Raw genomic sequence first — 57,130 nt, 5'->3', positions numbered from 1 at the left:
GGGTTTTCTGCTGCGATTAGTTTCTTCACTAAAGCCCTGATTGCTGTTGAAGAGGCTTCGCCTCCGCTATCAGTATTCACATGGCTAGAGAAAAAATACTTCAATTCGAAAATTCCTCTCGGGCAATGCAAAAATTTTTGCGTTGTCACTCGAGAAATGGTGGATTCGTGCATTTCAACCTGTTCAGCGATATCCGCTAACACAAGGGGTTTCATATGCTCTTCACCCAATTCGAAAAACGCCTGCTGTGTGTCAACAATGCAATGAGCGACTTTTAATAATGTCTCATTACGGCTTTCTAAACTTTTTATCAGCCATTTAGCTTCTTGTAAATTGTCACGAATAAATTTTCCATCGCTCTCATTTTGGGTCGATTGACCCAATGCAGCATAGGTTTCATTTATGCGTAGGCGAGGAATGCTATCTGTATTTAACTCAACTTGCCAGCGTTCACCTGATTTTTTTACCAGTATATCTGGGATAACATACTCTGACTCGCCAGCATCAATACTTAATCCAGGTTTAGGATCAAGTGATTGAATTATCTCAATAACCGATTTTAATGTTTCTTCACGTAACTTTGTTTGACGCATCAATTGGCGGAAGTCGCGATTGCCTAATAATTCTAAATGTTGGCTAATGACCAACTGCGTTTCTTTAAGATAAGGCGTATCTGTTGAAAAAGCCGAAAGTTGGATCAAAAGACACTCTTTTAAATCGCGTGCAGCAACACCAATAGGATCAAAGCGTTGAATACGTTTTAATACGGCTTCAACTTCATCAAGCTCTATCTCATCATCGCCCATTCCAAGTAGGATGTCATCTGTTGTAACAGTTAAATATCCTGTTTCATCAACCGCATCGATAATACTTATAGCAATGGCCCTATCAGTTTCTGTAAACGGAGTGAGATCCGCCTGCCAAGTCAGATAATCTTGCAAGGAAACAGTTGTTTCACCTTGATACAGTGGAAGTTCATCATCTCTATAATCATTACTGGTGCCAGAAGGTGTGCCTGCGGTGTAGATCTCTTCCCATTGTGTGTCTAAAGGGAGATCGTCGGGCATCTCTTTTTGCTCTAAAGCATCCAGCGTATCAAACTCTTCAACCTGGTTATCGTTAGTTTTTTCTGTTATTGAGTCAGATTGATTATCGGTATGAGAAGTTTCATCTGAAAGGGGATCGGATTGCTCGTCGTCTTGTTCTAGAAGAGGATTGGATTCAAGCGCTTGCTGAATTTCTTGTTGTAATTCAAGCGTCGAAAGTTGCAACAAACGAATAGCCTGTTGTAGCTGAGGCGTCATAGCCAATTGCTGACTGAGACGAAGTTGCAGACTTTGTTTCATAATAATGCGATGAGTCCTTGGCTGTTGTCATCCATGACAGAGTAAAAGTGAATCTAGGATTACAGGCGGAAGCCTTCACCTAAGTAAACACGTTTAACTTGCTCATTTTCAAGAATTTCTTCTGGTGAACCATGAGCGATAAGGTGACCTTGGCTGACAATATAGGCGCGTTCACACACATCTAATGTTTCACGAACATTATGGTCAGTAATCAGTACACCTAATCCATAATCACGTAGATGTTGGATTATCTTTTTAATGTCTAAGACTGAAATTGGATCAACACCCGCAAAAGGTTCATCTAATAAAATAAATTTAGGATTTGCTGCTAATGCGCGTGCAATTTCAACTCGACGGCGTTCGCCCCCTGATAATGATTGCCCTAGGCTGTTACGCAAATGGCTGACATTGAACTCTTCTAAAAGCTCTTCTGCACGATCTTTTCGTTGCTCTGGTGTTAAATCATGGCGAATTTCTAAAATTCCCATAATGTTGTCATAAACACTTAACCGTCTAAAAATAGAGGCCTCTTGGGGCAGATAGCCTATGCCTTTACGCGCACGTTCATGTAACGGTAACAGAGTGATGTCTTCATCATCAATAGTAATACTACCTGCATCACGAGCGACAATGCCGACAACCATATAGAATGTGGTTGTTTTACCGGCACCATTTGGGCCAAGTAAACCAACAATTTCACCTGAATTAACATTCAGACTAACATTACCGACGACGGTGCGCCCTTTGTATGCTTTTGCTAAATTTTCAGCTTTTAACAGCGCCATAAAGTGTTACTTACCTTTGTTGTTAACACCAGGACCTTTCTCTTGCAACTGTGAAGGCAGTAAAACAGTGGTAACTTGTTTACCTTTACCACTAAATGCTTCCATTTGCTGAGTTGGGACGAGATAAGTGATTTTATCACCAGTGATATTACTGTCTAATTGTTCAAGATAGGCTTTACCCGTTAAGGTCATTAATTCTTTATCCATTTCATAGGTCATTTTTTCGCCACGACCTTTGATTGGTTTGCCATCATCTTGTAACTGATAAAAAGTCACAGGATTACCAAATGCTTCTATGACGATTTTTTTTGAGTCACCACCTGGGCGTGTGACTATGACTTTATCAGCACGGATATCGATAGAACCTTGTTTAATCACAACATTTTGTGTGAATGTCGTGACGTTTTTTTCCAGGTCAAGTGACTGCTTTTCTGAATTGACAACAATAGGTTGTTGCGTGTCATCTTTAAGCGCCATCGCAGGTACACTTATTGCTAATAATGTACCGATAATCAGTGTATTACGGATTTTTTGATTCATTAGGGATCTCATAATAGGTGTTTACCTTTTCAATCAGCTCTGCGCGTTTCTCACGCAGATTGCCTCGCATTTTTAAGCCGACTGATTTCAGTCCGACGCCGATAATAGTCACTTCATCATCAGAGGAAACATCCTGTGTGTCCAAATTTGCGACAGCATTATCAGTGCTTATTCTCTGTAATTGAGAATCGTCACTTAAACTATCAATCTGAACATCGCCATAAAGGTAGAGCATTTTACTGTTCGTAAGCTTGGCTTTATTGGCGCGTACGGTCCATGTTGCATCCCCTGTCGGCGAATAAGTGGTTAAGACAGGATTAGTAAACCATGTAAACTTCTGCTGAGCATAGTTTTTGACATCATCAGCAACGAGTTTATATCCAAGTATACCTGTTGGCTCATAAACAAAAGATATCGATGATTTGGATTGATAAGTTGGTTGACCATCATCAACAATCTCACCATCACCGAATTCAGTGTTGTTAGTATAGTTCCAGCCAATTAGCCCAAGGGCGATAATTGCAAGAATTAAGGTAAACCAGGATTTTAATTTATTCATTCTGTGTCGTTATATGTTAAATCGAAAGACCTTTAGCTTCATCAAGCCGACCTTGAGCTAAAAGGATTAAATCACATAATTCTCGTACTGCGCCACGCCCTCCCGCAATGCGAGTGACGTAATTAGCACGAGGTGTAAGTAATGGATGCGCATCAGCCACAGCGACAGAAAGTCCCACTTTTTCCATTACAGGTAAATCAATCAGGTCGTCGCCAATATAGGCTGTTTGTTCAGGTTTAAGGTTTAGTGTATCTAACAGTTGTTGATACGCCAAAAGCTTATTATGCTGACCTTGGTAAAGATATGTAATGCCAAGGGTTTTAGCACGATCTTCTAACAGTTTAGACTGACGGCCTGTAATGATAGCAACCTCAATGCCTGATGTAAGCAAACAACGAAGGCCATATCCATCACGCACATTAAAGGCTTTTAGCTCTTCGCCATTATTGCCCATGTAAATGAGTCCGTCTGACATCACACCATCTACGTCACAAATCAGCAATTGGATTTTTTCTGCTTTTTTGATGACATGTTCGCTTACTGCACCATAACAAGTTTCTATCATTATATTCATTTTTATCCTTCAAACGTTATGACTAGCTTATACAACACCGGCTTGTAATAGATCATGCATATGTAAAACACCTAACAGGATATCACTATCTTGTTCTGTGACTAACAGTGAGGTGATATGTTTTGCTTGCATTAAATTTAGCGCTTCAACGGCTAGACAATCAGGACGAATACGAATGCCTCCTTTTGTCATAACATCCGAAATTTTGGCATTGTTAAGGTCAATTCCTAAATCAAATATGCGTCGTAAGTCACCGTCAGTGAAGATACCGTTAATCAACATACTATCATCGCAGATCACCGTCATACCTAATTTTTTACGGGTAATCTCGACAAGTGCTTCACGTAAAGTCGCCTCTTTAGTGACACGAGGAATATCCGTATCTCTGTTCATTAGATCACTCACATGAAGGAGTAATTTACGACCTAATGCACCTCCTGGATGGGAAAGCGCAAAATCTTCTGCAGTAAAACCGCGAGCACGTAAAAGTGCGATAGCCAGTGCATCACCCATCACTAATGTTGCTGTTGTACTGGTTGTGGGTGCAAGCCCTAGAGGGCAAGCTTCTTTGGGAACTTTAATACAAAGATGAATATCAGACGCTTTCCCCATTGTACTTTGAGGAGTGCGTGTCATACAAATCAGTGTTATCTGTTTGCGTTTCAGAACCGGAATAAGGGCGAGGATCTCACTGGCTTCACCGGAGTTTGAAATCGCCAGAACAATATCTTTTTCTGTTACCATGCCTAAATCGCCATGACTAGCTTCACCAGGATGAACAAAAAAAGAAGGTGTGCCGGTGCTGGCAAAAGTCGCAGCAATTTTATGCCCAATATGGCCAGATTTACCCATACCCATCACAATCACTCGACCTTGGCAGTGAAAAATTTTTTCACAGGCAAGAGTGAAGTCATCATTGATATATTGTTCTAGTTCAGCTAACCCATCACGTTCAATATGAAGGACTTTTTTACCTGCTTGCTGAAAATCAAACTCGGTCATTTTTTTGTACCATTTATTTTAGGTTAAGAGAGAATGTGCAACGCACAACACCGTAATATAAACAATAAAGCAAACTAATAAGAATACCCCTTTTCCTCGATTAAGGCGTTGTTTTCGCCCTAAGGAAAAGACAGAAAACAGTAAACTCGCGACACCAAGAACAGCAAAGCTAAAATAAAATGCGTTGATATTAAAGGTGCTTGGCGAGAGTAATGCAGGCATACCTAACACAAAGGTTAGATTGAAAATATTAGCACCTATAATATTTCCTAATGCTAATTCATTCTCACGCCTTAGAGCAGCCACAATGGTTGTAGCGAGTTCTGGTAGGCTTGTTCCAATAGATAGCAAGGTTAAGCCAACAAAAAAGCCACTAAGATGATACTGTTGCATTAGAATAAAGACATTATCTAATATCATTTGAGTGGCAACTGGAATAATCAGTAAAGCGATGACAACCCAAAAAAGAGCAACGGAATTACGAGGATTTGTCTGTAATTCAAAGCGGGTTAAGGTTTCTAAAGGTAATATATGACGCTCTTGCGTGAGTGTTCCATGCATGGTTTTTATCATGAGGAAAATAGATGCAAAACCAATAAAAAACAGTAACGTACCTTCTCTAAGTCCGAGGTTTCCACGTGATAAAATAATTCCCACAAGCATGATGACGATAATCATCAATGGAAGCTCTTTTTTCAGTACCGCAGATTGTATGTTCATGGGATATATCATCGCCCCAATGCCTGCGATAAGAAGAAGATTGGTGAGCGTAGAACCAATTGCTGTACCAATAGCAATGTCTGGTAAATTATGGATAGAGGCATCAGTAGAAACAAAAAGCTCGGGTAATGATGTACCAGTGCCTACAATTAAAATACCGATAACGGCGGGTGGAATTTTTAACGATTGCGCAAAAACGCTCGCACCATAGACTAACCGGTCTGATGCATAAACAAGTAGCATCAATCCAAAAATTAAAAGAGACAAAGTAATCAACATGCCATCAGTTTTCCGACAATGAGCAAGTAAAGAAAGAAAAAACCAATAAGACAGGGCTGATAAAAAAACATATTGTCAAAAGGTTTTGCTAATTCACCGTATTTTGACTAGCCAAGCACGAAAAGTAAAATTAACCGTGCAATAAATTGCTAAATAGTGGTGATTTCTTTGTAACATAACGAATGACCTGCCAAAATAGCGTAAAAATTTGTTTATGCAGACAGGCTTGAGGATGTTTTATTCATGAACGCACAATCTGACAATCTTATTGAAGTGCGCAATATGAACTTCACTCGTGGTAACAGGAAGATCTTTTCTGAGATTAACCTTGTTGTACCTAGAGGGAAAGTGACGGCAATTATGGGGCCTTCTGGGATTGGTAAAACAACCTTGTTACGCCTGATGGGAGGACAAATCCTTCCAGATAGTGGTGAAATTTGGTTTGATGGCGATAATATCCCAGCGCTATCACGTTCTGCGTTGTATCACGCAAGAAAGAAAATGAGTATGCTTTTTCAATCAGGGGCTCTTTTCACTGATATGAATGTATTTGAAAATGTGGCCTTTCCGCTAAGAGAGCATACAAATTTACCTGAAGCGCTTATACGTACAACAGTGATGATGAAGCTCGAAGCAGTCGGTTTACGTGGTGCAGCAAGTTTAATGCCTTCTGAATTATCAGGCGGTATGGCTCGAAGAGCTGCATTAGCGAGAGCGATTGCGCTTGATCCTGAATTAATCATGTTTGATGAACCTTTTGTTGGGCAAGATCCTATCACAATGGGTGTACTTGTTAAGTTAATTGATGAGTTAAATCATGCTTTGGGGGTGACGTGTGTTGTGGTTTCCCACGATGTGCCTGAGGTGCTAAGCATTGCTGATTACGCCTATATTGTTGCAGAACAGAAAGTAATTGCTCAAGGCAGTGCAAAAGAACTCCAGGACAACCCAGATAGGCAAGTCAGGCAGTTTTTAGATGGAATTGCTGATGGTCCTGTCCCTTTCCGTTTTCCTGCGGGAGATTATCAGGACGACCTATTAGGACGAGGAAATTAGTACGTGGTAAATTTATTAGCTCGTATTGGCGCTAGATCGTTAGCAATTTTTGCGACATTCGGTAGAGCAGGCATTATGCTCTTTCGAGCATTAGTCGGCAAACCAGAATTCCGTAAACAGTGGCCTCTTTTGATGAAGCAACTGTATAACGTTGGCGTTCAATCCTTATTAATTATCATGGTGTCTGGTCTATTTATTGGCATGGTGTTGGGATTACAAGGTTATCTTGTTTTAACAACCTTTAGTGCTGAAGCGAGCCTTGGCATGATGGTGGCTCTCTCATTGTTACGAGAATTGGGCCCTGTGGTAACAGCATTATTATTTGCAGGTAGAGCAGGTTCTGCATTAACAGCGGAAATCGGTTTAATGAAAGCCACAGAACAAATTTCCAGTTTAGAAATGATGGCAGTCGATCCTTTACGGCGCGTAGTTGCCCCCCGTTTTTGGGCCGGTTTAATTAGTATGCCATTACTTTCACTTATTTTTGTTGCCATCGGTATTTGGGGTGGTGCCATTGTTGGTGTGGATTGGAAAGGGATCGATGAAGGCTTTTTCTGGGCATCTATGCAAGGTGCCGTTGAATGGCGATTAGATTTAGTGAATTGCTTTATTAAGAGTGTCGTTTTTGCCATTACCGTCACTTGGATAGCGCTCTTTAACGGGTATGACGCAATCCCAACATCAGAAGGGATTAGCAGAGCAACAACACGTACTGTTGTTCATTCATCGTTAGCCGTATTGGGTTTAGATTTTGTGCTAACAGCACTGATGTTTGGGAACTAAGTCATGCAAAGTAAAAAAATTGAAGTTTGGGTTGGTCTATTTGTTCTGATTTCGTTAGCTGCCGTGATTTTCTTATGCCTGAAAGTGGCAGATATTAAAGAAATGGGCAATCAACCAACTTACCGTATTTATGCTAGTTTCGGTAATATTGGTGGATTAAAAGAGCGTTCCCCGATTAAGATTGGTGGTGTGGTGATTGGTCGCGTTGCTTCTATTACCTTAAAAGAAGAAGAGGAAGGAAATTATCGTCCTGAAGTTGCGCTCGATATTTTGAAAATTTATGACCATATTCCAGAAAGCAGTTCCTTGTCTATCCGTACATCAGGCTTATTAGGCGAGCAGTTCCTCGCATTGAATTTAGGATTCTATGATGAAGAGTTAGGTTCTACGCTGTTAAAAGAGGGCGGAAGGATCACAAACACGAATTCAGCTATGGTGTTAGAGGATCTTATCGGTCAATTCCTTTATAAAACAGGGGATGGTGATGGTTCAGCAAAATCTGAATCTGAACCTACGGAAGAACATCCAGTATTACCTTAATCATTAATTCTTATAGGATGTATTCATATATTTAATTAGGTAATTCATCCTATTATTAAAACCCTATTGAGGAGAAGCGAAAGTATGTTTAAACGCTTATTAATGGTCGCACTGTTAGTCATCACACCTTTTGCGATGGCTGTAGATAAAACCAATCCATACACACTGATGGAAGATGCTGCACAAAAAACGTTTACTAAATTAAAAAATGAACAGCCTGAAATTCGTAAAAATCCTGAAGTTTTACGTCAAATTGTTCAACAAGAATTGTTGCCTTATGTACAAATTAAATATGCAGGTGCATTAGTCTTAGGCCCTCATTACCGTACTGCAACACCTGCTCAACGCGATGCGTATTTTACGGCATTTGAAGCGTATCTTGCTCAAGTGTATGGTCAAGCATTAGCAATGTATGAAGGGCAAGAATACCGTATTGAACCGGCAAAACCGTTCGCAGATAAAACAAACCTCACCATTCGCGTTACCATTATTGATAAAAATGGTCGTCCACCTGTTCGCCTTGACTTCCAATGGCGTAAAAATAGTAAAACAGGTGAATGGCAAGCTTATGACATGATTGCAGAAGGCGTTAGCATGATCACGACAAAACAAAATGAGTGGTCAGATATTTTAAATTCTAAAGGTGTTGATGGTTTAACAAAACAGTTAGAAATCAGTGCAAAAACACCAATCACACTGGATGAGAAAAAATAGGATGTCATCCTCGTTAAATTGGGAAAAAAAGGACGATATCCTTTTTTTCCAAGGAACGTTAGATCGCGAAACGTTATTACCTGCTTGGCAACAACGTAAAGCATTATTAGCCGATATCAATATTATTGATATTTCGGCATTGAGTCATATTGATTCAACAGGATTGGCTCTTTTTGTTCACCTAAAAGCTGAGATGGAAGCACAACATCGTCAATTTATTATTCAAGGGGTGAGTGAGCGTTTTCAAACGCTGATCACTCTCTATGATCTTGATGAAATTATGAATATTGCCTAAGACTGGTTTTAAGTAAAAGTAATTAAAAAGCCCCCTTCGTGATACTTTTATCATTAAGGGGGTTTTTGATGGTTTAAGAGTAGGGCGGATTCCATTAGGATAGACGACTGATTATTATTTTTAACGTTGAGATTGAGCAATTATGGATACAAATGAAATCAAACAAGTATTAATGGACAGCCTGTCTTTAGATGAAGTCATCGTTAACGGTGATGGCAGTCATTTTCAAGTTGTCGTTGTTGGCGCCATGTTTGAGGGAATGAGCAGAGTAAAACAACAACAAACCATTTATGCCCCTTTGATGGAATATATTGCAGATAACCGTATTCACGCTTTGTCTATTAAAGCCTACACACCTGAAGAGTGGAAGAGGGATCGTAAACTTAACGGGCTTTGATTCAGTAGGTATACAGCGTACAGCAAAATAAAAAGAGAGTTCTACAGATGGATAAATTTAGAGTACAAGGACCAACCTGTTTATCAGGTGAGGTCACTATTTCAGGCGCGAAAAACGCTGCATTACCAATCCTGTTCGCTGCGATCCTTGCCGAAGAGCCAGTAGAATTAACCAATGTTCCTAAGTTAAAAGATATTGATACGACGATTAAATTACTTAATCGCTTAGGAACGCATGTTGAACGTAATGGCTCTGTTTTCGTTGATGCTCGTAATATCAATGAGTTTTGCGCACCTTACGAGCTAGTCAAAACCATGCGTGCTTCTATTTGGGCATTAGGCCCATTAGTGGCACGTTTTGGTCAAGGCCAGGTTTCTTTACCCGGCGGTTGTGCCATTGGCGCTCGCCCTGTTGATCTTCATATTACAGGTTTAGAGCAATTAGGTGCTGAAATCACGCTTGATGAAGGTTATGTAAAAGCTCGCGTTGATGGGCGACTAAAAGGCGCGCATATTGTTATGGATAAAGTGAGCGTGGGTGCCACCATCACTATTATGACAGCGGCAGTGTTAGCTGAAGGTAAAACCATTATTGAGAACGCGGCAAGAGAGCCTGAAATTGAAGATACCGCAAACTTCCTCAATACATTAGGCGCTAAAATCAGTGGTGCGGGTACAGATAGTATTACTATCGAAGGCGTAGAGCGCCTCGGCGGTGGTACTTATCAAATTCTACCTGATCGTATTGAAACGGGGACTTTCTTAGTTGCCGCAGCTGTTTCTCGTGGTCGCGTTGTTTGTCGTAATGCAAAGCCAGATACATTAGATGCTGTGCTGGCGAAATTACGTGAAGCAGGGGCAGATATTGAGGTTGGCGAAGATTGGATCAGTCTTGATATGCATGGTCAACGCCCTAAAGCGGTAACTTTGCGCACAGCACCACATCCAGGGTTCCCGACTGATATGCAAGCGCAGTTTAGTCTTTTAAACTTAGTCGCTGAAGGCGCAGGAATGATAACCGAAACGATTTTTGAAAACCGTTTTATGCACATTCCTGAGTTAATTCGTATGGGGGCTCATGCTGAAATCGAAAGTAACACCGTGTTATGCCATGGTGTTGAAAAACTGTCGGGTGCACAAGTGATGGCAACGGATTTACGTGCTTCTGCAAGCTTAGTCCTTGCTGGGTGTATCGCTGAAGGCACAACCATTGTTGATCGTATTTATCATATCGATCGTGGTTATGAAAATATAGAAGCTAAATTACAAGGATTAGGGGCAAAAATAGAACGTTTGCGCGCTAATGACTAATTTATTTTAGTTAGCCCTTTTTAGTTATTTTAAACCATAGTGCTTTTGGGGCGCTATGGTTTTTTATTAGTTTAAATTAATTATAGGTTTTTAACTAAATTAACAGCATCGTTATTACTAATATTCTCACGAACATAATTTTTTATCATAACTCTATTTGATACAATAAGAGACGGCCATTTATTTTCCCATGCACGATAAGCATGCCAAGAATATCCTATGGAATAATCTTTAGCCATGTGATCCATTGAATGAGATACCGCTTTAAGATATATATCTTCTAATGGAGTACTTTTTATTTCAATGATAGTTGCAAGATAGATTAGCCAATTTGCTAAATGAACATATTGTTCCCAAGCACTATTTTCACTCGTTAGTTTTATTTTTTCCTGTATTATTTTCTCTATCATGTTCATGGTTTTTTTATCTGTCACTTTAGCACCAAAGGCAGCTAATGATATTATTATTTCATAAAAACTATTTTCTACTCTTAAGAATTTCTCAGAGAAGCTATGATTTCCATGTAATACTTTCTTTATATTTTTTATTGAACTTTCAACAGTTTTTTCTACTTCTATTATTTTTGAATTTAAATTTTCAAAAAAATCATGAATATTTAAATCATCAATAACTCTAATACCATAGCAATGAAAATAGTATTCTTTTAAGTAGGGTTCTATTTTCTTTCTAGATACTAAAAACATGGAAGAACCAATAACATTTTCTCGTGAGAAATTTTTGTACTCATTAATAATTGCTTTTAGGTTAGTATCTCCAAGAGAATAGCCTAATATAACAATTGTATTTTCATAAATCATAGAGCTTATTTTTTTAGAAAAATAAGAGTTGTAGTTTATAAATTTAAAATAATCATCAGAAGTAACAACCATATTACTCGGTGAATCAATAGAACCATGTACGTGATAAATTTTTATTTTTGAAGACGATTTTGGAATTGGTAATCCAGGAGCAAGGGATTGGCAATGATCAATTGAAAGCATATTTTCAATCAATTTATCATAGTTTGTTGTTATTATTCTCAGAGAATTATTTTCCAAGAATTCTTCTATAGGTTCGTTATTTTTAGATAATTTGATATCTTTTATAATTTCTGCAATTTTCTCATGTAAATTTTTATCTCTTTTTTGATATTCAATATAAATAACTTGAGCCGCTTCCTCTAAACTTAATGGATTTTTACCATTATCAGGGAATAAAGATTGTTTTATCTTTTCTAAACCACTCAATTCATCACAGACTTTCTCAAGTAATTCTTGCCAACTAGGTACTTTATTTTTTGTTAATGCCTTTGAAAATCCAGTACCTGTAAACAAACATAGTCGATTAGTCACTGCTGAATAGGCTATTTCATATATTTCATTCATTTTTCTTGCCCCATTTTTTGTAATATAGGTAAGTTAAATCATCTAACTTGAAATTAATAAAATCACTACTATTCATTTTTACTGGTGGTAATTCACTGAATATAAATAAGTAGAGGGGTTGTGCTGGTTTAGAAAAAGCGATCTTATCTAGTTCTTGTCGAGATGTTCTCTTATATTCCGAACTATCGACAAGTCTCTCAGTAATAAAAAATGTTGGCTTACATTTTAAATTACCTGCTCGCATTTCATTATTAAAACGAACAAGGTAATAATTATCTATCCGTTTAATCCATGCCTTACCGAAGTACACTCGAGGCTCATCGACATACTCACTGAGATCTTTTTTATCATTAACATGAATGAAGAAGTCTCTTAAATGAATTTTTCCTTCAGCAGTATTTAGAAAGAAATTTTCTTTATTAATGAAAGCCTTAACTAGTCCAGATAAACGCTTTCTTGCATGGCGTGTTTTATTTATATTTTCTTCATCAACATCCTTTCTTTTTAAGCGTTTTTTTATACTATTCTCTTCTTCTGTGACAGGTATATCATGAATTTTAGTTTTATAAGGAGATGAGAGATCAAGTTCAACAGTATCATCTAGAATAAAAGGGAGTGCTTCAGGATCTTCATGTGTTTTCTTTATTTTACGAAATTCACTTTCTTCACTAATTCCTATTTTGCAGGCATCACTGTGTTCAGAAACAAATTTAAAATAAGGGATCCTTTTTCGTAATCGACTAGGTTTATCAAGATTGGCACATGTTACTTGGGCGTGACAATCAGGTTCAGTACATTCAAAAAGATGTTTTGATGTTATTCTGTTTTCTGAGAATAATTTATCGGCTTCTTCTGCTGTGATATCTCTATTTAATTCAAGACTTTTAGCTAATTCTATTTTCATTGAATGCCTCTTTTATACTTTCTTAAATAATACATATCACAGGGTTTCTAAAATTTCTTCTGGGGAGTTTAGATTTGTGCTCTATGTGATAATAAATAACTATTTAGGACTATTAACCTATAAGATAGACAAGAGAAATATAATAATTATCTATTATTTCTTTCATTATAATGTGACGTGTTTATTATTTTTAATGGTAGCAATCAGATGATTCATAAGGTATTTCTTTCGTAGCAAGATACAGTAAGAAAAATAAACTTGTGCTGGATAAATCCCTATGAGCTAAAAGAAAGGAACAAGTATGCAAGTAACAAGGAAACAAGAGCGTCTTATTCGCCAAGCATTGAATGAGTGGCAACAATCTGGTGAGATTTCAGAACAAGCACATCGACAGCTCGAAAGTACATTACAATGTATCCCATTTGATTGGAAAAGAGTGAGCCGTTACGCGTTTTGGATAGCAATTGTGTGCTTGATGATTGCTGTTGGCAGTGTCTTTAGTGATAGTGCATTAGTTTATTATCTTATTGAGCTTTTTAGTATTTCTGAAATTATGAGAGTCATATCGCCAGCGCTTATTGCTTCAGTACTCTATTTTTGGGGATTTAAGCGCCAACGTAAAGAAACACAATGGCATTACAGTACTGAATTTATTCTTTTTTTAGGTGTGATGTTTACTGCTATTTTTCTTTGGCAACTTGGTGAATTACTGGATACAGGAAGTGGCCACATTGCACCTCTTTTCTTAATAGGTTGTGTGATTTATGGTGTGATTGGTTTTATAAGCCGTTCATCGTTGGTGTGGTTATTTTTCTTATTGATGTTAGGGAATTGGTTTGGCGCTGAAACGGGGTATATGTCAGGATGGGGCGCTTATTGGTTAGGGATGAACTATCCTATCCGCTTTGTCTTTTTTGGTGCTGTATTACTAGCAGGATGCTATTTTCTGCAAAATGTATTGGTGTATCGTCGCTTGTTTACGATGACAAAAATAATGGGACTTACTTATCTCTTTATTGCGTTATGGATAATGTCTATTTTCGGCAATTACGATCCTGATACTTGGTATCGTACTTCAAGTGTGAATTTGTTACCTTGGGCACTGTTATTTGGTGTTGTTTCCGTTATTTGTATCTATATCAGTCTTAAAACCGATGATGGCATGTTAAGAGGTTTTGGCCTGACATTCCTTGGTATTAACCTTTATACACGTTTTTTTGAATATTTCTGGGATAGCTTACACAGTGCGATTTTCTTCTTTATTTTAGCTATTTCACTGATTTTAATTGGACGAAAAGCTGAAAAAATTTGGCATACTGTTGAAAATAATTTGCTCACGAGCAAATCGAATAAAAGCGAATAAAACGTCGCTTTATTTGTTGTTGCTATAGGAGATTACTTTGATAGAGAAACGCAGTTGTCACCTTCCACTCGAAGTGAGTTGTGTTGCTTGTCATTATTTTGTCTTTAAAGATAAAGATGAGGCATTTTTTGAGATCTGCCCAGTTTGTGGTTGGCAAAATGATGGTACTAAAGAAGGAGAATATAGCGGTTGTAATCACAGCACGTTAGATGATTATCGTAAGACAGAAAGCTTTCAAGAAAGTTGCTTACAAAGTGCGACGTTTTATATGAAATCTCCCTATTAGCGGGTTATAGGGAGATTATGTGTGAGTTACGATTCTGGTTGATATTCAGAAATAGTCACATCAACATTGAGTTCATTACCCTCACGTAATAACGTAACAGGTAATACTGTGCCGGGACGGGTTTCTGCAATATAGTCCATCATTTCCATGGCAGAAGTGGCGGGAGCATGGTTGATGCTAAGAATAATATCACCTGTTTTTATACCCGCTTTATCTGCTGGACTATTGGGGGAAATCCGAAAAATACGTAGCCCTTGGATTTGTTTAATGTCTGTATTTGATGAGCGAATTCTGGGTAATTCTTTTGCTGTTATACCAATAAAACCTCGAATAACACGACCATCACGAATAAGTTTATTCATGATTTTTACAGCCAATTCGGTTGGAATAGCAAAGCCTAAGCCTTCAGCACTTGGGCGATATCCATTGTAGGTTCCTGAGTCAAACGTCATGGTATTAATACCCACAAGTTCGCCCTCTGTATTAATAAGTGCTCCACCTGAGTTGCCTTCATTAATTGAGGCGTCTGTTTGTAGAAAGTTTTGGTAACGTGTTGGGCTTAACCCCACTCGGCCTGTTGCACTAATTATCCCTTGGGTAATTGTTTGTCCAATATTAAATGGATTACCAATTGCGAGTACAACATCACCAACATGAGAAATTCGTTTACTGTTAATAGGGATTATTGGGAGTTTATCAGCATCAATTTTTAATACGGCCAGATCAGTTAAAGGATCGGAGCCAACTAGTGAACCTTCATAAAGATCACCATTTTGTAATGCGACAATAATCTGATCAGCATTATTAATAACATGTTGATTTGTCAGAATATAGCCTCGCCCATCCATGATAACGCCTGCGCCTAAAGAGGTCAGTTCACGGCCTTCTTGAGAAAAGCTTCCCATCGTACTGCTATAAACATTGACGACCGCAGGTGCTGCACGTCGTACTGCTGTGTTGTAGCTAAAAGGAGCATTAAGAAAATCACCATTGAGTAGGTGTTCAATAAAAATAGGGCGAATCGAAGGGACTGCAATCAAAAGAATTGCTGCTGTTAAGAGGCCAATCAATGTCGATCGCAGTAACTTAGTTAACATAAAAATCCTGTATTTATGTCTGACCATGAGATTATTTGCGTAAGGAAGATGAGAATAGCATAGTTTAACTTATGAAAGCATTGCTTAGCGCATAAAATCCTCTTTTAAGCCAATGGCTCTTATTGAAAATGCACATAAAAAAAAGCCCTATAATCAAAAATATAGGGCTAAGGAAATCAATAAATTAGATAGGTGAAAAGCTTACTTCTTAACGCGGTGTATTACGTAACAGCAGATAAATTTCATCATTACCACGCTGAATGTTTAATGCCAGAACGGGAGGTTTAGCATCAATGGCTTTACGTAAATCGCCTAATGATGCAATTGGGGTGTTATTGATACCAATAATCAGGTCGCCTTTCTGTAAACCAGATGCAGCCGCTGCTGAATCTTTTTCTACCGAATCGACGGAAACTGCTTTCACTTTTTTGTTTAAGTAATTACTTAATGTGGCACCTTGTAGTGCAGGAGAAAAGTTGTCTGCGCGTGTTGCATCAGCAGATTGTTTCTCTAATGTCACTTTAACATCCATTGGTTTACCTTGACGGATTAAGCCAATCAGGATTTCCTTACCCGGAGGGGTTGTACCGACTTTAGCTCTTAACTCAGCGAAGCTATTGATTCGTTTTCCATCAACAGAAATTAAAACGTCACCGGGTTTAATACCTGCTTTTGCTGCGGAGGAGTCAGGTAAAACTTCACTAACGAAAGCACCACGTTGTGCATCAATATTAAAGGATTTCGCTAAATCAGAATTCATTTCTGTACCGCGAATACCTAAGATGCCACGTTTAACTTCGCCATGAGAAATAAGCTGTTGGCTAAGATCACGAGCCATATTACTAGGGATAGCAAAGCCAATACCAATATTACCGCCTCCAGGTGCAAGAATGGCTGTATTAATTCCGATTAATTCACCATTTAAGTTAACTAACGCACCACCAGAGTTACCTCGGTTGATAGAAGCATCTGTTTGAATAAAGTTCTCTAAACCTTCAAGGTTTAAGCCACTACGGCCTAAGGCGGAAATAATACCAGATGTTGCTGTTTGACCTAAACCGAATGGGTTACCGACGGCAACAGCAAAGTCACCAACACGCAATTGGTCTGAGTCTGCCATTTTGATCGCCGTTAAATTGGTCGGTTTTTCAATTTGCAGTAAGGCGATATCTGTTTGTGGATCGCTCCCAATTAATTTTGCGTTAAATTCGCGACCATCATTAATTTGCAGTTGAATTTTATCTGCACCCTCAACAACATGATTATTCGTTAAGACATAACCTTTTTGTGCATCAATAATGACGCCTGAGCCTAGGCCTTCAAAAGGGCGAATGCTCTGTTGTTGTGATGGAAAATTAGGGCCAAAGAAGAATTTAAACTCTTCTGGCACTTGTTGGTTTTGTACCCGTGTCCCTGAAACATGCACACTGACAACGGCTGGTAGCACTTTTTCTAACATAGGTGCAAGGCTTGGGAGTTGCTCTCCTGATGGCATTACAGCCGGTAATGCCGCCATGCTGGTGGCTGGGATGGTTGAGAGTGAAAGTCCGACACTCATTGCTAATGCACTAAGTAATAATTTTCTTTTTTTAGTCAACATGAATTAGAGTCTCTTGATACAGTTATCAAAATAAAATTTATTGCCCAAAATGAGCGCGATGTCACTAAGACCTGTACTGACAAAGGAAAGTTCATTAAGACATGATGTGCTTTGCTTCCTTTTACATGGATTTACAAGACAAAAGCTATCTTTAAAACCATAGCAAATAATCGCCTTTTTATGATGTTTAATCGAAAGAGAAACGCCACAAGAAATGTGGCGTTTTAATATTAATTATCTTTTTTGTCTGTAGGTCTGAACAATCCGGATGCTCCTTCGGAGTAATCACGAGGTGGCATTTTTATTGGGGATTGATCATTAGCTGCTTCAGATTCACTTAATCGGTAATTAAATGGGTTATCTTGAGCGGGCATATCTGGCATAAGCTCATTAGAACTTTTTGCCATATGTTGGTAAAGCTGACGGTAATCTCTCGCCATATTATCTAATAGTTCAGCGCTTCTAGCAAAGTGGCTGACAAGCTCATTGCGATAAGTGTCCAATTCTTCTTTTTTTGTATCTAACTCTGCTTTGATAGCATCTTGTTGGCGAAGGGTACTGTTACCGTAACGCATTGCGAGTGCGCCGATAATAAGACCTACAACTAATCCAATCAGTGCATAAACCCAAACCATGGCAACTCCTTTTCATCTAATAGTGAGGACGATGGATTCTTATAACATCATAACCGCTAAAAGGCATGGGTGGAATAATATCCTTAAGCTTAATATGAAATTCCTGTGTTACGTTGATGTTAAAACAATTCTTAATGCTTATAATAGGGGCATTCGACAGACACAAATCAGTATGTCAGAAAATTAAGGATAAGAGGGCATTCATGACAGTTAGTACGCCATTATCACTTTATGAAGCCGCATTGATGCAAGGTGATTATCAACCTGATGATGTTCAGCGAAAAACGGTTCTTCATCTTCAACAGATATACCATGCATTATTAAAAGAGACCCCACCAGAAAAAAATTCGTTAGCACAGCGATTATTCGGGCGAATTCGTACAAAAAAACAGGTTACTGCACCAGAACGTGGTTTATATATGTGGGGCGGTGTGGGGCGAGGTAAAACATGGCTGATGGATATGTTTTATCAAAGTTTACCGACAGAGCGAAAACTACGACTCCATTTTCATCGCTTTATGCTACGCGTTCAAGATGAGTTAAAACGCTTACAAGGACAGGAAAATCCGTTAGAAATTATTGCTGATGGTTTTAAAGCACAAACGGATGTGCTTTGTTTTGATGAGTTTTTTGTTTCTGATATTACCGACGCCATGATCTTAGGCACGTTGCTGGAGGCCTTATTTGCTAGAGGCATCACACTGGTAGCAACATCGAATATTCCTCCTGATGAGCTTTATCGCAACGGGTTACAGCGTTCTCGTTTTTTACCCGCAATAGAACAAATTAAACATCATTGCGATATTTTAAATGTTGATGCGGGTATCGATTATCGCTTAAGAACGTTAACGCAAGCACATCTTTTTTTATTCCCACTAAGTGATAAAAACCGCCAAGAGATGGAGAGGATTTTTTCGCATTTAGCAACCAATGAACCACAAACTGATTGTATTTTAACAATTAATCATCGGCCAATGAAGGTCAGAAAAGTCGCTAACGGTGTATTGGCAGTTAATTTCGCAACTTTATGTATGGAGGCGCGAAGTCAGCTTGATTACATCGAACTTTCTCAGCATTATCACACCGTTTTATTACATGAAATGACGCAAATGAATGCATTAAATGAAGATGTTGCTCGCCGATTTTTAGCTTTAGTTGATGAATTTTATGAACGTAAAGTGAAACTGATTATTAATGCTGATGTGGAAATGAATGCAATTTACCAAGGTGATTTTTTACGATTTGAATATCAGCGTTGCCTCTCTCGTTTGCAGGAAATGCAAAGTGAAGCGTATTTAGTGCAACCTCATCTCGCTTAATATTTAATTCTTGAAGAAAGTCATCTTTCATTATGATAGGATGGCGCAGGTTAAGTTGCTTGATATTTTTTCTATGAAAATAAAGAACATTAGGCAGCTTACAAACGCTCTGGAAAGGAACAATTCTTCTCTTCAGGTAGCAAGAATTTATCAGTCAAATCAGAAAAAAGTGCCAGATTTGTTTTTTTCGCTGAAATATTGAAAAAGAATTCAATTGTTTTTCAATTATGACTCGATTTTTTTTTCTGACTTCTCTATAATCTTGCGACCCCACGTTGCAGCAAGTTTTTTATTTCCCAAAAAACTCGCATTTTAGAGTCAGCAGTGCTACTCGAAGGGGTAGGTTTGCTGGACACAAGAGTCGTGTGAACCTCAATAGTATTTGAACCGAGCGTTCACCAACGTGTAACTAAACATTGGGTAATTTTCAATAATGAAAACTTTTACAGCTAAACCAGAAACCGTAAAACGCGACTGGTATGTTGTTGATGCAGACGGCAAAACTTTAGGCCGTTTAGCAACTGAAATTGCTAGCCGTTTACGCGGTAAGCACAAAGCGGAATACACTCCGCACGTTGATACTGGTGACTACATCATCGTTTTAAACGCTGAGAAAGTAGCCGTAACAGGTCACAAACGTACTGACAAAGTTTATTACCGTCATACGGGTCACGTAGGTGGTATCAAACAAGCGACTTTCGAAGAGATGATCGCCCGTAGTCCTGAGCGTGTAATCGAAATCGCGGTAAAAGGCATGCTGCCAAAAGGGCCACTGGGTCGTGCGATGTATCGTAAACTGAAAGTTTACGCAGGATCTGAGCACAACCACGCGGCACAACAACCGCAAGTTCTGGACATTTAATCGGGATAATAGGCAATGGCTGATAATCAATACTACGGCACAGGTCGCCGCAAAAGTTCTTCCGCACGTGTCTTCATTAAGCCAGGTAGCGGTAATATCGTAATCAACAAACGTAGCCTAGAAGTTTACTTCGGCCGCGAAACAGCACGTATGGTTGTTCGTCAACCGCTGGAATTAGTTGATATGCTGGGTAAATTAGATTTATACATCACTGTTAAAGGTGGTGGTATTTCTGGTCAAGCTGGCGCGATCCGTCACGGTATCACTCGTGCACTGATGGAATATGATGAGACTCTACGTTCTGATCTGCGTAAAGCTGGTTTCGTTACCCGTGATGCGCGTTCTGTTGAACGTAAGAAAGTGGGTCTGCGTAAAGCACGTCGTCGTCCACAGTTCTCTAAACGTTAATTTGTTATCTTTTAGATATCAATTTGATGTTGAAAACCCGTCTTCACAGGCGGGTTTTTTATTTTTGGCTGATTTATGTTTATTAATAGTAAAAACATAATGTTATTAATGCATGATGCAAATACTCATAAAACAGGTTTTATATAAGATACTGACAGTATTAAAAAATCTATTTTTTAGATATTATCGCTAAATTATTTTATTTTTTGATATTATAATCTTACTTTTAAGGTATCATGGCATATTGTTTTGAATTATTTGCATTAGCCCCCCTAAGTAACATGAATTCTGATAGAATAGCGAGCTTTGGTGTCTTTCTTTCTATTATTTCATTATGTTGTCAATGGGTGTATTGATAGTAATGCCCGTGATTAATTTGAAAGCCATACCAAAATTATTATGACAATGATGATTGTTGAATGATTATTTTGGTATTACTTGATAATGATATGTGCCGCAAAGACAGGTGAGTTTTTAACCCTGTAAAATATGATTATCCCACGATAACACTGTTATACAGGTAGTTGCCCAATGCAGTTAATAACTTAAATGTTTATTTAGGTTTACTGCGTTTGTGTGCTTGTCTTTTAGGAATGGGGAAATGGAAAAGGCATTGTGCCAATTCATTTCTTTAATTGATTAACTTGGAGGTTTTCATGGCTGTCGCTGCCAACAAACGTTCGGTAATGACTTTGTTTTCCGGTCCGACTGATATTTTCAGCCATCAGGTCAGAATTGTCCTAGCGGAGAAAGGTGTCAGTGTTGAAATTGAACAGGTTGAAGCTGGTAATCTTCCACAGGATCTTATCGATCTGAATCCTTACCAAAGTGTGCCGACTTTGGTCGATCGTGAGCTGACTCTGTATGATTCACGCATCATCATGGAATATCTTGATGAACGCTTCCCTCATCCTCCTTTAATGCCTGTTTATCCTGTTGCTCGTGGTAGCAGCCGTTTAATGATGCATCGCATCGAGCATGATTGGTATTCTTTAATGAACACCATCGAGAAAGGAACAGAACAACAAGCCAATGCTGCTCGTAAACAGTTGGCTGAAGAGCTACTGGCTGTATCGCCTGTATTTAAAGAGTATCCTTACTTTATGAGTGAAGAATTCAGCTTAGTAGATTGCTACCTTGCTCCGCTCCTATGGCGTTTACCTGTATTAGGCGTGGATTTAAGTGGTGCAGGCGCTAAAGACGTACAAATTTATATGCAACGTGTTTTTGAGCGCGATTCTTTTCTTGCCTCATTAACCGAAGCAGAGCGTGAGATGCGCTTACCTTCAAGAGGGTAATAAAGTATGGAGATTATGGACATGTCTCCGCGTCGTCCGCATTTATTACGTGCGCATTATGACTGGATCATTGAAAACGAATTAACACCACATTTAGTTGTTGATGTGAATATTGAAGGTGTTCAAGTTCCAATGGAATATGCGCATGATGGTCAAATTGTACTAAATATTTCATCTCGTGCAGTAGATAACTTAGAGTTAACGCCGTATCAGGTTTTATTTAGTGCAAGTTTTGGTGGCATACCTCGTAAAGTGCGAGTGCCAATGGCTGCTGTTATGGCTATTTATGCGAGAGAAAACGGCGCGGGAATGATGTTTGAGCCAGAGCCAGCTTATGAATCTGGTGCATCATTGCAATTTGCTGAAGATGAAAGTGAAGAACGTACTTTAACGCCAGTTAATGAAGGCTTATCACTCGTCACTGATGAAACAGTAGAAACTGATATATCTTCACCGGATGATGATCCTGAGCCACCTCGCCCAACAGGCCGTCCAGCATTGCGTGTTGTGAAATAAGCGATTATTTTATCAATAACAATAAAAAGCTCAGTTCAAGTAAACTGAGCTTTTTTTATGTATAAAAAAACGCCCTATATTACTATAGGGCGTTTGAATATCTCATTGAATAAACGTTATTTCAGTAGTTCTTCTAAACAACCAGTATAAAGATTAACGGCAGTCATTAATTGTTTTTCATCGAAATCAAAGCCTGCTTGGTGGTGACCTGCCGTTCTATCAGCACCAACAACGAAGTATAGTGATTTACCACCACAACGTTGCACGCGTTTTGCTAATACAGTCGCATCTTCACTTCCCCCAAACGGGCGAGTGGCAACAGCTGTTAATTCAGGATGTTTACCAACGACTTTAGTCATGACATCAATCAGTTCTTGGTCATTTGTTAGGTCAACGGCTTCACCCATAATTTCGCTTTCCATTTCTAACTGGAAGCTATGCGCTGCACCTTCAGCCATACGTACTGCATTGGCAGCCATAAAGCTGTTGATCTCTTCATTTTCACCACGAACTTCGATTTGCATTTCGGCATTAGCCGGGGTGACGTTACGGCCTTCACCGGCTTTTAATACACCGATGTTGATACGTGACATCCCTTTCCCATGGCGAGAAATCCCCAGCATTTGTGTTGCTGCATGGCAAGCACCCGCTAATGCATTACGACCAAGTTCAGGCTCTGCCCCTGCGTGAGATGGCGCACCTTTAAAACGGAAGTCATATTTTGTGGTACACAAGAAATGTGTAGGGTTAATCACGATTTCGCCACTGTTTGCAATAAAGCCTAAGTGGGCACCTAAGAAGTAATCCGCATCATCAGCGATACCACTTTCCGCCATCGCACGAGCACCACGAACACCTTCTTCTGCTGGTTGGAATAAGATTTTAACTTTACCAACGACTTTATCTTTATTCTCAACAAGCCAGTGAGCTACACCTAAACCGATAGAAATGTGTCCGTCATGGCCACAAGCGTGCATTTCACCCGCGTGACAAGAAGCAAAGTTCTCAGCATGAGGGCGGTGTTTAGTTTCTGTTGCTTCGTTAACACCCACACAGTCAATATCAAAACGAAGTGCTACGGTTGGGCCTGCTTTACCACTGTCAAAGATAGCGACACAACCTGTTAGTTCTTTCATTTCATCAAGCAGAGCTTCATCAACTTTATGCTCTCTTGCAACGGCTAAACCTTTCTCAACGACTTGGCGACGACGACCAAACGCGAACTCTTGGTTGATAACATCAGGGCCAACTTTAACATCTAAACCTAAACTACGTAATTCTTTGACGATTTTTGCTGTAGTTAAAAATTCTGACCAACCAATTTCTGGGTATTGATGAAACTCACGACGCCATTTTATTAATTTTTCAAGTGTAATTGCTGACATATTCATTTCTCCACTTATAACATGAATAACGCAACAGCGATGACTGCGATAATCATGCCTGGTGCAGTACGTTTTGCGATTTCCATAGGGTTAATGTTTGCAAGGCCAGCACAAACAATCGCCGCACCTGCCAGTGGTGACATAGTACGACCTAACGCGCCAGATAATGCCGCTGCCATACCCATATCAGGGATTTCATAACCGAATTGTGCAGCATGAGGTGTTACTGTTTCGTTGAATGCGAATGCTGCTGCGTCACCAGAGCCTGTGATAATACCCATTAAGAATGGCCCTAAAGTACCACCCCAGCGAGCAAATTCAGGAGAATGAGTTAAGAAGTTGATGAACGCGTCGATTAAACCAGATGCTTTCAGACCAGCTGCGAATACTGCAGCTGCAATGATGATACCTAATACATCACCATAAGCATTACCCATACCTTTAAAGAACTCTTTTGTAATTTGAGCCGGGTTAGTTAATGTGATGAACAGGGCATAGATAGAACCGATTAACATTGCTGCAGGTACTGACAATTTGAAAGTGCTAAATGTTTCAAAGAATGGCAGAACTAACAGGATTAATGGAATAAAAGGTGCTGTTGCGTATAAATAGTTAGGGCGAATAGCTTCTGGTGTTGCTTGTGCTGATGAAGAAGACGTATCACTGGCAACAGAAGCTATTTTGAACTCTTTTTTCACTAAAGCAACAACCGCGAGTGAAACCGCAGCAATACCACCAGCCATTAAGCTGTATGGGCTATGGCGAGCGATTAAATCAACCACTTCCATATTTGCCATGTTAGCAACGAAGGCATTATGCGACATACCTGGGCTTAACATTGAACCGATAGTACCACATAACACTGCACCACCAGCGATAGCCGGGTGAATACGTGCTGCGATTAATAATGGAATGAGTGTTGCACCTACCGCAGCCGCACAACCTGCTGCTGATGGGATTGCGATATTAATAAAGTATGTTACGACAACAGTGGCTGGAATAAGGAAGAAGCCCAGACGAGTCATTACTTTTGATAAAACATGAACCAGATGCATATCGCATTTGGTATATTTCATAACATAAGCAAAACCCATACTCGAACAGATTGCTTGAATTAATGATGAAGACACCATGCGCTCGCTAAATGCGGTAAGCGCATCTAATGGGCTCAGACTTAAAATACAGAGTAATAAGCCGGCACCAATTAGCACCATTCGGGTTTCATATTTTTTTATTAGCAAATAGACAGTTACAATAATAACGGCTACTGCTATCAGTTGCATCACCATAGTGATCCCCTAGTTAATTATGACAATATTATTAATTGTGAAAACGAACCTAACATCAATAAATTATATTTTTCTGTAAAGTTATTAGGTGACTCCATTATGAAGTTGGTAGATTGACAATATTTGATTGTTATCAAATTTAATAGTCGAAATAAAATCTATTTTTTTAGACTGTGATGTTATTAACAAATGCTGTAAAACCATTCCCATGAAAAGATGACGTAAAAGTTAAATAAAAAGAGATAAAGTAAAAAATACGAAAACAAATTATATTTACTATAGGTTAAGAGTGTTATTTTGATACAAAAAGAATATTTCTTTTCATCAAAATATTATTCAATCATTTTATATTAAATGGTAATGAGAATGATTTTTTAATGAGATATCTTGATGATCATTAAATGTTATTTATGGAAATAAAATATTAAGAAAATTATCCCACTTAAATTAAATGGGATAATTAACAAGAGAAATTGTTATTTTAATTATCAAAAACAAATGATATTTAACAGGATAAATACTGCAAAATACCTTCTGCCGCCTCTCTTCCTTCGGCTATTGCTGTTACAACAAGATCAGAGCCTCGAACAATGTCTCCTCCTGCAAATACTTTAGGATTTGTTGTTTGATTTGGTATTTCTTGATTATCTGAAATAATAATTCTGCCTGAAGATGTATATTCAATATTATTTTCATCTAACCACGGATAATGCGCAGGTTTAAAGCCAAATGCGAGGATCACAGCATCGGCAGGCAATTCATGCTCACTGCCTTCAATAGGAATTAATGTTTTATCATTTTGGGTTTTAATAACGCGAATACCGACCACTTTATTTTGATTATCGACGGTAATATCGAGAGGTTGAAGGTTAAATAAAAATTCCCCCCCTTCTTCTTTGGCATTTTTTACTTCACGTTTTGAACCCGGCATATTGCTTTCATCACGGCGATACACACACGTTACTTTATTTGCTCCTTGTCGAATGGCCGTGCGGACACAATCCATTGCGGTATCACCTCCTCCTAATATCACCACATTTTTATTTTTAAGGTCGATATAAGGTGTTTGAGGATCTTCATCATAACCCATTAAATAACGTGTATTCCCAATTAAATAAGGTAGTGCGCTATAAACACCATTAGCATTTTCATTAGGAAAATGACCACTTAAACTGTGATATGTGCCCAATCCAAGAAATACCGCGTCATATTGTGTTATTAGGGTATTTAGGGAGACATCTTTGCCTATTTCCGTATTGAGGCAAAACTCGATACCCATTTCACTAAATAATTCGCGGCGTCGGATCATCAGTGATTTTTCAAGTTTAAAAGAAGGGATCCCAAAAGTAAGTAACCCTCCAATTTCTGGATGCTTATCATAAACAACGGGTTTCACACCTTGTCGAATAAGAACATCTGCACAAGCAAGACCAGCAGGACCCGCACCAATAATTGCGACTTTTTTATCGGTCATTGTGACCTGAGAGAGGTCAGGGCGCCATCCTTGGGCTAATGCAGTGTCATTGATGTAACGTTCAAGGTTGCCGATCGTCACCGCACCAAAATCATCATTAAGTGTACAGGCGCCTTCACAAAGTCTATCTTGAGGGCACACTCGACCACAAATTTCAGGCAAACTATTCGTTTGGTGAGAAAGTTCAGCCGCTTCAATTATGCGCCCTTCATTTGCTAGCTTTAGCCAGTTAGGGATGTAATTATGAACTGGGCATTTCCATTCACAATAAGGATTGCCACACCCTAAACAGCGATCAGCTTGTGCGGAGGCTTGTTGCGGTGAAAAGGCCTCATAGATTTCAACAAATTCGATTTTGCGAATAGCTAATGGTTTTTTGGTCGGCTCAACACGATTTAAGTCGATAAACTGATACACATTCTGACTCATAATATTCTCCTATTGTGCCTGAACGCGTAATTCAGCGGATGAACGACGAGGGTGACCGAGTAACGCATTGACATCACTGGATTTTGGCTTAACTAATTTAAAGTGTTGTGACCAATATTCCCATTGTGAAAGTAATCGTTCACCTTGCTGTGATCCTGTGAGTCTGACATGTTCTGCAATCATGCCACGTAGATGTTCAGCGAGAATGGCAAAGGATGCAACAGGAAGTAGCTCAATCGATGACGTGTTGATCCGTTGGGATAACGTGAGATCTTCATCTAATAGATAAGCAAATCCTCCAGTCATTCCTGCACCAAAGTTAATCCCTGTTTTACCCAGAACGCAGACAATACCGCCAGTCATATATTCGCAACCGTTATCACCAACACCTTCAACAACAGCAATCGCGCCTGAGTTTCTCACCGCAAAACGCTCCCCAGCCAAGCCCGATGCATAAAGTTTTCCACCAGTTGCGCCATAAAGGCAGGTATTTCCCATAATGGTTGCGTGATGATTTTTAAATGCAGAACCAACCGGAGGTGAAATTACAATACGGCCTCCAGCCATGCCTTTGCCCACATAATCGTTAGCATCACCCACTAAGTTTAATTCAATGCCTTGAGCATTCCAGACACCAAAGCTTTGCCCTGCTGTACCTGTAAAATTAAGTTTTATAGGTGTTGCAGATAAACCGCTTTCACCATATTTTTTTGCGATAATTCCTGATAATGTTGCTCCCACAGAGCGGTCTGTATTGCGAATATCAAAATAGTATGTTTGGCTTTTTTGCTGTTCAATAGCATCGTTGGCTTGAGCAACAATTTGCTGATTTAGCTCACCTTTATCATAAGTATTATTATTTTCCTGACAATAAAGTGCGTGACCTGATGGCGACATTACCGTTTCTAACAATCTACCTAAAGCGAGTTTTTGCTGTTTACTCGTCACCCCGTCTAAGCAAGCAAGTAAATCAGTGCGACCGATTAAATCAGTTATTTTTCGGACGCCGAGTAGCGCCATTAATTCACGGGTTTCTTGCGCAATAAAACGGAAGTAGTTAATAACACGTTCTGGTAATCCGTGATAATGATTACGACGCAACGTTTCGTCTTGGGTTGCAACACCCATTGCACAATTATTTAAATGGCAAATACGCAGATATTTACAACCTAATGCCACCATTGGACCTGTACCAAATCCAAAACTCTCTGCGCCTAAAATCGCTGCTTTAATAATATCTAAACCCGTTTTTAATCCACCATCGATTTGTAAACGAATTTTATGGCGCAGATTGTTTGATACTAGCGCTTGTTGAGTTTCAACTAAGCCTAATTCCCACGGGCTTCCTGCATATTTTACCGAAGTTAATGGGCTTGCTCCTGTCCCTCCATCGTAACCTGCAATAGTGATCAAATCAGCGTAGGCTTTAGCTACACCTGTGGCAATAGTGCCGACACCCGGTTCTGAAACTAATTTTACAGAAATCAGTGCGGTTGGATTGATCTGTTTTAAGTCGAAAATAAGCTGTGCTAAATCTTCAATAGAGTAGATATCGTGATGAGGTGGCGGTGATATTAGGGTGACACCGGGTACAGCATAACGCAGTTGCGCAATATAAGGTGTGACTTTATCGCCAGGAAGTTGTCCGCCTTCGCCGGGTTTTGCTCCTTGTGCCACTTTGATTTGTAAAACATCAGCACTCATTAAATAAGAGGGGGTCACACCAAAGCGACCAGAAGCAATTTGTTTGATCCGTGAGACTTTATTGGTGCCGTAACGTGCCGGATCTTCACCACCTTCCCCTGAATTTGAAAAACCACCTAAGGTATTCATAGCTTGTGCAAGGGCTTCATGAGCTTCTTGACTTAATGCGCCAATTGACATCGCCGCAGTATCAAAGCGTTTAAATAATTCGGTTTCAGATTCAACTTCTTCAATTGAGATTGCTGTTGTCTTGTTATTGAGTACTAACATATCGCGCAATGTTGTTATTGGGCGTTGTTGCACGAGGCTTGCATAATGCTGATAGTCTGCATATTCCCCGCTATTTACTGCTTTTTGTAAAGCTTGAACGACATCAGGATTATAGGCATGGTATTCACCTTTATGTGCATATTTCAATAGCCCGCCAGTTTCTAAAGGATAGCGGGTTAGCCAAGCTCGTTTTGATAGATTAAATAAGTCATGCTCAAAATCACTAAAGTCAGCACCATTGATCCGATTATCAACACCTGAAAAACACAAATCGACAACGTTATCGTTTAATCCGACGGCTTCAAAAAGCTGAGAACAACGATAAGAGGCAATGGTTGAAATACCCATTTTAGACATGATTTTATACAGGCCTTTATTTATACCGTTGCGATAGTTCAGCATCATTTGAGCATAAGTGCCTTGGAGGATTTTTTTATCAACACGTTGTGCTAAAGATTCATAAGCAAGGTAAGGATAAATGGCCGTCGCACCAAATCCGAGTAGGACGGCGAAATGGTGAGGATCACGGGCACTGGCTGTTTCAACAATAATATTGGCATCACAACGTAAATTATTATCTACCAACGCTTTTTGTACGGCACCGACAGCCATAGGTGCAGGAATAGGTAATCGCTCTTTAGTAATATTTCTGTCTGATAAAATTAGTAAAACAGCACCGTTGCGGACTTCCTGTTGTGCTTTTACACATAATTGATGTAAGGCTGTTTCTAGGTTAGATCCTGTTGGTTGATATGTGATATCAAGATGAATAGCTTGGTAATAAAGGCTTTCTTGATTAATAAGTTGTTGAAAATCGCTATAAAGCAAAATAGGCGATTTAAAACTGAGTCGATGAGCCTGGCCTTCAGCTTCGCAAAACACATTCATTTCACGCCCAATGCAGGTTGCTAAAGACATGACATGTGCTTCTCTTAATGGGTCTATTGGTGGATTGGTAACTTGTGCAAATTTTTGTCTAAAATAGTCGTAAATAAGGCGTGGGCGTTGAGATAATACTGCAAATGGGGTGTCATCGCCCATTGATCCAGTGGCTTCCTGTCCATTTTCTGCAAGGACATGCAAAATACTTTCAAGTTCTTCTTGGCTATAGGCAAATTGTTTTTGATAAGTTGCTAATAATGTGTCATCAAAGGCACGTTGTCCTGTAGCTTGTTGTTCTGGTAACTCTTCAAATGGCGTTAAACGTTTCACGTTACGTTCAAGCCACAATTTATAAGGATGGCGTCTTTTTAAATCTTCATCGGTTTCAGCTGAGTGTAAAATACGCCCATGATGAGTATCAATTACCATTAATTCGCCGGGGCCAACACGTCCTTTTTCTAACACTTCATCAGCTTGATAATCCCAAATACCAATTTCAGAAGCACAGGTGATAATGTTATCCGTAGTGATAACATAGCGAGCAGGGCGTAATCCGTTTCTATCAAGAGTACAAGCCGCATAGCGACCGTCCGATAACACAATACCTGCTGGGCCATCCCAAGGCTCCATGTGCATTGAGTTAAAATCAAAAAATGCCCGCAAATCATCATCCATTTGAGGATTATTTTGCCATGCTGGTGGGACTAATAAGCGCATGGCACGAACAATATCCATACCGCCATTAAGAAATAGCTCCAGCATATTATCGAGTGAGCTTGAATCAGAGCCACTCTCATTCACAAAAGGGGCCGCGTCTTGTAAATCAGGAATAAGCGGAGTATGGAATTTATAGGCGCGAGCTTTGGCCCATTGGCGATTTCCTGTAATGGTATTAATTTCACCATTATGTGCTAAATAACGAAAAGGTTGGGCGAGTGGCCATCTTGGTGTAGTGTTGGTGGAAAAACGCTGGTGGAATAAACAAATTGAAGATTCCATGCGTAGATCAGCAAGGTCGGTAAAAAAGCGCGGTAAATCGATGGCCATACAGAGGCCTTTATAAACAGTAACTAAATTAGAAAGACTACAAATATAAAAATCACTGTCAGTAATACGTTTTTCAATTCGTCTACGGGCAACAAAAAGCCGTCTTTCAATATCACTTATTCGCCAACCTGCAGGGGCATTAACAAAGACTTGTTCAATTAAAGGAAGAGAAGAAAAGGCAATACTTCCTAAAATATCGGTATTAATAGGGACTTTACGCCAGCCGACAATGGAAAGTGTCTCGCGTTGTAGCTCTTCTTCAACGATGAGACGACATTGCGTGGCAATATTGGTGTCTTGGCTTAAGAATAGCATCCCCACAGCATAGTTTTTTGCTAAATGCCAGCCTTTTTCTTGTGCAATTAATTGAAAAAAACGCTCTGGTTTTTGTAAGAGTAAACCGCAACCATCGCCCGTCTTACCATCAGACAGAATAGCCCCCCGATGTTGCATTCTGGCGAGACCATGAATGGCATTTCTGACAATCTTATGGCTGGCTTGCCCTTCAATATGTGCGATTAATCCAAACCCACAATTATCTTTTTCCTGAGTCTTTTGATAGAGCATTTTTTGCTTCCTACTTAGTTTGCTGGGCACCTCAAAAAAGAGCGCAAAAGGAACGTTTCGGCTCAAAGTATGTAGATAAATTTATGGGTACTCAGTCGGGTGATGTTGTGTTTGCCTAGCTTGGTGTGTTTTTTATATTGCTACGCAATGCCTTTTCAACTTATCGATAAATAAAAATCAGGTCAATGTGTGAGGATATTTGGCTAAGATAAGAGAGATAAGAAAAATTTTATTTTAAAATATTGATTAATAACTAAATTATTCTATTTTAAAATAGTGTGAGAGTGATTTTTTAATGTGAGCTATATCACTTTATTTGAGTGATTTAGCTTTATCTCATCCTTTAATGATAAAAACGAGTAGTGAGTTATTCTGATGAATGTATTAATTTTAGATTTTTATTGTTTTTATACATTTTGTATAAAAAAAGACAAATTGAATTTTTTCTAATAAGGTCTATTTATCGTTGATCTCGCTATCGTTTATATGACTTAGTTTGGCATTATTTTTATGTATGCATATATCTCGGATAGACTCGTTGAGAGAAAATAAGCAGTTAAATCAAACAAAATAATGAAAAATAACCTCTCTTAATTAGATTTCTGAATGTTCGCCACTGCGCCAATCATTTTTGGGTTATCATTCCATGGATTCAATATATTGGAGTTTTCAATGAAATTGCTCAAAGGGCTTGCCCAATACTACGTTGACTTAATGATGAGGCTGGGGCTTATCCGCTTCTCATTGTTGTTAGCTTCTGCATTAGTTGTTTTAGCGATGGTTGTTCAAATGGCGGTAACATTCTTGCTTGCAGGTGATGTTACCAGTATTGATCTTGTTCGCTCTATTTTCTTTGGGCTGATTATTACGCCTTGGGCTGTCTATTTTCTTTCTGTTGTGGTTGAACAACTGGAAGAATCACGGCGTCGCTTATCTCGTATGGTGGATAAACTCGGTGTAATGCGACAGCGTGATTTAGAGCTTAATTCTCAATTAAAAGAGAACATTGAGCAATTAAACTTGGAAATTCAAGAGCGTGAAAAAGTTGAAAAAGCACACCTTGAACTCTTAGAAAAACTTAAAAGTGAAATGAAACGTCGTGAATTGACGCAAATAGAACTTGAACAACAATCTTCACTTTTACGTTCATTCCTTGATGCCTCACCTGATTTAGTTTATTACCGTAATGAAGATAACGAATTTTCAGGATGCAACCGTGCAACGGAATTACTCACAGGAAAAAGTGAGAAGCAGCTGATTGGTTTAACACCATTAGATGTGTATGACGAAGATATTGCGATAAAAGTGATGGAAACTGATGAGAAAGTCTTTCGTCATAATGTCTCACTGACTTATGAGCAATGGCTAGTTTATCCTGATGGGCGAAAAGCGTGTTTTGAATTACGTAAAGTGCCGTTTTATGATCGCATAGGTAAACGTCATGGTTTAATGGGCTTTGGACGTGACATTACAGAGCGTAAGCGCTATCAAGACGCGTTAGAAAACGCTAGCCGCGATAAGACTACCTTTATCTCAACAATCAGCCATGAATTGCGTACACCGCTGAATGGCATCGTTGGATTAAGCCGTATTTTATTGGATACCGAGCTTTCTCCAGAACAACTCAATTACTTAAAAACGATCCATGTGAGTGCGATTACGTTAGGTAATATTTTTAATGACGTGATTGAAATGGATAAGATTGAGCGTAGAAAAATCCAGCTAGATAATCAGCCAATCGACTTCACAGAGTTTATTTCTGATTTAGAAAATCTTTCAGGATTGTTAGTTCAGCCGAAAGGATTGAAATTCACACTCGAAGCGGAAGAAACCTTACCGCATAAAATAACCTCTGACGGAACTCGATTACGCCAGATCTTGTGGAATCTCATTGGTAATGCTGTGAAATTTACGCAAGAAGGTGAAATCAAAGTTCGCATTTGGCAAGAAGCTCCTGATAAGTTGTTCTTCGAAGTCAAAGACAGTGGCATTGGTATCCCTAAAAGTGAGCTTGAGAAGATTTTCGCAATGTACTATCAAGTCAATGATAGCCAAGGTGGACGCTCTGCAACGGGGACCGGTATTGGACTTGCCGTTTCAAAACGCCTAGCACAGCATATGGGCGGAGATATTCATGTAGAGAGTGAGTTAGGTAAGGGATCTGTCTTCACGCTCTCTATTGTCGCTCCTGCGATTGAGGAGCATCTTGATATTGAGAATGATGATGAATTCTTATTGCCAGCGTTAAATATTCTGCTTGTTGAAGATATTGAGCTTAACGTCATTGTTGCCTGCTCGGTTTTAGAAAAACTAGGTAATACCGTTGATGTGGCGATGACAGGGCAAGAAGCATTATCGATGTTTAAGCCTGATGAGTACGACTTAGTGCTATTAGATATTCAATTGCCTGATATGACAGGGTTTGATATTTCAAGGAAACTGCGCCAAGAATTCGACAGTAATGAACTTCCGCCATTGATTGCATTAACGGCCAATGTGTTAAAAGATAAAAAAGAGTACTTAGATGCGGGAATGAATGACGTGCTGAGTAAACCACTTTCTGTGGATGCGCTTACCGCAATTATCAACAAATTCTGGGGGGATGGGGCGGTTTCTGTGCCATGTAATGAGTCATCGGAATTGTTGAATAAAAATGAAGAGTTATTAGATATAGATATGCTGAATCAATACATCGAACTTGTCGGACCTCAATTAATCACTGATGGTTTAGATGTTTTTGAAAAGATGATGCCAAGTTATATGTCTGTCCTTGAATCTAACATGACTGCACGTGATCAGAAGGGCATCACTGAGGAAGGACATAAAATCAAGGGCGCTGCAGGTTCTATTGGTTTAAAACATTTACAGCAACTTGCCAAACAGATCCAATCACCTGAATTACCTGCTTGGTGGGACAATGTGCAAGAATGGGTAGATGAGCTAGGGAAGGATTGGAGAAAGGATGTGGAAAGTTTAAGAAACTGGTTGGCAGACGCTAGAAAAAAATAACCCCAACCGAAGGTTGGGGTGCGCGAATACTGCGCCAACACCAGGGAAACTTTTCTATCCGCTTTTTTTGATTCTCATTACATAGGCGAATAGGATGAAACTATTCCATACATCATACAAGCAACAAAATAGCAAAGATAAGTTTTTTTGTTACAAGAAACATTTAAATATGTGATGGCGATTGGTGTTTACACCTATAAATGGGTAACTAGTAATCTACTACAAATGGAGAAAGATATGAAATCAATTGCGGTAATTTTAAGTGGCTGTGGCGTGTTCGATGGGAGTGAAATCCATGAATCAGTGCTCACAATGCTCACTTTAAGCCAAAATAATGCTGAAGTTCATTATTTCTCACCTAATGATTTTCAACCAACTGTAATTAATCATATTACAGGTGAAGAAAAATCAGAAAAAAGAAATATGATGGAAGAATCTTCACGTATTTCTCGTGGAAAAATATCCCCTTTATCAGAAGCAAGGGCCGAAAACTTCGATGCAGTCATTATTCCTGGTGGTTTTGGTGCAGCGAAGAATTTGTGTAATTTTGCAACAAAAGGAACTGAGTGTGAAATTAACAAAGATCTCTTAAGATTTGTTCAAGCGATGCATCAACAGAAAAAACCATTAGGGTTAATATGCATTGCTCCCGTTATGTTACCAAAAATGTTAAATGCTCCAATTAAATTAACAATTGGAAATGACGTAGAAACGGCAAGTGCCATTGAAAAGATGGGCGGAGTTCATATAGATTGCCCTGTTGATGACATTGTTGTTGATGAAGAATATCGAGTAGTAACCACTCCTGCATATATGCTTGCACAATCTATCGCACAAGCGCAGATAGGTATTGATAAATTAGTTAAGAAAGTCCTTGAAATGGCATAATTGGTAGGTGAAAACAGCAGATGGTACTGGTGAGAAAGTTAAAGAAACTATTAATTATCCTAATTGCTTTATGGCTGTTAATAGTTGTGCTGTTTTCTTTTTTACCCGTACCTTTTTCTGCTGTTATGGTTCAAAGACAACTTTCTGCTTGGAGTGAGTTTGATTTCTCTTATGTGTCTCATTCCACTTGGGTGGGAGAAAAAGAGATAGCGCCCGCGATGTACTTGGCAGTTATTGCTTCTGAAGATCAAAATTTCCCCAAACATTGGGGCTTCGATTTTGATGCCATTGAGAAAGTTTTCAAAAGAAGCCATAACAGTGGAAAAACATTACGAGGTGCATCGACAATTTCGCAACAAACAGTCAAAAATCTCTTTTTATGGGATGGTCGTAGTTGGATAAGAAAAGGGTTTGAAACAGGTATGACGCCAGTTGTCGAACTTATCTGGTCAAAAAAACGTATTTTAACGGTATATCTAAATATTGTTGAGTTTGGAGATGGGATTTTCGGTGTAGAACAGGCCTCTCAACATTATTTCAGAAAGCCAGCCAAACAACTTACCCAACAAGAAGCGGCACTATTAGCCGCCGTTTTACCTAATCCACACATCTATCACGTTAATAAACCTTCAGCTTATGTTTTAAAACGGCAACAGTGGATCTTAAATCAAATGCGATTATTAGGCGGTGTCACCTTTTTAAAGAAAAATAATTTGTCATAACTTTATAAAGTTTGAAATATTTTTTTATCGGGCTCTGCAATTTTTTCTGACAGTTTTGTTATCGCGGAAGGATCATTAGCTTGACGAGACTGAATACGAAATTGTGATGGCGTGATACCGTATTTACGTTTAAACGCATCGCAAAAATAGGCGTTACTACCAAAACCACAACGATGACTGATTTGAAAGACAGAATAGTTAGAAAATGTCAGATAATTTAAGGCAATCCCCATTCGGACATCTAATAATAATTGGCAAAATGAAACCCCTTCTTTATTTAAGTGCCGACGCAGTGTTGATGGGGTGGTAAAGAGCGTTTTTGCTACATCGTCTAAATGCCATTTTCGTTGTGGATCTTGTGTGATTAAATGTGTAATTGCCTGATTTTTAGGTTCATCATAATTAAATCGGAAGATGTTTAAAATATCGACACCTTCTTGATACACCGCCATCAAAATAAAAAATAGGCACTGTTGCATAAACATGGTTTCTTGGGATGGGGAGCCGTGTGGTAATGGTAGACACTGTTTGAGTATGCTGAAGTTACTCTTTATCACTTCGGGCGTAGATAAATGATAAGCCGGAAGATGGCTTGTTAGCGGAGAGCTAGATTTAATTAAAGGCTTTAGTAAAGAAAAGACAGATTGAAGTTCTGTTTCGCATAAAACGAGCGTATGTAGCTCAATCGATTTATGCGTGAATTGGTTAACAATATCACAAGAAACCTGGCTATATTTGGGAATAATAAGTGTTAAGTGGGTTGATACATCAATAGTTTGACCATTGATGCAAATTGTCCCTTTTGCGCCACTAACCATCGCTATCATCGGGTTTTCGATGTAAAACGTTTTTAAAGACATTTGGTTAGAGGATAGAATGTGTTTGTATTCCATAATCTCCAATATACCGCAGGCAAGCTAAGTATCAATGTTGCTTAAATAAACACTGTTTACAGTGAACTCAATTGTTGTATAAACATAGAAGTCACCTCTAGAATAAATAGAGAGGTTATTCTAGTTAACAATGAGAGCCGTCATGTGAAATGCATGAGAGTGGCACAGAATATAATCCCGTTGGTGAAAGATGACAATATAGATATATGCTCATTTTTTACATTTATTTTAATCAGTGTCATTTTTTCTAAATAAATTGCTATTTATTTAAAACGCATTTTTTGTAATAAGGTGTAGAATCGCGCGTCACAGACGAAGGGGATTATCCTGTTCTTAGGGTATCACGGTTTGTCTTTTTACCCACACCCTATCCAACATTCATTAGCTTATTTTCTATTTGATTTTGAATGACTCAATCTTATGGATAGTGCTGTATGTATTCACGTATTTTCCTGATTTTTTGATAATTTTGCCAAGTTGGCAGGAGTGAGTATGTCTGACTTTTCAGGGAAAGGTTGGCTTGCTGAAATCGTTTTACGTTATGAAGTAAAGCGCGGAATGACACGTCTTACAGAAAAACGCCATATCGGCCCATTAATGGTTCAGCGACCTTTTTATCCTGAGCAAGGTATTGCACACACTTATTTACTCCATCCTCCTGGTGGTGTAGTAGGTGGTGATAATTTATTGATTAATATTGATGTTCAAACGGAAGCTCATGCATTACTTACCACGCCTGGCGCAACCAAGTTTTACCGTAGTGCTGGTGGCGTGGCTCGTCAAATTCAAACATTAAATGTCGCATCACATGGTTTTTTAGAGTGGCTTCCACAGGAAAATATCTTTTTCCCTGATGCTCAAGTACACCTAGAAACACATATTCATATTGCATCTACTGCCAAATTTATTGGGTGGGAAATTCAATGTTTTGGTCGCCCTGTTTTAAATGAGTGGTTTGAAAATGGCAATGTTAAAGGGCGTTTTAACTTTTATATTGATGAAAAGCTGACATTAACAGAATCGCTTTTTGTTAATGGTTTACAAAATAAAGCCGCTGCAATGCGTGAATTTCCTATGTTGGGTTCGCTTTATATTTATCCTGCAAGCGATGAATTAAAAAATCTTATTCAACAATGTGTTGAGGCTTTCTCAGCTTCTTACAATCATGTTATCGAATATGGTTTAACGGATGTAGACGGTATTTTAGTTTTACGGTTATTAGGCTCACAAACAGAGCCGATGATGGCGTGTTTTGCTCAAGTTTGGCAAACCGTCAGACAACACTGGTTAGGGTATTGCCCTGAGCCGCCTCGTATATGGGCGACATAATCGTTAATTTTAGGAGCAGAAATGGAATTAACACCAAGAGAAAAAGATAAATTACTGCTTTTCACTGCGGGTCTTGTTGCTGAAAGACGTTTAGCGAGAGGGCTTAAGCTTAATTATCCTGAAGCAGTAGCATTGATTAGCTGTGCCATTATGGAAGGTGCTCGTGATGGCAAAACCGTTGCTCAATTAATGAGTGAAGGGCGTACTGTTCTAACAGCAGAGCAGGTGATGGAAGGGGTGCCAGAAATGATAAAAGACATTCAAGTTGAATGTACATTTCCTGATGGCACTAAGCTTGTTTCTATTCACGATCCTATTGTGTAGGTAATAACATGATACCCGGTGAAATTAGCGTTAACCAGGCATTAGGGGATATTGAACTTAATGCAGGTAGAGAGACAAAAATAATACAGGTTGCCAATCATGGTGATAGACCCGTACAAGTGGGCTCTCATTATCATTTTTATGAGGTGAATGAGGCACTGAATTTTGAGCGAGAAAGCACATTGGGCTTTCGTTTGAATATTCCAGCAGGTATGGCGGTTCGTTTTGAACCCGGTCAAAGCCGTACCGTTGAATTAGTGGCTTTTGCCGGAAAACGTGAAATTTACGGCTTTCATGGCAAAGTGATGGGTAAATTGGAGAGTGAGAAAAAATGAAAACTATCTCACGCCAAGCTTATGCAGATATGTTTGGCCCAACAACAGGCGATCGTCTGCGATTAGCAGATACTGAGCTTTTCCTCGAAATAGAAAAAGACTTCACCACTTATGGTGAAGAGGTCAAATTTGGTGGTGGTAAAGTTATTCGTGATGGCATGGGGCAGAGTCAAGTTGTGAATGCGGCGTGTGTCGATGTCCTTATCACTAATGCCATTATTTTAGACCATTGGGGTATAGTCAAAGCGGATATCGGTATTAAGGATGGCCGTATTGTCGGTATTGGCAAAGCGGGTAATCCGGATGTGCAACCCAATGTGGATATTATTGTTGGGCCTGCTACAGAAGTAGTTGCGGGTGAAGGTAAGATTGTTACCGCAGGTGGTGTTGATACGCATATTCACTTTATCTGTCCGCAACAAGCACAAGAAGGTTTAGTGTCTGGTGTCACCACGTTTATTGGTGGTGGGACAGGGCCTGTTGCTGGAACTAATGCAACCACAGTAACCCCAGGTATTTGGAACATGCACCGCATGTTAGAAGCCGTTGATGAATTGCCTATTAATGTGGGGTTATTCGGTAAAGGCTGTGTGAGTCAACCAGAAGCCGTTCGCGAACAAATTGAAGCGGGTGCTATTGGCTTAAAAATCCATGAAGACTGGGGGGCAACACCAATGGCAATTCATAACTGCCTTAATGTTGCCGATGAAATGGATGTGCAAGTTGCTATTCACTCCGACACCTTAAATGAAGGTGGTTTTTATGAAGAAACCGTAAAAGCAATTGCAGGTCGCGTGATCCATGTTTTCCACACAGAAGGCGCTGGCGGTGGACATGCTCCGGATGTGATTAAATCGGTGGGAGAGCCCAATATTCTACCTGCCTCAACAAATCCAACGATGCCTTATACCATTAACACGGTAGATGAACATCTCGATATGTTGATGGTTTGCCATCACCTTGATCCTTCTATTCCTGAAGATGTCGCTTTTGCGGAGTCACGTATTCGTCGTGAAACTATCGCAGCAGAAGATATCTTACATGATATGGGGGCTATTTCTGTTATGTCGTCAGACTCACAGGCAATGGGGCGTGTAGGTGAAGTGATCCTTCGTACTTGGCAATGTGCGCACAAAATGAAATTACAGCGTGGCACATTAGAGGGTGATACCGCTGAAAGTGATAACCATCGTATTAAGCGTTATGTGGCGAAGTACACTATTAATCCTGCTCTAGCGCATGGTATTGCGCATGAAGTTGGCTCTGTTGAAAAAGGAAAGTTGGCTGATTTAGTTTTATGGGATCCGGCTTTCTTTGGCGTGAAACCTGCACTGATTATGAAAGGTGGCATGGTGGCTTATGCGCCAATGGGAGACATTAACGCCGCTATTCCAACACCTCAACCTGTGCACTATCGTCCAATGTATGCCTGTTTAGGAAAAGCAAAATATCAAACGTCGATGATCTTTATGTCTAAAGCGGGCATTGAAGCGCGTGTCCCTGAAAAACTCGGCTTAAAAAGCTTAATTGGTCGTGTTCAAGGTTGTCGTAGCGTGACAAAAGCATCGATGATCCACAATAGCTATGTGCCACATATCGAGCTTGATCCGCAAACCTATATTGTGAAAGCGGATGGTGTGCCATTAGTGTGTGAACCTGCGACGCAATTACCGATGGCACAACGTTATTTCCTCTTTTGATAACGGTTTATCGAGAAGATAGAGAATGAAAAGATTTACTCAAATTATAGATAAAGAGAAAGCGCTTGAAATGGCAACATCGGAAAAGCACGTCCTTACGTTGTGTTTAACGATGGATGAAAGAACCAAAAGTCGCTTAAAAGTCACTTTAAGTGATGGACAAGAAGCTGGGCTCTTTTTACCCCGTGGCACAGTGCTAAAAGAGGGCGATGTTTTACGATCAGAAGATAATATGCTAGTCACCATTGAAGCAGCTAAAGAACAAGTTTCCACGGTGTATAGCGAAGATCCACTGTTACTAGCACGAGTTTGTTACCACTTAGGCAATCGCCATGTCCCATTACAAATTGAAACTGGTTGGTGTCGTTATTTTCACGATCATGTTTTAGATGATATGGCGAGAGGTTTAGGGGCAAGTGTTGTTGTCGGCTTGGAAAAATATCAACCAGAGCCGGGCGCTTATGGTGGATCGTCTAGTGGTGGCCATCATCACCATCATCATGATCATGACGATCAGCACCACCACTAATTATTTGAATAAGGGAGCCTATTGATGCTTGCAGATCTGCGCTTATATCAATTAGTCAGTCCTTCTTTACCCGTAGGATCGTTTACATATTCTCAAGGGTTAGAGTGGGCAATTGAAAAGGGGTGGGTTTGTTCTCCTGAAACATTAACGGATTGGCTAAGTACCCAAATGATAGGCACTTTAGCAACGTTAGAACTCCCTATATTACGGCGACTACAAGAAAGTTTGGCACAAGCTAAAATGAGTGAAGTGAAGTATTGGTGTGATTTTATTATCGCAAGTCGTGAAACGAAAGAGTTGCGACAAGAAGAGCGCCAACGTGGTATCGCTTTCGCTCGCCTACTGCCTCAATTAGAGATTGAGTTAGATGAAAACTTACAAGCGTGTGTAAAACAGACACAGCTTATGGCATTTGCGTTAGCAGCGGTGAAATGGAATATTTCAGCTGAAAAGTTATGTTGTGCTTACGCTTGGGGGTGGCTTGAAAATACAGTGATGTCAGGTGTAAAACTTATTCCATTGGGACAAAGTGCGGGACAGAAAATATTATTTACATTAGCAGCGCAGATCCCTGCGATTGTTGAGCAATCCGCACTCTGGCCAACGGAGGATATTGGGAGTTTTACACCAGCGCAAATCATCGCCAGTAGTCGTCATGAAACACAATACACTCGACTTTTTCGTTCATGAGAAACCTATATGCAAGAATATAATCAACCACTGCGTATCGGTGTTGGTGGCCCTGTTGGATCAGGAAAAACGGCACTGTTAGAAGTTCTTTGTAAAGCAATGCGAGATACTTATGAAATCGCGGTTGTCACTAATGATATTTATACCCAAGAAGATGCCAAAATCTTAACACGTGCTGAAGCATTAGATGCCGATCGTATTATTGGTGTAGAAACAGGAGGATGTCCTCATACCGCCATTCGTGAAGATGCATCGATGAATCTTGCCGCTGTTGAAGAATTGGCAATGCGTCACAAAAATCTTGATATTGTTTTTGTAGAAAGTGGTGGCGATAATTTGAGTGCAACGTTTAGTCCAGAACTGGCGGATTTAACCATTTATGTGATTGATGTAGCTGAAGGGGAAAAAATCCCACGTAAAGGTGGTCCTGGTATTACACATTCGGATTTATTAGTAATTAATAAAATCGATCTGGCACCTTATGTTGGCGCATCATTAGAAGTAATGGAAGCGGATACGGCTAGAATGCGTCCTGTGAAACCTTATGTTTTCACCAACTTAAAAGAAAAAGTAGGCTTGAAAACTATTATCGATTTTATTATTGATAAAGGGATGTTAAGACGCTAACGACATGTTTTAATGCAGCCCGATTTAGTTAAGCGAGACACTGTCAGTATCGGCCGTTATTCACAAGGGCCGATACTGACAGGATAATACAGAAACAATATCAAAATGTGGGGTTAATTAAGGTAAGTAAATGCGGTTGTTACTTTCACAACCCCTTTGGTTTCACTGGCGATTTTCGCAACAGCCGCGCCTTCTTGGCGGGTTAAAATGCCAAATAAGAACACTTCACCATTTTCAGTGATCACTTTGACTGAAGACGATTTGACTGAATCACTGCCTAAAATTTGAGAGCGAACTTTAGTTGTTAACCAGGTATCTGAGGAGGCTGTGCCTAATGTCACTGGTTCGCCTTGGCGGACTTCGTTATAGACGTTATTTACACCTTCAACTTTACTTGCGACTTGTTTTGCCGTATTAGCCACAGACATATCAGGACTTTGACCTGTTAATAATATATTGCCTTGATAAGCTGTAGCCACAATACGTGAATTACTTTTCTTGATCTGTTCGTTTTTATTTAGAGCACCAGAAACACGGGCTTCCAATGTACCATCATCAACTTGTTGCCCTAATGAGCGAGGATCGGTTGCGGTTTTGCCTGCAACTGCAGCCGTGCCGACAACAGCGGCACCGATACAGCCTTGTAGTAACAGTGCAGAGCACAGCACTGCGGTGATAGGAAGCAATTTCATAGTAACTCCTTAGTCATCCTGATGTGGGAATAATGTATTATCAATTAAATCACAGAGACAATTGACTGTTAGCATCTGAACTTCCTGTATTCTGACGGTGCGTTGAGAAGGAATGCGAATTTCAACGTCTTGCGGGCCTAATAACCCAGCAAGTTCTCCGCCATCATAGCCTGTTAATGCAACAATGGTCATATCTCGTGTGACTGCGGCTTCAACGGCTTTAATAATGCTTCGACTGTTACCGTGTGTCGAAATAGCAAGTAGTACATCACCAGCTTGTCCTAATGCGCGTACTTGTTTAGCGTAGATCTCATCATGTTGCTGATTCCCCATAATGGCAGTCATCACCACGCTATCTGTATTTAACGATAATGCAGGCAAGCTTGGGCGTTCTGTTTCAAAACGATGGATCATGCTTGCGGCAAATCGTTGTGCTGTTGCTGCCGAGCTACCGTTTCCACAGCTTAATATTTTATGGCCGTTTAACAATGATTGAACCATCATCATGGCGGCTCTGGAAATGGCATCAGGTAATGCTTCTGCTGCTGCAATTTGAGTTTGAATACTCTCTGTAAAGCAGACTTTGATTCTATCAAGCACGTTAAGACCTATATAATCTAATTTAACGAATAAATTCCGTATAATCGAGAATGTTTTTTAACCATATTAACTGGCGTTGATTAAATGCACAAACATCAAAGCGACAGTCTGATGTCTCGATACTTTCTTGGCGCTGTGCTAACCAACACTTTGCTGTACGCCATAAGCGACGACGTTTAGGGTAGGTAATGGAGCTTATCGCATCACCTAATAAGGTGTTGTATCTAAAACGAACCTCAACAAATACCCATGTCCTGTTGTCCTGCATAATAAGATCAATTTCTCCGCAGGGATATCGGACATTGCGTGCAATGAATCTTAATCCTTGTTGGCGTAAGTATTTTAGCGCTTTTTGCTCATAGTACAGCCCTAAAAAGTAAGGGCTTTTAGAAAAATCATCCATGATTTTCTTCCTTTATAATTCATAAAACAAACCGCCATAAAGGCGGTTTGTTTTTATAATAACAGCATGCATCTATTACTGTGTAACAGGTTCAATTTTACCTTGTTTAAATTGCATCCAAGGAAGTTGTCTATAAACAGTACAGTTATCTTCAACACGTAATGAGCCTGAAATACCATTAAAACGCAGGGTACCTTTTGTTAGATCATTGTAATTGTTTGCTAATGACCATGCATCAATTCCCATAGCATAAAGGCGCATTAATGAGTAATCGTTCGCAAATTTACTTGACGCTTTTTGCATTAACGGCAAATTAGCACCCGCCATCAATGGAATATCACTAAATTGAATACCGTCCATTTCCATACGGAAATCAGGTCCTGTTCCACCTTGATTGCTACGTGAACTGACATAGATCGGCGGGCGTTTTTTCGTACTGATCGCCATATCGATCATAGGTTTAATTAAGGTTAATTCATCACTAGTGGCAATGATATAAACCGAATCAATCGAACCACCAGCAGATGGAATAGATTGAGTGTCTAATGGTAAAGGTGCATTTTCTGTTGGTAACACAGGTGTTCCTGTCATACGAATACCCACACCACGATTAATCGATGCTTTTAAGCTTTCAACAGAACTGAAGGTTTGTTGTAAAACAGTCCCCCCACCTGTGCGTTGCCATTCATCAGCAAAAGTTTGTGCCATTCTTTGACCAAATTTATTATCTGGAACAATAATTAATGGGGTCGATTTTTGTTGCTGACGTAAATGCTGTGCAGCATTACGGGTTTCATCTTCAGGTGAAAGTGAGAAGAAACAGACGGTTGTTGCAGAAGGGATCGCATCTAACTCATTTAATGCTAATACTGGCAAGCCACTTTGAAGTTCAATGGTTTTCATGACTTCAGGTTTTAACAGTGGACCGACAATTAAGTTAGCGCCATCTTGTTGTACTTTTTTCAGTAAGATATCAAGAGGTTGGCTATTGGTATCATAAACGATCACTTGACGTGCATTTTGAGCAACAGGATCTAAACGTAGAGTGGGATCACCTGAAAATGCAACGCTCTCTTTTTCTTTATCTTGAGTCGCTTCAGTCTTTTCAGTTGGTTCTTGTGCGGTATCTGTTATTGGTGTTTCAGTATTGCTGATACCTAATTCTTCTAAAATGGAAGCAAGACTGTCATCATTTTTAGGTGCTTCTGGTTCGGGTATTGCTTGGGGTTGTGGTAAACCACTTTGCGCATCAAGAAAACCTTGGCGAATAGCTTCACCGAACACTTTAGCCTGCCCTGTTAAAGGTAATAATAAGGCAATTTGACTACTTGCACTGACAGAAGGCTGTGAAAGGCGTAATAATGATACAGGAAGCGTTAACGCGGCTGGGTTACGAGGATAGCGAGTTTGCCATTCTCTAATGGCCATTGATAACTTATCAGCATCATCTTTGTTGTATTCATATGTGTTGAGTAAGTCTAACCAACCTTGCAGAGTATTTTCATCTGCTTTGATAACCACACTACGGCGTTGTTCAGGTGTGAGTTTGGTCAGTGTGAGCCATGTATCATCAATATTTTTCTGATGTAGCTCAGGATCGGTAATTAATGTTTCTAGTCCAATATAGGCTCTAATAACATCTAAAGATGCTTGCCCTTGAGCATCATCAATTACTTTTTGAAATTGTTTCATCTCCATTTCTGCTTTTGCAGCGGGAGTGAGAGGTGGTTCTTGTTGCCCCGTCAGGGTACAACCTGACATAATCAGCGCAGAGAGTATCGCAGTATAGGATAAACCTGTTTTAAAACGCACAAAAATTGAGGAAAGCATACTGTACCCAGTGATGTTTTATAATTATGCTCAATTTTAAATCGGTCATTCGGAATAAACAATGAATCAACCTAATCGAGCAGCGGTAACGACATCCACACTGTACATAGTACCCACACCTATTGGTAATCTGGGCGATATCACCCAGCGGGCACTTGATGTGCTGTCTCATGTCGATTTAATTGCTGCAGAAGATACCCGTCATACAGGGCTTCTATTACAGCACTTTGCCATTAACGCACGTTTGTATGCGTTACATGATCATAATGAACAGCAAAAAGCAGATCAATTAATTAGCAAATTACAACAGGGGCTAAGTATCGCATTAGTCTCTGATGCAGGTACACCATTAATTAACGATCCTGGCTATCATTTAGTCAATCAATGTCGTAAAAATGGCATAAATGTAGTGCCACTGCCTGGCGCTTGTGCTGCTATTACGGCACTTTCTGCTGCAGGGCTTCCTTCTGATCGTTTTTGTTATGAAGGTTTTTTACCAGCAAAAACAAAAAGTCGCCAAGATTGCCTACGTGAATTGTCAGAAGAACCTCGTACATTGATTTTTTATGAATCAACACATCGGTTGTTAGATAGTTTAGCTGATATGGTGACAGTTTGGGGTGAAAATCGCTATGTAGTATTAGCGAGAGAGCTCACAAAAACGTGGGAAACTATTCAAGGTATGCCAGTAGGTGAATTACTCAAATGGGTACTTGAAGATGAAAACCGCCGTAAAGGTGAGATGGTTCTCATTGTTGAGGGATATGAAAAACCGGTCGATAATGATTTTCCCCCTGAGGTATTACGAACACTCGCGATTTTACAAAAAGAATTACCGCTGAAAAAAGCAGCCGCAGTGACAGCTGAAATTTATGGCGTGAAGAAAAATGCACTTTATAAACACGTTATTGAGCAAAATGGTGAAGCTCAAGACGAGTAAAGTGATTTTTTAGCTTCTTTTGCTATACATTTTCTATCAGAATCCCTATAATCCGCACCCTGAGTTGACTAGACAACCGCTGCTTTATCGTTGTCCCTTCGGGGAGACGGATAGAGGGGAGGAAAGTCCGGGCTCCACAGGGCAGGGTGCCAGATAACGTCTGGGAGGCGCGAGCCTACGACAAGTGCAGCAGAGAGTAAACCGCCGATGGCCTGTTTACAGGATCAGGTAAGGGTGAAAGGGTGCGGTAAGAGCGCACCGCGCAACTGGTAACAGTTTGTGGCATGGTAAACTCCACCCGGAGCAAGACCAAATAGGGGTTCTTATGGTGCGGCCCGCATTGAACCCGGGTAGGTTGCTGGAGCCAGCGCGCAAGTTCTGGCCTAGATGAATGGTTGTCCACGACAGAACCCGGCTTAACGGTCAACTCACCTCATAAAAAACCCTCGATTCACATTGTGTGTCGAGGGTTTTCTGCTTTTAAGCCCATCTAAATTAATTATCATGAGATAATATCAATAAATAAACCACGAAATTCAGCCGAGCTTTTCAATGTAATACTATGGCTATCTTGAATAAAAGCGCCATCGCCACACTGGATTTGTCCATTTTCTTGTGTTGATGTTTGCAAATAGGTGCCGCCTTTTATGGATTGCAAAAAGCCTTTCTGTCCTTTTATTGGCAGTGTAATTTCATCGCCTGCTTGCAAATGAATATGATAAAGCCAAATAGTTTGCCTTAACATTAATGAACCATCATCACCCGTAGGCGAAGCTAATAATTGATATTTTAAATTTTCATCTAATATCAATTTTTGTGAAGCTAAACTTTCTTGTTGTGGACAAGCATTTAGCCACAACTGGATACGGGTTAATGGCGTGTCTGGACTGCTATTTTTCTCAATATAAGTTTCTGTATTATGGGGTGAAATAAGTAAGCACTCATTTTCTTTTGCTGTGACTGTCCGTCCCATATTATCAAGGTATGTCGCTTCTCCTTGAAGAATAAGATTAACCACATCAACATGAGGATAAGTCTTTGCTTTAAATTCTGAATTTGGTGCAAGCACTTCTTGGTTAAGAACTCTTAGCGTGCCATAGTCTAAAAAATGAGGGTCAAAATAGTGGCCAAAGGAAAATGTGTAGCGAGCTTGTAGCCATCCATAATCCGCTTTACCACACTGTTGTGCTGTTCTGTATTTTATCATAGCGGTATTTTTCGAGTAGATTATCAATATATTTATCATAGAGGTATGGACTGTCTATTGTTAGCAAGTTAATCTGGTGCCTATAATCAAATTATTTGATAGAGATAAGTATAATGAGTAAAGACAAAGCCATTACATTGGAATCTTTACGAGTCATGGATGCCATTGATCGTAGAGGGAGTTTTGCAGCAGCTGCTGATGAACTAAATCGAGTTCCATCGGCACTCAGTTATACCATGCAAAAATTAGAAGAAGATTTAGACGTTGTCCTTTTTGACCGTTCTGGACATCGAACTAAATTTACCAATGTCGGTAGAATGTTGCTTGATAGAGGGCGCATACTGCTTGAGGCGGCTGATAAATTAACGTCAGATGCAGAAGCCTTAGCAAGAGGTTGGGAGCCACATATCACCATCGTTTGTGAAGCGCTTACACCGGCTTCTCGACTCTTTCCTTTAGTTGATAAATTAGCTGAAAAATCTAATACGCAACTTTCGTTAGTCACTGAAGTCTTAGCAGGGGCATGGGAAAGCTTAGAAAGCGGTAAATGTGATATTGTGATTTCACCCGATATGCATTTTCGCACTTCATCTGAAATCAACTTTCGCCCTTTATACAATACCACCAGTGTTTACGTTGCCAGTCCAGATCACCCTATCCATAACGAGCCTGAACCATTAGCAGAAGAAACTCGCTTAAAATATCGGGGTATTGCAATTGCAGATACCGCAAGAGAACGCCCTGTTTTAACGGTCTTATTATTAGATAAACAACGTCGTTTAACGGTCAGTTCTATTGAAGATAAGCGCCGAGCGTTAATTGCAGGTTTAGGTGTGGCGACAATGCCGATTGATTTAATTGAAGATGATATTAAAGAAGGGCGATTACGTGTTGTTGGCCCAGAATATCATCATGAAAATAATATTATTATGGCATGGCGAAGAGACAGCATGGGTGAAGCTAAATCGTGGTGTTTACGTGAAATACCTAAACTCTTTGCGAGCGATAAAAAATAGTTTTTGTACTTAAGTATTTTTATATTTTAGATATCGATAAAAATAGAGATGCGAATATTAGGCGGAAGTCTCCGCCTAATTAAAAATAGATCACTCCGCTGCCATTAAGACACAACCCTTTAAACAACCGCATTGCACTTTATGCCCTTCTAACGCGACGGGAATATTGTTTATTTTCATCATGGTATCTCCCTCAATAATTTTGCCTTTTTGCTGACAAGCAGGGCAATAGACTTCATCGCCTAAACAGGCAATTTCATGTGTTTGTTTTGCTAATAAAGAACCGCTTAATACGGTTCCTTTAGTATCAGTTGTATCATTTTTTAAAATGATTTTTCTTCCTTGAATTGTGCTACGCATGTTTAACGTTCTCTTTATTATTAATTAATTCCCTGAGATTATTCCAAACTGCCAAGGAATAAGTTCTGGAAAATCTAATTTTCCATACCACTTTGGCCGTAATATATCTTGAAAACAACCTAACTCATCAATATATTGAGCTATTATACAGAGATAAGTAATAGCACTTTTATTTATAGACAAAGGTTGAATGTTTTTAATAGCATTATTAATAAATAATTTTTTTTCCTTTTGTGGCTCTTTAAATCGACAAAGAGGATCTTTAAAAATAAACTTATCAATCTCTTTTTCTAATGTTGATTGTCCAGTACTGATATAAAAGTAACTGTTTTTAACATCCTTAATAAAATAATCAGTATTTTCTTTTACTATTAAATCTTTTTTAAGTCTGATTTTTTCTTGTAACCAAGATTGACTTTCTTTATTTCTATAAGTGATAACATTGTTCATGTTTATTTCTAATTTTTTATGAAAAAAAGATTTTTTATAAAACTGACCAAAATAAATCATTAATATAGTTTGAAAAACGCATAAATATTGGCTTGTACGATGTTGTTTATCAAAATAGTGATAATTGTTTTTCAAAATTTCCAATAGTGCTTTTTGTTTAATATTATAATAATCCAACACTAATTTATGCTCATCTTCAAGGAATTCTATTGCTTCCATATAGAATTCCTGAAGAATGTTGTCCTTAATTATCTGTTTGCTTTTTGCTGTCAGTATCATTTTATAACAAAAGCCTTCGTTTAATTTTAATTAAGACTAAAATAATGTATGAATGACTTTTAGCTCTGGATTTATTTTAATTAAATCATCTGTAATTTGATGATAAATTTCAGGCATAGTCTCTAACCAACCCACCATATCAGGACGATGATCATCGATAGCCATCGGTGTTTTTAATAATGGATGATCGATTATGGGGGTACTTAAGCCATGACGAGCACGAAAATTTTTCACGGCTTGATATTCAAAAGGCCAAGCAATGAGTATTTCCATATCAACTTCATAACCAGTTGCACTTTGTTCATTTTCATTATTTCGAAATAATGCTGACCACTGAATATGCTTATCGCATAATTCTATTAACCATGGGATTAAAATTTCATCATTTTCACAATAAAGAGCTTCTTGGCAGAAGCGCTGATAGAAAGGATCAATCGGAATACCTGCACTTTCCCAATCAATAGTTTCCTTTTTTTCACTGGCTAACATTTCAATCGCTAGTACGCCTAATTTTTGAGGGCGCGTATACATGGGGAGCGAGTTTGCCATTTTACCTGATTGAATATTTTCTATTATTTTATCGTAACAAATTTCACTGAACTTAAAATAATTACAAGCAAAATTCATTAATAAGATTTCACCTTGTTCTGCAAGATTTAAAAAAATTCTTTTTCTATTAAAACAATTAAAATAATCCAAAATAAAATATATATTTTTATGATAAAAAAATCGCTCAAAAGAATATGGTACTTTATTTGTATTTTTATATATTTGATATATATCTATATAATAGAAATAGCACCGGACTCAATTTTTAAAATTGACATATATCTTATATATTTATCCTTGCGAGAATTATTATCATTTTGAATTTCCAAAACATTATCAATAATATCTTCATTAATTAACTTTTCAATATCAGAGACATCTCTAATTTTTTATTAACTACTTCTTTTTCAATGTATTTTAAAGCTTTATTGAGTCTAGTCATTTTTAAGATTCTCTATTATATAAAATTGATTATATTTATTGTTATTAGAAATATTAAATTTATTATCTATACCTACTGTTAATTTAAATCCAACCAAATTTTTCTCTTCGCAGGATTCAAGTATATTTAATAAAATTTTCCTTTCTTTTTTTCCTAAACTATATTCATTACTTCCTTGATAAAAAGATTCCTTAGCTAATAATGAATGTTTATTTATATTTTCAAAATAACTTTTTTGTATTTCACTAGCTTTTCCTCCTGTGGGCGTTGTGTTAGCACCAAATTTATCTTTCATCACTGTTTTTATTTCAAAAGTCACCCAATCTGGCGGAGGTGGAGTCGGCTCTATCTTACAAATCAAATCTATTCCTTGTCCTTTTTTATTTTGCAATGCTATCATTTTTTCAGGATCAAAGCTTTTACCATATAAAGGGTTTAATATATCTGTATTGCCATTTTTAATCCTAGATTCTTTGTTAGCAAGTGGTGCCTTTCCACTTCTTGTTTTTAAAAATAACTTATCAAATAAGGTTCCCTTTTTAATTTCATTAATAACGTGGCTTTCATCCACATACCCAACAAAGTGAGCCAACTTTAATGATGTGACGCCATCATAAAAAAGATTGGACTGTAATATCTTATTAAGATCATGATGTGATTTTAAATTAATCTCTATGTGTCCAGTCACTCGATGCGTACTTCCCTTGGGTTTACCTTGGATACGTAAAATACATGAGCCATCCGCTTTGGGACCAAAACAAGTGACAATTGTATCATCAAAATGCGTTTGAAATGTTTTTCCTACCATTTTAAATTGAGTAATATTAACATCACCTAATTTTTTATTTCATCTTTATTTGTGACGCTGACATTAATAGAGTGAGTCTCATCATATTTGATAGGTCTTGGCTTATTAGCCATAAATATAATCCTTTATATTTTTATTTATTAATATCCATAATTTGAGGTTCCCCCGTAATTGAACTTACAGAAATCACAGTTCCTAAACTCGTGCTTATTCCACTTGTTATTACTTGGGTTTTAACTTTCTTACCAAAACACATAAACATATTCATGGCATGATAGGTTGTGACAAAACCTTTAGTCCCACCTGTTTTCGAATCAAGATATTTCATTGAGTTTAATAAAACATTATATCCTTTATCATTATTATACCCCCATAAGGCAGAGGTATCTTCTATTAACTCATTTGTTGTATAGATTATATTAAATCCTTCCGCAATTAATGGTAAAGCTCTAGCACCATTTTTAGCTAACGTTAATACACCACCAATACCTGTTAATAAAAAGGCTATATCAACAACAATTGACTTTCCTAATTCTATTTTTTCTTTAACTTCTTGTTCTTTAATTTCAGAAATAATAAAAGAGACTAAATCACTGGCTAATTCATCGTAATCCTTTTCAGTTACCTTATCTTTTTTTCCTTTTCCTAACTCTAACCCTTGTATTATTAATTTAGGGGTAATTGTAATCGTTCGTTTTTTACTTTTATAATCAACATGAGATAACATAACATTTTTATAGCCAAGCAACATTTTGATTTCATCTTGTTGATCTATTGCACCATCAATACTGTCGAAGTCTTGTATTCCATGAACTTGAGTTCTTATTAATTTAAAATCAATTTTATAATGATATTTATTATATTTCGATTTCATTCCTTTATAGGTTAATCCGGCATCTTCTGGCCTTTCATTTGCAGGTATAAATGCAAGCATGAAATTAAGAAAATCTTCAGTATTTTCGCCACCATCAGGATCAAAATGATTACGAATAGCTTCTTGTAATTTATCGTGACCTTTAATTTCTTCTGCTATTAACCGTATTTTAGGATCGAAGGAATCATCTTGGCTAACTTGGTCAACATAGGCCATTAAAGCATCAAGTGGGATACCTGTCGGCATAGTTTCATGCGCTAATTCTCCTGGAAATTGTTCACTTTCTACTTCTTCCCAATCTTCATCAAAAGGGCTACGAGAAAACTTATCTAATGCATCAATAATGTTTTTATCGTCAGATAAAAAAACACCTTCTTTAATGTTATTTTCGCATGGCTGTGTTTCTATATTATTATTCACAGCTTCATCTTTAAATTTATCATCTAATGCCATTACATATCCTTATTGTAATATTAAAATTTGGTTAGATTTGATATCATCAGCTAAAATAAATAGGATATTATCCATAAATTGGATATAGTCCTTAACAGGTAGATAAGGTAATAATTTTTTTACTGTTAAGGGATCATAATATCTAAACATTAACCAGCTATTTGTTTCCTCATCAAAAACCTGATTAAATTTACGTAATTGGTATGATAATTCGTTTAAAGATAATCGTGAAAATAAATAGATCCCGATGGGGTTTTCAATGCTATTATCAAATAGCCAATTGGTGAAAGGATGCTCTAAGTTTAACTTAACTAAATAAGGTGCATAGTAAGAATAGTTTTCAGCACTCTTTCCTTTCCCAAAGGCAACAGTGTTCTGTTTCAAATATATCAAGTAAAATAGCAATATCTGGTCTTTTTATTGCATCAATAATAGTCCAAACATGGCTATCAATAACTTCACTTCCTTTTATAATATGTTTATCGCCATAACGAGAAAAAGGAATGCCATTAAATAAATACGATGTTATTTTTTTTAATTTATTTTCTTTATCAATATTTAATTCATAAGAAATAGAAGCTAAACGAGATACTTTACTCATTATCTTTTGCTTCCTTTTTTATTTTTGCACAAACTTCACAAAAAGGAACACCTTCTTCTGTTGCTGCTGTTAATGCATTTATTTGATCAACACCTCCACCATCAATATTGACCGATGAAGCATTAATTTTTAATTGTTTGGCCTTTATCGTGATACCCATCTCGTCAATAATAATACTTCCACCTGAACCCGCTAATGTCAGTTTTTTCTCAGCATGAATAATATAAAGTGGTGATTGTGATAATAATTTAGTTTTAATTTCCTCATGCATATTGCCTTCAACTATTATTTTTTTCTGACCACCAATTTGAATAAGTTGATCAGCAAAAATAATTGATTTCTTACTACTATTAATAACTTCTGTTTTATTTCGATCGATTTGAATTTCTTGATCTTGAGAAATATGAATAACAGAATTACGACCTATTTTTTCGTAATGATCTCTACCTACTTCTGTTCTTTTATCATTACCAATCTTTTCTTGTTGATCGACACCCACCTTTTTCTGACGACTATGATTAATGGTATGAAATTCATCATTTAATACATGAGTGCGGTGATCCCTCTGCGCCACCGTTATCCGCAGAGGGTTGTACACCATGATGTGAAACGCTGATCACTTGCCAACGTGAATTCATACGTGCACTTGGATGATGGGTTAAGGTAAACACTTTGCCCGGCATTAACGCAAAACAGTTGGTACTTGCCGAGCCTGTTTGACGATAATTTTGAGATTGCTCATAACGCAATTGATTCAATGGCTGAGCTTCTGCCTCTTCTTGAAAACGGCCATAGCTTTCAAAAACAGGATGTTGCTGATGAACGTCACCCGTTGTGTTTTGCGATAACGGATAAGAAGGTCGTATTGGGTTATAGTCTTTATCAATACGCACATCACTGCATAAACGTTCGGTATAGCGCCATGTGGTAGCGGTGGTATCCGTAATATCCGTTTCCGCTTGTGGGTTATACGTCAGCGTGATCCCCGCCGTCATACCTAAATGATTGTCGCTATAAAACAGTTTTGGCCCTTCTTCAAACCAAAAGTTGATCCCTTCTTCAAACGCTAAACGACACCAGAAAGCATAAGCAGATTCACGCTTTTGCGTGATATAGCGACGAGTTTGATGCAGTTCGGGTTGATAGAACTGGTTGTCATATTTGATATGCGCTTCATCTAGCAATTGCTGAAGAATTTGAGGCACCGTTTTATGTTGGAATATACGGCTGTCTTGATTAAGCGTCATCACCCACATTTCAGGGCGAATAACAAATTGATACCACGTTTTAACGCCGTCGGTGTTGCCTTGTTCTGCACTCGCCAGTAAGCCTTGAACCGTGCGGATTGTTTTACCGTCACGACTGACGGTTAATGATGAAGCCACACCTAATTGGTTGGCAAAATCAATATCACGCTGCTCACTCACCGCGTGTATTGAAAGCGTGAAAAGCGCTGATAATCCTTCGTTTAAATCAAACTGAGTGACTTGAAAAGTGCTTTTAGGTAAATCGCCAATTTGGCAAGTAAACACTAACCCCGTATGAAGTAACCCCTTTACCTAGGGTTTCAAGTAATTCGCTGTATTTTTTAATGCGGGCTTGTTGTTCAGAGAATGTCATCCCTATTTTGAAAGAGGGTGATGATGTTGGATCATCTAATACCAAACGGGGTTTAGGGGTATTGTTAGCGTCATTCGTTGACATAAAAGCTCCCATTTAAATGTGACAAACACGCAATAAAAAAGACAAAAAATGCAGAGAACAATGGGCCCATGACAGAGCCCATAAATAAAGTGTGAAGAATTAACCTTCGAGTGGCTCACGCCAGTCGTCAGAGCTTGATGTCCCTGCAACGGTGTGTTCCCAATCAATTTTGCGATAAGAAAGAGACACTTCGATCAGTTGAGTGAAGTCAGACTTAGTCGGATCTTGGCAGTGTGGCATTTGGCAATCGATATTGACGATAGTGGCATCAGTTAATGTGGTGGTGAAGAAATGCTCTTGCTTCCCTTCAACCGAGGTGCGATACCATTTTAATGTGATTTTTGGCAACATTTCGCCCGAGGCTAATGCGTTATACAGCAGAGGAACCGCTTTGTTTAACGCCACCGTAAAACGGAAAGGTTTATGTGCACGTTGACCTGAAGGCTGACCTGATTGTGGATCAGTGGGCACAGTCACTACATGAGAGAATGCTTGCACCAGCATTTCATCTTCGTGGCCTTGAACATAAATATTTCCTACTGATTCAGCCGTAAATGCACCCGCAGTAATATTACCTTGGGTTTTTCCTTCAATGGAGATATAGCAGGGAGTTGGCATGGCAAGTCCTTAATTAACTATCAGTTATTGTTTCTCAACAAAACTATTATTGTTGATGTCCTTTTCAAAAAATCAGCCAGTGTGCACCGCGATTTGATTAGAGTAGCTTAAGTAATTTTAAGGGGAAGTAAAGGGAGTGACGGAAAAGAAGGACGTTGTATCCTCGTAGGATAAGTGACTTAGCGTAAAATAATTGTTCACACGTTATTTACTGCTTTCGTTTCTTAAAATAAGTGTATTTACTTATATCATTCTCTTTCGTAAATATCCGAAATCTCGCTAAAGCCAGTCAGTTCTAATGTACATGGATTTTTAATATGTAACAAAATGTGTATTTTTTTTCAAATTGTAATAGCGTTGATTTGTAAGGAAAAAATAGTCCTATTTTCAAAATAATACGCAAACTACGATTTTTATTCTCAAAGGACAAAAAATGCGCACCTAAAATTTAGTGTATCGCAGAAGATCCCTTTAAATAGAGGCAAAAATATCACCCATAGAGTGATTGTTAGATAATTAAAAAATCTTTATCAACAAAAAAAAGATCCCCTAAGGGATCTTTTTTGTTTCTAAACTTGTTATTACCAGTTTTTATTGAAAATACGATCTAAACTCCATTTACCAGGGCCTGTCACAAC

At 38.7% G+C, this 57,130-nt stretch carries 59 protein-coding genes, 1 other RNA gene and 1 pseudogene (2 of these 61 only partly in view); 27 read left to right on the top strand and 34 right to left on the bottom strand.

What is annotated here, in order from left to right:
* The 7 genes in view from rpoN to GWJ05_RS06140 are tightly spaced (at most 59 nt apart) and all read right to left on the bottom strand, a layout consistent with a single transcriptional unit that may run on beyond the window.
* On the bottom strand, positions 1-1,346 hold the 5' portion of the coding sequence (rpoN, locus tag GWJ05_RS06170) for an RNA polymerase factor sigma-54 (RefSeq protein ID WP_036933078.1). It extends 136 nt beyond the left edge of the window; the window shows 1,346 of its 1,482 coding nt (coding positions 1-1,346); the start codon lies at positions 1,344-1,346; its stop codon lies beyond the left edge, outside the window.
* 59 nt (positions 1,347-1,405) lie between these two features.
* On the bottom strand, positions 1,406-2,131 hold the full coding sequence (gene lptB, locus GWJ05_RS06165; RefSeq protein ID WP_036933077.1) for an LPS export ABC transporter ATP-binding protein: 726 nt from the start codon (positions 2,129-2,131) through the stop codon (positions 1,406-1,408).
* A gap of 6 nt (positions 2,132-2,137) precedes the next feature.
* Positions 2,138-2,671 carry a lipopolysaccharide ABC transporter substrate-binding protein LptA gene (gene lptA, locus GWJ05_RS06160; RefSeq protein ID WP_036933076.1) on the bottom strand — a complete coding sequence of 178 codons (534 nt, stop codon included), beginning with the start codon at positions 2,669-2,671 and terminating at the stop codon, positions 2,138-2,140.
* Positions 2,652-3,230, bottom strand: coding sequence for an LPS export ABC transporter periplasmic protein LptC (lptC, locus tag GWJ05_RS06155; protein ID WP_036933075.1), 579 nt, complete (start codon positions 3,228-3,230; stop codon positions 2,652-2,654). The genes lptA and lptC overlap by 20 nt, the downstream gene beginning before the upstream one ends.
* A gap of 16 nt (positions 3,231-3,246) precedes the next feature.
* The gene (kdsC, locus tag GWJ05_RS06150) at positions 3,247-3,804 is read right to left on the bottom strand and encodes a 3-deoxy-manno-octulosonate-8-phosphatase KdsC (protein WP_036933074.1); all 558 of its coding nucleotides are present in this window, start codon (positions 3,802-3,804) and stop codon (positions 3,247-3,249) included.
* A gap of 27 nt (positions 3,805-3,831) precedes the next feature.
* Positions 3,832-4,806, bottom strand: coding sequence for an arabinose-5-phosphate isomerase KdsD (kdsD, locus tag GWJ05_RS06145; protein ID WP_036933073.1), 975 nt, complete (start codon positions 4,804-4,806; stop codon positions 3,832-3,834).
* A gap of 18 nt (positions 4,807-4,824) precedes the next feature.
* The gene (locus tag GWJ05_RS06140; RefSeq protein ID WP_036933072.1) at positions 4,825-5,805 is read right to left on the bottom strand and encodes a calcium/sodium antiporter; all 981 of its coding nucleotides are present in this window, start codon (positions 5,803-5,805) and stop codon (positions 4,825-4,827) included.
* 243 nt (positions 5,806-6,048) lie between these two features.
* Here GWJ05_RS06140 and mlaF point away from each other — a divergent pair, with 243 nt between their 5' ends.
* The 7 genes from mlaF to murA all read left to right on the top strand — a co-directional run bounded on the left by mlaF (position 6,049) and on the right by murA (position 10,900).
* Positions 6,049-6,861 (top strand): phospholipid ABC transporter ATP-binding protein MlaF, encoded by an 813-nt coding sequence (mlaF, locus tag GWJ05_RS06135; RefSeq protein ID WP_036933070.1) that lies wholly within the window; start codon positions 6,049-6,051, stop codon positions 6,859-6,861.
* A gap of 3 nt (positions 6,862-6,864) precedes the next feature.
* A complete protein-coding gene (gene mlaE / locus GWJ05_RS06130) occupies positions 6,865-7,644 on the top strand; it encodes a lipid asymmetry maintenance ABC transporter permease subunit MlaE (protein ID WP_036933068.1) in 780 nt (259 codons plus the stop codon).
* A gap of 3 nt (positions 7,645-7,647) precedes the next feature.
* Entirely contained in the window at positions 7,648-8,184 is a 537-nt protein-coding gene (gene mlaD / locus GWJ05_RS06125; RefSeq protein WP_036933066.1) for an outer membrane lipid asymmetry maintenance protein MlaD, read from the top strand.
* 84 nt (positions 8,185-8,268) lie between these two features.
* A complete protein-coding gene (gene mlaC / locus GWJ05_RS06120) occupies positions 8,269-8,898 on the top strand; it encodes a phospholipid-binding protein MlaC (RefSeq protein ID WP_036933065.1) in 630 nt (209 codons plus the stop codon).
* Between the two features lies 1 nt (position 8,899).
* Positions 8,900-9,193, top strand: coding sequence for a lipid asymmetry maintenance protein MlaB (mlaB, locus tag GWJ05_RS06115; RefSeq protein WP_087802915.1), 294 nt, complete (start codon positions 8,900-8,902; stop codon positions 9,191-9,193).
* Between the two features lie 142 nt (positions 9,194-9,335).
* Entirely contained in the window at positions 9,336-9,590 is a 255-nt protein-coding gene (ibaG, locus tag GWJ05_RS06110) for a BolA family iron metabolism protein IbaG (protein ID WP_006535338.1), read from the top strand.
* Positions 9,591-9,637: 47 nt separating this feature from the next.
* Positions 9,638-10,900, top strand: coding sequence for a UDP-N-acetylglucosamine 1-carboxyvinyltransferase (gene murA / locus GWJ05_RS06105; RefSeq protein ID WP_036933063.1), 1,263 nt, complete (start codon positions 9,638-9,640; stop codon positions 10,898-10,900).
* A gap of 80 nt (positions 10,901-10,980) precedes the next feature.
* Here murA and GWJ05_RS06100 read toward each other — a convergent pair whose 3' ends face one another.
* Positions 10,981-12,285 (bottom strand): SIR2 family protein, encoded by a 1,305-nt coding sequence (locus GWJ05_RS06100; protein WP_036933062.1) that lies wholly within the window; start codon positions 12,283-12,285, stop codon positions 10,981-10,983.
* The gene (locus GWJ05_RS06095) at positions 12,278-13,189 is read right to left on the bottom strand and encodes a hypothetical protein (RefSeq protein ID WP_036933060.1); all 912 of its coding nucleotides are present in this window, start codon (positions 13,187-13,189) and stop codon (positions 12,278-12,280) included. Before GWJ05_RS06095 ends, GWJ05_RS06100 begins: the two co-directional genes overlap by 8 nt.
* A gap of 301 nt (positions 13,190-13,490) precedes the next feature.
* On the opposite strand from GWJ05_RS06095, the gene GWJ05_RS06090 reads away from it, so the two are divergent.
* Both GWJ05_RS06090 and GWJ05_RS06085 read left to right on the top strand, forming a co-directional pair.
* On the top strand, positions 13,491-14,552 hold the full coding sequence (locus tag GWJ05_RS06090; protein WP_036933058.1) for a hypothetical protein: 1,062 nt from the start codon (positions 13,491-13,493) through the stop codon (positions 14,550-14,552).
* Between the two features lie 37 nt (positions 14,553-14,589).
* Positions 14,590-14,838 (top strand): CPCC family cysteine-rich protein, encoded by a 249-nt coding sequence (locus tag GWJ05_RS06085; protein WP_036933057.1) that lies wholly within the window; start codon positions 14,590-14,592, stop codon positions 14,836-14,838.
* Between the two features lie 26 nt (positions 14,839-14,864).
* Here GWJ05_RS06085 and degS read toward each other — a convergent pair whose 3' ends face one another.
* From degS to zapG, 3 genes are all read right to left on the bottom strand, one after another.
* Positions 14,865-15,935: an outer membrane-stress sensor serine endopeptidase DegS gene (gene degS, locus GWJ05_RS06080; RefSeq protein WP_161681179.1), complete on the bottom strand. Its 1,071-nt coding sequence runs from the start codon at positions 15,933-15,935 to the stop codon at positions 14,865-14,867.
* Positions 15,936-16,143: 208 nt separating this feature from the next.
* Positions 16,144-17,535, bottom strand: a complete 1,392-nt coding sequence (gene degQ, locus GWJ05_RS06075) for a serine endoprotease DegQ (RefSeq protein WP_036933055.1) — start codon at positions 17,533-17,535, stop codon at positions 16,144-16,146.
* A gap of 230 nt (positions 17,536-17,765) precedes the next feature.
* Entirely contained in the window at positions 17,766-18,170 is a 405-nt protein-coding gene (gene zapG, locus GWJ05_RS06070; RefSeq protein WP_036933053.1) for a Z-ring associated protein ZapG, read from the bottom strand.
* A 203-nt stretch (positions 18,171-18,373) separates the two neighbouring features.
* On the opposite strand from zapG, the gene zapE reads away from it, so the two are divergent.
* The 5 genes from zapE (at position 18,374) to sspB (ending at position 22,573) form a co-directional block, all read left to right on the top strand.
* Entirely contained in the window at positions 18,374-19,489 is a 1,116-nt protein-coding gene (gene zapE / locus GWJ05_RS06065) for a cell division protein ZapE (protein WP_036933051.1), read from the top strand.
* A 433-nt stretch (positions 19,490-19,922) separates the two neighbouring features.
* Positions 19,923-20,351 (top strand): 50S ribosomal protein L13, encoded by a 429-nt coding sequence (gene rplM / locus GWJ05_RS06060; RefSeq protein ID WP_006535327.1) that lies wholly within the window; start codon positions 19,923-19,925, stop codon positions 20,349-20,351.
* A 15-nt stretch (positions 20,352-20,366) separates the two neighbouring features.
* A complete protein-coding gene (gene rpsI, locus GWJ05_RS06055) occupies positions 20,367-20,759 on the top strand; it encodes a 30S ribosomal protein S9 (RefSeq protein WP_004245284.1) in 393 nt (130 codons plus the stop codon).
* Positions 20,760-21,415: 656 nt separating this feature from the next.
* Positions 21,416-22,057 carry a stringent starvation protein SspA gene (gene sspA / locus GWJ05_RS06050; protein ID WP_023582862.1) on the top strand — a complete coding sequence of 214 codons (642 nt, stop codon included), beginning with the start codon at positions 21,416-21,418 and terminating at the stop codon, positions 22,055-22,057.
* A 6-nt stretch (positions 22,058-22,063) separates the two neighbouring features.
* A complete protein-coding gene (gene sspB / locus GWJ05_RS06045) occupies positions 22,064-22,573 on the top strand; it encodes a ClpXP protease specificity-enhancing factor (protein ID WP_036933048.1) in 510 nt (169 codons plus the stop codon).
* 116 nt (positions 22,574-22,689) lie between these two features.
* Here sspB and GWJ05_RS06040 read toward each other — a convergent pair whose 3' ends face one another.
* From GWJ05_RS06040 to gltB, 4 genes are all read right to left on the bottom strand, one after another.
* Entirely contained in the window at positions 22,690-23,958 is a 1,269-nt protein-coding gene (locus GWJ05_RS06040; protein ID WP_036933047.1) for an amidohydrolase, read from the bottom strand.
* 14 nt (positions 23,959-23,972) lie between these two features.
* Positions 23,973-25,247, bottom strand: a complete 1,275-nt coding sequence (gene dcuC, locus GWJ05_RS06035) for a C4-dicarboxylate transporter DcuC (protein WP_161681177.1) — start codon at positions 25,245-25,247, stop codon at positions 23,973-23,975.
* Between the two features lie 505 nt (positions 25,248-25,752).
* Positions 25,753-27,150 carry an FAD-dependent oxidoreductase gene (locus GWJ05_RS06030; RefSeq protein WP_036933045.1) on the bottom strand — a complete coding sequence of 466 codons (1,398 nt, stop codon included), beginning with the start codon at positions 27,148-27,150 and terminating at the stop codon, positions 25,753-25,755.
* A gap of 9 nt (positions 27,151-27,159) precedes the next feature.
* Complete coding sequence (gene gltB, locus GWJ05_RS06025; RefSeq protein ID WP_036933044.1) at positions 27,160-31,620, bottom strand: glutamate synthase large subunit; 4,461 nt, start codon at positions 31,618-31,620, stop codon at positions 27,160-27,162.
* A 672-nt stretch (positions 31,621-32,292) separates the two neighbouring features.
* Here gltB and arcB point away from each other — a divergent pair.
* The 3 genes from arcB to mtgA all read left to right on the top strand — a co-directional run bounded on the left by arcB (position 32,293) and on the right by mtgA (position 36,239).
* Positions 32,293-34,629 (top strand): aerobic respiration two-component sensor histidine kinase ArcB, encoded by a 2,337-nt coding sequence (arcB, locus tag GWJ05_RS06020; RefSeq protein WP_036933043.1) that lies wholly within the window; start codon positions 32,293-32,295, stop codon positions 34,627-34,629.
* 237 nt (positions 34,630-34,866) lie between these two features.
* A complete protein-coding gene (gene elbB, locus GWJ05_RS06015; protein WP_036938690.1) occupies positions 34,867-35,517 on the top strand; it encodes an isoprenoid biosynthesis glyoxalase ElbB in 651 nt (216 codons plus the stop codon).
* Positions 35,518-35,537: 20 nt separating this feature from the next.
* The gene (mtgA, locus tag GWJ05_RS06010; protein ID WP_103005009.1) at positions 35,538-36,239 is read left to right on the top strand and encodes a monofunctional biosynthetic peptidoglycan transglycosylase; all 702 of its coding nucleotides are present in this window, start codon (positions 35,538-35,540) and stop codon (positions 36,237-36,239) included.
* A gap of 2 nt (positions 36,240-36,241) precedes the next feature.
* On the opposite strand, the gene GWJ05_RS06005 is transcribed toward mtgA, so the two are convergent.
* The gene (locus GWJ05_RS06005; RefSeq protein WP_036933040.1) at positions 36,242-37,132 is read right to left on the bottom strand and encodes an AraC family transcriptional regulator; all 891 of its coding nucleotides are present in this window, start codon (positions 37,130-37,132) and stop codon (positions 36,242-36,244) included.
* A 492-nt stretch (positions 37,133-37,624) separates the two neighbouring features.
* Between GWJ05_RS06005 and GWJ05_RS06000 the strand changes: the two genes are divergently transcribed.
* From GWJ05_RS06000 to ureG, 7 genes are read left to right on the top strand one after another with little or no spacing between them, the layout of a single operon-like run.
* Positions 37,625-38,461 carry an urease accessory protein UreD gene (locus GWJ05_RS06000; RefSeq protein WP_036933038.1) on the top strand — a complete coding sequence of 279 codons (837 nt, stop codon included), beginning with the start codon at positions 37,625-37,627 and terminating at the stop codon, positions 38,459-38,461.
* 21 nt (positions 38,462-38,482) lie between these two features.
* Positions 38,483-38,785: an urease subunit gamma gene (locus GWJ05_RS05995; protein WP_004908484.1), complete on the top strand. Its 303-nt coding sequence runs from the start codon at positions 38,483-38,485 to the stop codon at positions 38,783-38,785.
* A gap of 8 nt (positions 38,786-38,793) precedes the next feature.
* Complete coding sequence (locus GWJ05_RS05990; protein WP_036933035.1) at positions 38,794-39,120, top strand: urease subunit beta; 327 nt, start codon at positions 38,794-38,796, stop codon at positions 39,118-39,120.
* On the top strand, positions 39,117-40,820 hold the full coding sequence (ureC, locus tag GWJ05_RS05985; protein ID WP_036933033.1) for an urease subunit alpha: 1,704 nt from the start codon (positions 39,117-39,119) through the stop codon (positions 40,818-40,820). Before GWJ05_RS05990 ends, ureC begins: the two co-directional genes overlap by 4 nt.
* A 25-nt stretch (positions 40,821-40,845) precedes the next feature.
* Entirely contained in the window at positions 40,846-41,349 is a 504-nt protein-coding gene (gene ureE / locus GWJ05_RS05980; protein WP_036933032.1) for an urease accessory protein UreE, read from the top strand.
* 24 nt (positions 41,350-41,373) lie between these two features.
* Positions 41,374-42,039: an urease accessory protein UreF gene (locus GWJ05_RS05975; RefSeq protein ID WP_036933031.1), complete on the top strand. Its 666-nt coding sequence runs from the start codon at positions 41,374-41,376 to the stop codon at positions 42,037-42,039.
* 9 nt (positions 42,040-42,048) lie between these two features.
* Positions 42,049-42,666, top strand: a complete 618-nt coding sequence (gene ureG, locus GWJ05_RS05970) for an urease accessory protein UreG (protein ID WP_036933030.1) — start codon at positions 42,049-42,051, stop codon at positions 42,664-42,666.
* A 113-nt stretch (positions 42,667-42,779) separates the two neighbouring features.
* Here ureG and dolP read toward each other — a convergent pair whose 3' ends face one another.
* The 4 genes from dolP to GWJ05_RS05950 form a co-directional block, all read right to left on the bottom strand.
* Positions 42,780-43,358, bottom strand: a complete 579-nt coding sequence (gene dolP / locus GWJ05_RS05965; protein WP_036933029.1) for a division/outer membrane stress-associated lipid-binding lipoprotein — start codon at positions 43,356-43,358, stop codon at positions 42,780-42,782.
* Positions 43,359-43,367: 9 nt separating this feature from the next.
* Positions 43,368-43,958, bottom strand: coding sequence for a DnaA initiator-associating protein DiaA (gene diaA, locus GWJ05_RS05960; protein WP_004245257.1), 591 nt, complete (start codon positions 43,956-43,958; stop codon positions 43,368-43,370).
* 22 nt (positions 43,959-43,980) lie between these two features.
* Positions 43,981-44,361, bottom strand: coding sequence for a YraN family protein (locus GWJ05_RS05955; RefSeq protein ID WP_036933028.1), 381 nt, complete (start codon positions 44,359-44,361; stop codon positions 43,981-43,983).
* A gap of 75 nt (positions 44,362-44,436) precedes the next feature.
* Positions 44,437-46,191, bottom strand: a complete 1,755-nt coding sequence (locus GWJ05_RS05950; RefSeq protein WP_087802925.1) for a penicillin-binding protein activator — start codon at positions 46,189-46,191, stop codon at positions 44,437-44,439.
* 61 nt (positions 46,192-46,252) lie between these two features.
* Between GWJ05_RS05950 and rsmI the strand changes: the two genes are divergently transcribed.
* Both rsmI and rnpB read left to right on the top strand, forming a co-directional pair.
* Positions 46,253-47,131, top strand: a complete 879-nt coding sequence (gene rsmI / locus GWJ05_RS05945; protein WP_087802927.1) for a 16S rRNA (cytidine(1402)-2'-O)-methyltransferase — start codon at positions 46,253-46,255, stop codon at positions 47,129-47,131.
* 60 nt (positions 47,132-47,191) lie between these two features.
* An RNA gene (rnpB, locus tag GWJ05_RS05940) (RNase P RNA component class A) lies at positions 47,192-47,566 on the top strand.
* Between the two features lie 67 nt (positions 47,567-47,633).
* On the opposite strand, the gene GWJ05_RS05935 is transcribed toward rnpB, so the two are convergent.
* Positions 47,634-48,338 carry a pirin family protein gene (locus GWJ05_RS05935; protein ID WP_036933025.1) on the bottom strand — a complete coding sequence of 235 codons (705 nt, stop codon included), beginning with the start codon at positions 48,336-48,338 and terminating at the stop codon, positions 47,634-47,636.
* 113 nt (positions 48,339-48,451) lie between these two features.
* On the opposite strand from GWJ05_RS05935, the gene GWJ05_RS05930 reads away from it, so the two are divergent.
* Positions 48,452-49,354, top strand: a complete 903-nt coding sequence (locus GWJ05_RS05930) for a LysR family transcriptional regulator (protein WP_036933024.1) — start codon at positions 48,452-48,454, stop codon at positions 49,352-49,354.
* A gap of 90 nt (positions 49,355-49,444) precedes the next feature.
* Here GWJ05_RS05930 and GWJ05_RS05925 read toward each other — a convergent pair whose 3' ends face one another.
* The 12 genes and pseudogenes from GWJ05_RS05925 to GWJ05_RS05880 form a co-directional block, all read right to left on the bottom strand.
* Positions 49,445-49,714 carry a PAAR domain-containing protein gene (locus GWJ05_RS05925; protein ID WP_036933023.1) on the bottom strand — a complete coding sequence of 90 codons (270 nt, stop codon included), beginning with the start codon at positions 49,712-49,714 and terminating at the stop codon, positions 49,445-49,447.
* A gap of 24 nt (positions 49,715-49,738) precedes the next feature.
* Positions 49,739-50,383 (bottom strand): hypothetical protein, encoded by a 645-nt coding sequence (locus tag GWJ05_RS18410; protein ID WP_202612556.1) that lies wholly within the window; start codon positions 50,381-50,383, stop codon positions 49,739-49,741.
* Between the two features lie 96 nt (positions 50,384-50,479).
* A complete protein-coding gene (locus tag GWJ05_RS18525; RefSeq protein WP_237585082.1) occupies positions 50,480-51,070 on the bottom strand; it encodes a hypothetical protein in 591 nt (196 codons plus the stop codon).
* Between the two features lie 356 nt (positions 51,071-51,426).
* A complete protein-coding gene (locus GWJ05_RS18520) occupies positions 51,427-52,242 on the bottom strand; it encodes a hypothetical protein (protein ID WP_237585080.1) in 816 nt (271 codons plus the stop codon).
* 133 nt (positions 52,243-52,375) lie between these two features.
* Positions 52,376-53,569: a hypothetical protein gene (locus GWJ05_RS05910; RefSeq protein WP_161681175.1), complete on the bottom strand. Its 1,194-nt coding sequence runs from the start codon at positions 53,567-53,569 to the stop codon at positions 52,376-52,378.
* Positions 53,570-53,578: 9 nt separating this feature from the next.
* Positions 53,579-53,953, bottom strand: a complete 375-nt coding sequence (locus GWJ05_RS05905) for a DUF4123 domain-containing protein (protein ID WP_161681173.1) — start codon at positions 53,951-53,953, stop codon at positions 53,579-53,581.
* Complete coding sequence (locus GWJ05_RS05900; protein WP_161681171.1) at positions 53,910-54,170, bottom strand: hypothetical protein; 261 nt, start codon at positions 54,168-54,170, stop codon at positions 53,910-53,912. The genes GWJ05_RS05905 and GWJ05_RS05900 overlap by 44 nt, the downstream gene beginning before the upstream one ends.
* Positions 54,163-54,771 (bottom strand): bacteriophage T4 gp5 trimerisation domain-containing protein, encoded by a 609-nt coding sequence (locus tag GWJ05_RS05895; protein ID WP_373370560.1) that lies wholly within the window; start codon positions 54,769-54,771, stop codon positions 54,163-54,165. Before GWJ05_RS05895 ends, GWJ05_RS05900 begins: the two co-directional genes overlap by 8 nt.
* A pseudogene (gene tssI, locus GWJ05_RS05890) lies at positions 54,728-55,702 on the bottom strand (type VI secretion system tip protein TssI/VgrG); the annotation flags it as partial. The pseudogene tssI and the gene GWJ05_RS05895, both read right to left, overlap by 44 nt.
* Positions 55,671-55,874, bottom strand: a complete 204-nt coding sequence (locus tag GWJ05_RS18515; protein WP_237585079.1) for a hypothetical protein — start codon at positions 55,872-55,874, stop codon at positions 55,671-55,673. The gene GWJ05_RS18515 and the pseudogene tssI, both read right to left, overlap by 32 nt.
* A 99-nt stretch (positions 55,875-55,973) precedes the next feature.
* Positions 55,974-56,492, bottom strand: coding sequence for an Hcp family type VI secretion system effector (locus GWJ05_RS05885; protein WP_087802933.1), 519 nt, complete (start codon positions 56,490-56,492; stop codon positions 55,974-55,976).
* Positions 56,493-57,073: 581 nt separating this feature from the next.
* Positions 57,074-57,130, bottom strand: the 3' portion of a protein-coding gene (locus GWJ05_RS05880) for a DoxX family protein (protein ID WP_036933013.1). 336 nt of this gene lie beyond the right edge of the window; the window shows 57 of its 393 coding nt (coding positions 337-393); its start codon lies off the right edge, out of view; it ends in the stop codon at positions 57,074-57,076.

Origin of the sequence: Proteus sp. G2626, assembly GCF_009915985.1 — a bacterium.
Classification (GTDB): domain Bacteria; phylum Pseudomonadota; class Gammaproteobacteria; order Enterobacterales; family Enterobacteriaceae; genus Proteus; species Proteus vulgaris.
This window is presented reverse-complemented; position numbering and strand designations above follow the sequence as displayed.

Excerpts from the sequence above, each read along its gene's own strand:
- GWJ05_RS06030 (WP_036933045.1), bottom strand. The coding sequence starts at position 27,150 with ATGAGTCAGAATGTGTATCAGTTTATCGACTTAAATCGTGTTGAGCCG.
- GWJ05_RS06090 (WP_036933058.1), top strand. The coding sequence starts at position 13,491 with ATGCAAGTAACAAGGAAACAAGAGCGTCTTATTCGCCAAGCATTGAAT.
- rpsI (WP_004245284.1), top strand. The coding sequence starts at position 20,367 with ATGGCTGATAATCAATACTACGGCACAGGTCGCCGCAAAAGTTCTTCC.
- gltB (WP_036933044.1), bottom strand. The coding sequence starts at position 31,620 with ATGCTCTATCAAAAGACTCAGGAAAAAGATAATTGTGGGTTTGGATTA.
- rsmI (WP_087802927.1), top strand. The coding sequence starts at position 46,253 with ATGAATCAACCTAATCGAGCAGCGGTAACGACATCCACACTGTACATA.
- elbB (WP_036938690.1), top strand. The coding sequence starts at position 34,867 with ATGAAATCAATTGCGGTAATTTTAAGTGGCTGTGGCGTGTTCGATGGG.
- GWJ05_RS05990 (WP_036933035.1), top strand. The coding sequence starts at position 38,794 with ATGATACCCGGTGAAATTAGCGTTAACCAGGCATTAGGGGATATTGAA.
- degS (WP_161681179.1), bottom strand. The coding sequence starts at position 15,935 with ATGTTAACTAAGTTACTGCGATCGACATTGATTGGCCTCTTAACAGCA.
- lptC (WP_036933075.1), bottom strand. The coding sequence starts at position 3,230 with ATGAATAAATTAAAATCCTGGTTTACCTTAATTCTTGCAATTATCGCC.
- murA (WP_036933063.1), top strand. The coding sequence starts at position 9,638 with ATGGATAAATTTAGAGTACAAGGACCAACCTGTTTATCAGGTGAGGTC.
- mtgA (WP_103005009.1), top strand. The coding sequence starts at position 35,538 with ATGGTACTGGTGAGAAAGTTAAAGAAACTATTAATTATCCTAATTGCT.
- kdsD (WP_036933073.1), bottom strand. The coding sequence starts at position 4,806 with ATGACCGAGTTTGATTTTCAGCAAGCAGGTAAAAAAGTCCTTCATATT.
- dolP (WP_036933029.1), bottom strand. The coding sequence starts at position 43,358 with ATGAAATTGCTTCCTATCACCGCAGTGCTGTGCTCTGCACTGTTACTA.
- kdsC (WP_036933074.1), bottom strand. The coding sequence starts at position 3,804 with ATGAATATAATGATAGAAACTTGTTATGGTGCAGTAAGCGAACATGTC.
- GWJ05_RS06000 (WP_036933038.1), top strand. The coding sequence starts at position 37,625 with ATGTCTGACTTTTCAGGGAAAGGTTGGCTTGCTGAAATCGTTTTACGT.
- GWJ05_RS05950 (WP_087802925.1), bottom strand. The coding sequence starts at position 46,191 with ATGCTTTCCTCAATTTTTGTGCGTTTTAAAACAGGTTTATCCTATACT.
- GWJ05_RS05935 (WP_036933025.1), bottom strand. The coding sequence starts at position 48,338 with ATGATAAAATACAGAACAGCACAACAGTGTGGTAAAGCGGATTATGGA.
- lptB (WP_036933077.1), bottom strand. The coding sequence starts at position 2,131 with ATGGCGCTGTTAAAAGCTGAAAATTTAGCAAAAGCATACAAAGGGCGC.
- GWJ05_RS05885 (WP_087802933.1), bottom strand. The coding sequence starts at position 56,492 with ATGCCAACTCCCTGCTATATCTCCATTGAAGGAAAAACCCAAGGTAAT.
- GWJ05_RS05995 (WP_004908484.1), top strand. The coding sequence starts at position 38,483 with ATGGAATTAACACCAAGAGAAAAAGATAAATTACTGCTTTTCACTGCG.
- mlaD (WP_036933066.1), top strand. The coding sequence starts at position 7,648 with ATGCAAAGTAAAAAAATTGAAGTTTGGGTTGGTCTATTTGTTCTGATT.
- sspB (WP_036933048.1), top strand. The coding sequence starts at position 22,064 with ATGGAGATTATGGACATGTCTCCGCGTCGTCCGCATTTATTACGTGCG.
- arcB (WP_036933043.1), top strand. The coding sequence starts at position 32,293 with ATGAAATTGCTCAAAGGGCTTGCCCAATACTACGTTGACTTAATGATG.
- GWJ05_RS06100 (WP_036933062.1), bottom strand. The coding sequence starts at position 12,285 with ATGAATGAAATATATGAAATAGCCTATTCAGCAGTGACTAATCGACTA.
- GWJ05_RS05900 (WP_161681171.1), bottom strand. The coding sequence starts at position 54,170 with ATGAGTAAAGTATCTCGTTTAGCTTCTATTTCTTATGAATTAAATATT.
- dcuC (WP_161681177.1), bottom strand. The coding sequence starts at position 25,247 with ATGGTGATGCAACTGATAGCAGTAGCCGTTATTATTGTAACTGTCTAT.
- GWJ05_RS05930 (WP_036933024.1), top strand. The coding sequence starts at position 48,452 with ATGAGTAAAGACAAAGCCATTACATTGGAATCTTTACGAGTCATGGAT.
- mlaC (WP_036933065.1), top strand. The coding sequence starts at position 8,269 with ATGTTTAAACGCTTATTAATGGTCGCACTGTTAGTCATCACACCTTTT.
- ibaG (WP_006535338.1), top strand. The coding sequence starts at position 9,336 with ATGGATACAAATGAAATCAAACAAGTATTAATGGACAGCCTGTCTTTA.
- ureC (WP_036933033.1), top strand. The coding sequence starts at position 39,117 with ATGAAAACTATCTCACGCCAAGCTTATGCAGATATGTTTGGCCCAACA.
- rplM (WP_006535327.1), top strand. The coding sequence starts at position 19,923 with ATGAAAACTTTTACAGCTAAACCAGAAACCGTAAAACGCGACTGGTAT.
- GWJ05_RS18520 (WP_237585080.1), bottom strand. The coding sequence starts at position 52,242 with ATGGTAGGAAAAACATTTCAAACGCATTTTGATGATACAATTGTCACT.
- GWJ05_RS18410 (WP_202612556.1), bottom strand. The coding sequence starts at position 50,383 with ATGGAAGCAATAGAATTCCTTGAAGATGAGCATAAATTAGTGTTGGAT.
- mlaF (WP_036933070.1), top strand. The coding sequence starts at position 6,049 with ATGAACGCACAATCTGACAATCTTATTGAAGTGCGCAATATGAACTTC.
- sspA (WP_023582862.1), top strand. The coding sequence starts at position 21,416 with ATGGCTGTCGCTGCCAACAAACGTTCGGTAATGACTTTGTTTTCCGGT.
- ureE (WP_036933032.1), top strand. The coding sequence starts at position 40,846 with ATGAAAAGATTTACTCAAATTATAGATAAAGAGAAAGCGCTTGAAATG.
- GWJ05_RS05895 (WP_373370560.1), bottom strand. The coding sequence starts at position 54,771 with ATGGTGTACAACCCTCTGCGGATAACGGTGGCGCAGAGGGATCACCGC.
- GWJ05_RS06040 (WP_036933047.1), bottom strand. The coding sequence starts at position 23,958 with ATGTCAGCAATTACACTTGAAAAATTAATAAAATGGCGTCGTGAGTTT.
- zapG (WP_036933053.1), bottom strand. The coding sequence starts at position 18,170 with ATGGTTTGGGTTTATGCACTGATTGGATTAGTTGTAGGTCTTATTATC.
- GWJ05_RS06140 (WP_036933072.1), bottom strand. The coding sequence starts at position 5,805 with ATGTTGATTACTTTGTCTCTTTTAATTTTTGGATTGATGCTACTTGTT.
- mlaB (WP_087802915.1), top strand. The coding sequence starts at position 8,900 with ATGTCATCCTCGTTAAATTGGGAAAAAAAGGACGATATCCTTTTTTTC.
- GWJ05_RS05910 (WP_161681175.1), bottom strand. The coding sequence starts at position 53,569 with ATGGCATTAGATGATAAATTTAAAGATGAAGCTGTGAATAATAATATA.
- degQ (WP_036933055.1), bottom strand. The coding sequence starts at position 17,535 with ATGTTGACTAAAAAAAGAAAATTATTACTTAGTGCATTAGCAATGAGT.
- GWJ05_RS05975 (WP_036933031.1), top strand. The coding sequence starts at position 41,374 with ATGCTTGCAGATCTGCGCTTATATCAATTAGTCAGTCCTTCTTTACCC.
- ureG (WP_036933030.1), top strand. The coding sequence starts at position 42,049 with ATGCAAGAATATAATCAACCACTGCGTATCGGTGTTGGTGGCCCTGTT.
- GWJ05_RS18525 (WP_237585082.1), bottom strand. The coding sequence starts at position 51,070 with ATGAATTTTGCTTGTAATTATTTTAAGTTCAGTGAAATTTGTTACGAT.
- GWJ05_RS05925 (WP_036933023.1), bottom strand. The coding sequence starts at position 49,714 with ATGCGTAGCACAATTCAAGGAAGAAAAATCATTTTAAAAAATGATACA.
- GWJ05_RS06095 (WP_036933060.1), bottom strand. The coding sequence starts at position 13,189 with ATGAAAATAGAATTAGCTAAAAGTCTTGAATTAAATAGAGATATCACA.
- lptA (WP_036933076.1), bottom strand. The coding sequence starts at position 2,671 with ATGAATCAAAAAATCCGTAATACACTGATTATCGGTACATTATTAGCA.
- GWJ05_RS06005 (WP_036933040.1), bottom strand. The coding sequence starts at position 37,132 with ATGGAATACAAACACATTCTATCCTCTAACCAAATGTCTTTAAAAACG.
- GWJ05_RS05955 (WP_036933028.1), bottom strand. The coding sequence starts at position 44,361 with ATGGATGATTTTTCTAAAAGCCCTTACTTTTTAGGGCTGTACTATGAG.
- GWJ05_RS18515 (WP_237585079.1), bottom strand. The coding sequence starts at position 55,874 with ATGTCAACGAATGACGCTAACAATACCCCTAAACCCCGTTTGGTATTA.
- zapE (WP_036933051.1), top strand. The coding sequence starts at position 18,374 with ATGACAGTTAGTACGCCATTATCACTTTATGAAGCCGCATTGATGCAA.